The organism is Spirillospora sp. NPDC048819 (assembly GCF_040650055.1).
GTDB lineage: Bacteria > Actinomycetota > Actinomycetes > Streptosporangiales > Streptosporangiaceae > Spirillospora.
On sequence record NZ_JBEZGN010000020.1, the window covers coordinates 112,509 to 164,575 of the forward strand.

Below are 52,067 nucleotides of genomic sequence, written 5' to 3' on the forward strand. Positions count from 1 at the left end.
GTGCCGATGATGCCGTCATTGGGCCCCGCAGACGAAACCTGGTCCGTCTCCGACCACTCCACGGGGATGTTGCGCAGTTCGATGCCGCCCAATTGGAAGGAGTCCAGCACCCCGAAGTACTGCCATGCGGTGCCGTCCAGGTAATCGATCTGCTGCTTGGCCACGGGGCTCAGCCCGGCCTCCTTGGCCACTTCTGCGGACATGCCCAGCCACGGGGCGCCGGTGTAGAACATGAAGCGTTTCGGCGGTCCGCCATTGACCGATGCCTCCACCAGCGGTGACGGGTCCATCTGCAGCCACGGCAGACGCGCGATGTCACCGTAGATCTGATACCCCTCGCCGCGGACCGCCGCGAACCATTTGGCGAAGACGTCCTTGCCGGCCGCTTGCCAACATGGGACGGAGAGGGGGAATTTGTCCTGCCGGATGTAGCAATCGCCCAGGAGCCGGTTGGTGTCCTTGTCGCTGGGCGCCAGTTCGAGGGCCATCGTCAGGTACTTCTCGGCGTCTGGGAACTGGTTGGCCAGTAGCGCTACATGGCCGCGCCGGCGGGCCGCGTGCAGGTTCGTGGGGTCCTTTTTCAGGATCTCCTCGTACGCGCGGCCGGCCTGCTCGAACTTCCCGGCCTTGAACAGCGCGTCCGCGTCACGGCTGCCGGCCTGCGCCGTGGCCGCACCGCTCAGCAGCGGCGCGGTCGCGGCGGCTCCGGCCATCACGGCGGCGCCCCGGAACACCGAGCGCCGGTCCCATTCTCCGTCAGTGGTCACGACCTTCTCCTTTTCCCTTGATCATCTTGTGCCGCAGTTTCCTGTCCAACGGACGGTCACAACACGGTGCCCAAAGCTGCGGCCGCGGCCAGAGCCGGGTGGTGCGGACTCTGCGATGGCTCCGAAGCCTGGGCCACCATTCCCTCGACGCGGACCGCTGTGGTCCATGCCTCCACTGAAGCCGGAGCACCGTTGCGGTGGCGTATGCGTTTTTCGATACGTCCGCGATACACGCAACTTGAAGATCAAGGAACTGTGCGGCGGGCGTGCCGACCTTGATGGCACCGGCCGGGCGGATCCCACTGCGGTACTGGATGTTCCGTGCGTCCTGCTCCGCCCCGACGGCCGCTTCGCGGACCCGGCCGCCGTGATCATCGGCGGGCTGTCATGGATAGGGTCGCGTTTCATGCGGCCCCCCGAGGAACTGTCGTCGGTCGACTGGTCGGCGTTGACCCACGCCTACGGCCCCGCCGACGACGTCCCCGAGCTGATCCACGCGCTCTACCTTGAGGACGAGGAGCAGGTCGAGGAGGCCCTCTACGAGCTGTTCGGCAACGTCCACCACCAGGGCACGGTCTACCCGGCGACGGTGGAGGCGGTTCCGTTCCTGGCCCACGCCGCGCTACACGCCGTGCTCAAACGCGATCACGTGCTGCTGCTGCTCGTCGTGATCGCCGACCAGGCGACGCCCGCGGACCCGGTGACCGAGGCCGCCCGGGCGGCGGTCGGCGCGGTGGCGCCGGCCTTGTCGTCCTGCCTGGATGACGCGGATCCGGCCGTTCGCCGGATGGCCGTCCGGGTGGCCGCCGTGGCGACCGATCCCGATGCGGTCGCGGAGCGGCTGACTGCGGTGTACGTCGCCGACCCGGACGCCGACGTACGCGCCGACGCGCTGACCGCCCTGGCCCGGGTGGACCCGGACGAGGCGCGGGAGGCTGCCGCGCTGGGCGACGGCGTCCCTGCGATCCGGCTGGCCGCCGCGCTGCTGCGCCTCGAACGGTCGGCGCCGCCCTACCCCGCCGAGCTGATCGACGTGCTCGCCGCCGACGGCACGCACGCGGACGGGGAGACCTTTCCCGGGCTGGGCAGCCAGCAGGATCGGCTGACCACGCTGCTCACCGCGGACGTGGACGCCGGGCTCGCGGTCGCCGCCCGCTGGGTGGCCGCCGGCGACCCCGGTGGGCGGGGGTTCTGGCTGGCCGAGGACGTGGCCAACGCCTGGCGCGACCGCGAAGAACAGGTCGTGGCAGTCCTCGCCGCCTCGCTGCCGCACCAGATGAACGCCGACTCGCTCGGGCTCCGCCTGGAAGCGATCGCCCGATGGATCAGCGGTGTGCAGGACGTGGAGGCCGGGCTGCGGGACGTCCTCCTCGGGCATGCGGCCTCGGCGGAACCCCGAGTGGCGCACGCTGCCCAGCTTGCCCTGGCCCGGTGCGGAGACGAGCGGGTCCTGACCGGTCCGTTCGAGCCGTGTGCGCTGGCACTGGCCGTGGCCCCGGGCGACGCGCTCGCGCACGTCCGGAAGGCGCTCCCGGCCGCCGATGACAACAGCGCGATCGCGTTGGTCTCCGCTCTCGATCCCGGGACCGCCGCGCAACTGCTCCCCGAGCTCACCGACCTCCTCCGTGCCGGACAGGCCGTCATCCCGGTGGCCCGCGTCCTGGGCACGCTCGACGGGGCGGACCGCGAGGTTCTGGGGCTGCTGGCCGAGGCGATGAAGAGCGACAACGAAATGCTGCGTGCGACCGCCGCCGCCTCCCACGCGCTGCTCACCGGCGAGGCGGCACCCTCGATCCGAGTGCTCGAACCGCTGCTGACGACGGGCCGGCAGATCGCCTGGTACCTTCCCGAGGCCGGCCGCCTGGGCACCGCGGGCGCTCCCCTGGTCCCGAGGATCGAGGAACTCCTCGGCTCACACGAGCCCTGGCCCCGGATGGCCGCCGCGGAGGCGCTCTGGCGCATCACCGGCGACTCCGCGTCCGCGGTGCCGGTCCTGACCGAACTCGCCGGGGCCTCCCCGGTCGGGCTGCGCGCGCTGGAGACGCTGGCCGAGATCGGCATGACACCGGCGGAACTGCGGCCGAGGCTCCGGCACTGCGCCTGGTCGCCGACGCGCCTGATGTCGGTGGGCTGGCCGCCGGAAATCCCGCATCCGGACGAGAAGCTCCGCGCCACGGCCCTGCGCCTGCTCGGTTAGGACGAGGTTCTCGCGCCAAGCCCTTGGGACGCGAACGGGCCGCCCCGTGAGGAGCGGCCCGTTCGGTTGGTGTGGTTACTTGCTGATCAGGTTGCGGAGGACGTACTGGAGGATGCCGCCGTTGCGGTAGTAGTCCGCCTCGCCGGGGGTGTCGATGCGGACGGTGGCGGTGAACTCCTTGCCGTCGGCCTTCACCGTGACCTCGTCGGGGACGCCGCCCTGGTTCATGGCGGTGACGCCCGTGATGTCGAACGTCTCGGTGCCGGTGAGGCCGAGGGTCTGCGCGGTCTCGCCGTCCTTGAACTGCAGCGGCAGTACGCCGAGGCCGATGAGGTTCGAGCGGTGGATGCGCTCGTAGGACTCGGCGATGACGGCGCGGACGCCGAGGAGCGCGGTGCCCTTGGCGGCCCAGTCGCGGGACGAGCCGGAGCCGTACTCCTTGCCGGCGATGACCACGAGCGGGATGCCCTGGTCGACGTAGTTGCGCGAGGCGTCGTAGATGAACGACTGCGGCGCCCCGTCTTGGGTGAAGTCGCGGGTGTAGCCGCCCTCGACGCCGTCCAGGAGCTCGTTGCGGAGCCGGATGTTGGCGAACGTCCCGCGGATCATGACCTCGTGGTTGCCGCGGCGCGAGCCGTAGGAGTTGAAGTCCTTGATCGCGACGCCGTTGTCCTGGAGGTACTGCGCGGCGGGCGTGCCGACCTTGATGGCCCCGGCCGGGGAGATGTGGTCGGTGGTGACCGAGTCGCCCAGCTTCGCCAGGACGCGGGCGCCGTGGATGTCGGTGACCGGGTCCGGCTCGGCGCCCATGCCGTCGAAGTACGGAGCCTTGCGGACGTAGGTGGACGACTCGTCCCACTCGAACAGGTCGCCGGTCGGGATCTCGAGTCCGGTCCAGCGCTCGTCGCCCTTGAAGACGTCGGCGTAGCTCTCGGTGAACATCTCCTGCCCGATGGACGACTCGACGATGGAGGCGACCTCCTCGGGCGCGGGCCAGATGTCGCGCAGGTAGACGGGGCCGTCAGTGCCCTCGGCGATCGGGTCGTTGAGGATGTCGATGTCCATCGTCCCGGCGAGCGCGTAGGCGATGACCAGCGGCGGCGACGCCAGGTAGTTCATCTTCACGTCGGGGCTGATGCGGCCCTCGAAGTTGCGGTTGCCGGACAGCACCGCGGTGACCGCGAGGTCGTTGTCGTTGACGGCCTTGGAGATCTCCGGCTGCAGCGGGCCGGTGTTGCCGATGCAGGTGGTGCAGCCGTACCCGACGAGGTTGAAGCCGATCTTGTCGAGGTACGGGGTGAGGCCGGCGCGCTCGTAGTAGTCGGTGACGACCTGCGATCCGGGCGCGAGCGAGGTCTTGACCCACGGCTTGCGGGTCAGGCCCCTCTCCACGGCGTTCCTGGCCAGCAGCGCCGCGCCGATCATCACGTACGGGTTGGACGTGTTGGTGCAGGACGTGATGGCGGCGACGGCGACGTGGCCGTGGTCGAGTTCGAAGCTCGTCCCGTCGTCGAGGGTGACGGGGACGCGCTTGTGCGGGCGGCCGGAGCCGTTGGGGTCGACGTGCCGGGGCTTGTCGCCCTCGGTCTCCTGGACGATCGCCGGGCTGTCGGAGGCCGGGAAGCTCTCGTTGGACGCCTCGTCCAGCGCGCCCAGGACGCTCTCGACGTAGTTCTGCACGTCCCGCCGCCAGGTGGTCTTGGCGTTCGACAGGGCGATGCGGTCCTGCGGGCGCTTCGGGCCGGCCAGCGACGGGACGACCGTCGAGAGGTCCAGCTCCAGGTACTCGGAGAACTCGGGCTCCACGGACGGGTCGAGCCACATGCCCTGCGCCTTCGCGTACGCCTCGACGAGCGCGATCTGCTCCTCGTCGCGCCCGGTCAGCCGCAGGTACTTCAGCGTCTCGTCGTCGACGGGGAAGATCGCGCAGGTGGAGCCGAACTCGGGGCTCATGTTGCCGATCGTGGCGCGGTTGGCCAGCGGCAGCGCGTGCACGCCCTCGCCGTAGAACTCGACGAACTTGCCGACGACGCCGTGCTCGCGCAGCATCTCGGTGATGGTGAGGACCAGGTCGGTCGCGGTGGTGCCGGCGGGCAGCTCACCGGTGAGCTTGAAGCCGACGACGCGCGGGATGAGCATCGAGATCGGCTGGCCGAGCATCGCGGCCTCGGCCTCGATGCCGCCGACGCCCCATCCGAGGACGCCGATGCCGTTCTGCATGGTCGTGTGCGAGTCGGTGCCGACGCAGGTGTCGGGGTATGCGGCGCCGTTGCGGTCGAAGACCACGCGAGCCAGGTGCTCGATGTTGACCTGGTGGACGATGCCGGTGCCGGGCGGGACGACCTTGAACTCGTCGAACGCCGTCTGCCCCCAGCGCAGGAACTGGTAGCGCTCCCTGTTGCGCTCGTACTCCCGCTCCACGTTGCGCTCGAACGCCTGCGCGGTGCCGAAGTAGTCGACGATGACGGAGTGGTCGATGACCATCTCGGCCGGGGCGAGGGGGTTGATGCTGCTCGCGTCCCCGCCGAGGTCCCGGACGGCCTCGCGCATCGTGGCCAGGTCCACCACGCACGGCACGCCGGTGAAGTCCTGCATGATCACGCGGGCCGGGGTGAACTGGATCTCCTTGCTCGGCGCGGCCTGGGAGTCCCAGCCCGCGAGCGCGCGGATGTGGTCGGCCGTGACGTTCGCGCCGTCCTCGGTGCGCAGGAGGTTCTCCAGGAGCACCTTCAGGCTGTACGGGAGACGGGCCGAGCCCTCGACGGCGTCCAGCCGATGGATGTCGTACGACTTGTCGCCTACCTGCAGCTTGTCAAGGCTGCCAAAGCTGTTCGCGGACACGGACTCCTCCTCCGTCACCACCGCGCGTCCGGTCCGAAACATGAGCGCGCGGCGCTTCGTCTTGATCTTCATAGGCCCGCCCGCGGCCGGCGTCCGGCGCGGTGAAGCGGGTGCTCGCCTACTTGATCCTGCCTTAGTCGGGCTTCTGACCGGCAATCAGGGGACCCTAACTTCGGCAGGTTTTCTCTTGATGTCAAGCTATCTCAAATTTATCTCGATATCAAGCTACTTGCCTCTCCCCGCCCGGGCCGGACGCCGCGTGCCGGAACCGGGCGCGCCGGGTGCGGCGGGCGCGCGAGACGTTGACGATCACTTCCCCGGTCGTTAAGGCGGCTTTAAAAGAGTTGCCGCTAACGTCCGGACGGCAATCGGGAGTCGCCGAATTCCGGCGGCCGACCGGAAGGCAATCGGAAGGAATGCTCGTATGCGCAGGACCATCGCCTATCCACTCGCCATTCTCACGGCCGCCGGGTCGACGCTGGTCACCGCCGGTCCCGCGGCCGCACACGGCTACATCTCGTCCCCGCCGAGCCGGCAGGCATTGTGTGCCGCGGGCGCGGTGCCCGACTGCGGGCCGATCCAGTTCGAACCGCAAAGCGTCGAAGGCCCGAAGGGGCTGCGAAACTGCCACGGAGGGCTCAGCCAATTCGCGGTGCTGTCCGACGAGAGCCGCAACTGGCCGGCGAAGTCCGTCGGCAGCACGGTGAGCTTCAGCTGGACGCTCACCGCGCGCCACCGCACCAGCACCTGGGAGTACTTCGTCGGCGGCACCCGCGTGGCCGTGTTCGACGACGGCAACCAGATCCCGAACTCGGTCGTGACGCACCAGGTCGACCTCAGCGAGTTCCCGGGGCGGCAGACCGTCCTCGCGGTGTGGAACATCGGCGACACACCGAACGCGTTCTACAACTGCGTCGACCTGAACGTCGGCGGCGGCTCCGGGACGCAGCCGCCGGCCTCCCCCTCCCCGACGGCGGAGCCCTCCACCGCCCCGACGACCGCGCCCTCCACTCCCCCGACGCGGCCCGCGCCGACCGGCGCCCCCGCCGACGGTGAGGCCTGGCAGCCGGGCGTGACGTACCGCGTCGGCGACGAGGTCACCTACGAGGGCGTCCGGTACCGGTGCCGCCAGGCGCACACGACGATCCGCAGCTGGGAGCCGGTGTTCACCCCGGCCCTGTGGCTCGCGCTGTGAGCCGCCGTCCCCGCCGCCGCGCCGTGCTGCCGGCGGTGCTCGTCGTGCCCCTGCTGCTGACGGCGTGCGGCGGCGGACAGGAAGAGGGGGCATCGCCGAAGCCGGCGAGCGCCTCCTCGGGCGCCCCGGCCGCGTCCGGCCACAACGACACGGACGTCATGTTCCTGCAGATGATGATCGCGCATCACAAGCAGGGGGTGGAGATGGCGCGGGTGGCCGCGGAGCGCGCCGAGCGCGACGAGGTGCGCCTTCTCGCCGCGGCCGTCGTGGCGACGCAGTCCCAGGAGGTGAAGACGATGAGCTCCTGGCTCCGCTCGTGGTCGAAGCCGACCACGAACGATCACCCGCCGAGCGTGCACGCCGCCCACGGCGGGATGCCGGCCACCGGCCCCAAGGAGATCAAGACGCTGAAGCAGACCAAGGGGGCGGGGTTCGAGCCGGCGTTCCTCAACCTGTTCGTCGCGCACCAGCACAACGCCGTGGAGATGGCGCGGATGGAGACGAGCAAGGGCGGCAACCGGGACGCCAAGGCGTTCGCGAAGCGCGTCCAGGAGTCCCGGACGGACCAGATCCGGCAGATGCTCGGCCTGCTCAACAGCTGAGGCCGGGTGGAGTTTCCGGGCGGGATTTCCTTCGCCGGGCGGGGCGCGGCCATAGCAGCCGCGGTCCGCCCGGCGAAGCGCGACCGAACATTCCGAAGCGGTTTTTCGACCCTCATATAATGGTCTATCGTCCGATCGTGGCTACCGTGTTGCTGGTTGAAGACGACGAGCATGTCCGGCAGGCGTTTCTCCGGGAACTGCGGGATTTGGGGCATGCGGTGCGCAGCGCCGCGCGGGCGCTGGACGCGCTGCGGGACGTGGCGGCCGACGCGCCCGACGTCGTGGTCCTCGACCTGGGGCTGCCCGACCTCGACGGCGGTGAGGCGCTGAAGATGCTGCGCGCCGTCTCGGACGTGCCGGTGATCGTGGCGACGGCCCGCGACGGCGAACAGGAGATCATCCGCCTCCTGCAATCGGGTGCCGACGATTATCTGGTCAAGCCTTTTTCGGCCGGCCATCTGCATGCCCGGATCGAGGCGGTGCTGCGGCGGGCTCGGACGGAGACCCGGCAGAAATCACTCGTGGTCGGGGAACTCATCGTCGATATCGACCGGCGGCAGGCGAAAATGGGCGAGAACGTCCTGCAACTGTCCCGCAAGGAATTCGACATGCTGGCGTTCCTGGCCCGCAACGCCGGGCGGGTCGTGACCCGGCGGGAACTTCTCATCGAGGTGTGGCAGCAGCCCTACGGGGACGACCAGACCATCGATGTGCACCTGTCGTGGCTGCGCCGCAAACTGGGCGACCGCTCCGCCGCGCCGCGCTATCTGCACACCGTGCGCGGCGTCGGGGTGATGCTGGCGGCACCCGAATGACCGGCGGCTCAGCCACCGCTCGGCGTGACGCGCCACACCGCCACGTCGACAGGTGATCGCCTGCACCGTGGCCGGACGTGTCACTTCTTGGGGACGTAGAGGCGGATGTCGTCGATCTTCGCCGAGCCCTCGTAGTAGTTCAGGTGCGGGTCGCCGATGATGAAGGAGTCGGGGTAGGCCGAGCCCGCGGGCCAGGTGTGCTCGGTGGTGTAGGTCCCCGCCGGGCCCTTGTGCGTGATCTGCTGGTCGAACCGTCCGTCGTACTCACCGGGGGTCTGGTTGTAGTGCCAGATCGGCCGGCCGTCCTCGACGAAGGCGTGGTGGTACCGGAGCGTGGCCTGCCCGATGTGGCGGAACGGGCCGCTCATCTCGACGGTGTAGCCGGTGGCGCCGCGTTCGACCGCGAACCGGTAGGACTCCTGCGGCATCAGCTCCGGCTGGAGCTCGGCGCTGGTGAGCAGGTCCCGGTACTTGCCGTCGGGGCCGAACGTCCCGTCGCCCGAATAGTTTCCGCAGGCGGTCTTGTAGTAGTACTCGGTGCCCACGTTGTTGTTGCGGGTGATCTTGTCGCCGCGCGGGAAGATGGCGTTGACCCCGTTGAACGTCCCGTCCGGCGCCCCGTAGATCTCGCCGGTCTTCGGATTGCAGACGCCGTTGTTCTGGGACCAGCGGGCGTTGCTGAAGTACCCGTCCATGATGACCTTGCGCCGGTAGTGGATGCCCGGGTTGCTGTGCGGCGCCGGGGTGGCGTAGTCGAGGACGGTCATGTAGTAGAAGCCGTTCTCCTGGCGGACGTCGCCGTACTCACAGCGCGTCTTGCCGGGCTGCGCGCCCTGGAACGTCCAGGGGTAGCCGGTCTTGCACGGTTCCTGCGTGTAGCCGTTGTACTTGCCGTCGTACTCGAAACTGCCGTCGCGCTTGCCGCCGAAGTCGATCCCGCGCAACGTCATCTCCACCCGGTAGCGCGGGGGCAGCGGCCTGGTGGGCCGGATCAGCACCCCGGCGTCCCAGCTCGGCTCGGACAGCTGCGCCACCTTCTCCCCGCCCGGCAGCCGCGCGGTCGACAGGCCCGGCTGGGAGTCGGGACGGCCGTCCTTGTCCTTGTCGACGGCGGCGATCTCAGCGGTCAGCCAGCCCCGCTTGCCGAACTCCACGCGCTTGCGGAACACGTTCAGTGAGGCGAGCTGCTCCTCGAAGGCGGGCCCGCTGATCTTCTTCCACACCTCACCGTCGTCATCGAACTGGTCGACGTGCCACGGGCTGTCCGGCCCCTGCGGATCCAGACGCCACGGAGCCTCGTCCACGGTCAGCGGCCGGCTGAACCCCTCCTGCGCCACCAGGACCCAGCCCTCACGCGCCACAGGCGACGACTGCGCGACCGCGACGCCCTGCACCGCAGGGGAGGCGCTCACCGCCGCCACCGCCACGACCGCCACTGGAACCTTCCAACGTCCGTTCACGACGTTCCCTCCAACTCCTGAACGGCATGGCGATGGATCAGCCGCCGATACGCCGGGCCACGCTCCGTAAATTGGTAAGGACCAATTAGTGGCCCCCAGGTGGACCAGTGGGCTTCCGTGCCAGTTGACGACGCCTGCAGCCCGCACGGGCGGACGACTCGCCCCGCCGATTGGTAAGCGCACGAACCGGGGCCACGTCCCATGCTCGGAAGAACTTCGCGAGCGAATCGAACGCCGAACGCCTCTCGCCCACCCGTTCTCATGGTGGGCAACAGTAATTGAATCCTGATCGACTGGTCAATACCACTTGGCCTGATATCGGCTCAGTACTCGTAGACCTGGATGATCGGCGGATGGCCGTTCCATTTCGCGAACACCGCCGAGCCGTGGACGTCATCGGTCAGATCGACGCGCAGCCACTTGGACTGCCGCCACACCTTGGCGCGGAAGCCGTTGTCGGGCGTGGCCGACACCAGCCGCGCCTCGTCGCCGGACAGCGCCAGCACGACGCGTCCGGACTTGACCGTGTAGGTGCGCACCGTCTCGCCCGGCGCCTGGGACGGCTTCGGGGACGCCGACCGCCCGCCACCGGCGGCCGTGGACGTGCCACCGGAACCGGGGCGCGGCGAGGACGAGGTGGGGGACGGGGAGGGCGCCGGTTCGGCGGAGGCCCCGGAGGAGGGGGCCGGTCCCGGTGGCCGCCCCTGCCGGACGGGCACCTCGGCGGCGAGGTCGGGGCCGGCCAGGGTGGTCCCGCGCATCGCGTCCCCCACACCGGCCCAGCTGATCACCATGCCGGTGACCGTGGTGGCCACCCAGACCGCCATGAAACCGATTCTTGCTTGCACAAGCCTCTTTCCCGTCATCGGAGCTTATCTTTCTCCCGTGAATCGACTGGTCCGCCGTCGGTGGAAGGAGATGCCGGATGAGAACCTCGCTGGCACGGATCGCGACGGCGGTGACGGCGATGGTGGCGCTGTCGTTCGTCGTTCCGCTGGGGCTGCTGAACGGCCAGATGGCGCGGGACCGGGCGCTGACCGCGGCCGAACGGCAGGCCGCCTCGCTGGTGCCGGTGCTGACGGTCACGGGCGACCCGGCCGCGCTGGACGACGCGGTCGGCTCCGTCCCGGCCGGGACGGCGGGACGGCTGGCACTCCATCTGCCCACCGGCGAGGTGCTGGGGTCTCCGCACGCCCCGCCCGCCGACCTGGACGCGGCGCGGCGGCAGAGCCGCACCGCCACCGTCGCGGCGCCGGGCGGGCAGGTGCTGCTGCGGCCGGTGCTGCTGGAGGCCGGGCGGCTGGCGGTCATCGAGGTGTACGTGCCGCAGGAGGAGCTGAGCCGGGGCGTCGCCAAGTCCTGGCTGGTCCTCGCCCTGGTGGCGCTCGCGCTGGTGCTGGTGTCGGTGGCGATGGCCGACCGGCTCGCCAAGCGGGTGGTGCGGGCCGCCGACCGGCTCGTGCAGGCGGTGACGCACGTCGCCGCGGGCGACCTGGCGGCGCGCGTCGATCCGCAGGGGCCGGCGGAGCTGCGCGCGGCCGGGGAGGCGTTCAACCACATGGCCGACCGGCTCGCCCGGCTGCTGGCGGCCGAGCGGGAGGCCGGCGCCGACCTGTCCCACCGGCTGCGGACCCCGCTGACGGCCCTGCGGGTCGATCTCGACGGGCTGGCCGCCAATCCCGGCGATCTCAGCCGGCTGGCGCAGAGCCGCAGCGCGCTGGAACGGGTGGAGACGGCGGTCGACGACATCATCGCGGCGGCGCGGCGGCCCGCCGGGACGTCCGGCAAGGCGGTCGCGGCGGCGGCGGGCTGCGACGCGGCCGAGGTGGTCCGCGGGCGGCTGCGGTTCTGGTCGGCGCTGGCCGAGGACCAGGACCGCGGCTGGGACCTGGCCGGCGCCGAGGGGCCCGCGCCGGTCCCGGTCGCCGAGGCCGACCTGGCCGCGGCGCTGGACGCGCTGATGGGCAACATCTTCCGGCACACCCCGCACGGCACCGCCTTCCGTCTCACCGTCCACCGCGGCCGGCACTCCACCGGCCTGCTGTTCAGCGACGCCGGTCCCGGCATCGCCGACGCCGGCGCGGCACTGCGGCGCGGTGCCAGCGGCGCCGGGTCCACCGGACTGGGCCTGGACATCGCCCGGCGCCTGGCCGAGTCCACCGGCGGGTCGCTGCGCGTCGGCACCTCACCGCTGGGCGGCGCCCACATCGAACTGTGGCTGCGCACCGCCCCGAAGCCGTCCCCCCGGCGCTCGGCCCGCCGCGCCGAGCGGCGTGCCGACCGTCAGTCACAGCGTTCCAAATGAACGACCGCGCCGGCCCGGCCCCCCGATGTCTTATTCAGGTCTTAAGGAAACGCTGAAACGTCGTTATGGGAGGTGTGCGGCTATGGGATGCGGGTGTGCGGCTGAGCGGGCGGCGATGAGTTCCGCCGTCCCGGGTGGTCTCAACCGGTGACCGTCGAACCAGGGGCCGCTGGGCCCCGGGAAGGACACCGGATGACCACGAAGGCCGGCGGCAAGCAGTACGAGCTGGACGTGCGGTTCACCGTGCCCCTGCAGAAGAGCCCGGCCAAGGGCGGCTGGACGTACGTCGTCTGGCCCGAGTCCGCGGCGTTCTTCAGGACGCGGGGGCTCGTCAAGGTCAGGGGGACCATCGACGGGCACCCGTTCGAAGGCTCCTTCATGGCGCTGGGGGACGGCACCCACAAGCTGGCGGTGAAGGCCGAGATCCGGCGGGCGCTCGGCAAGGAGGCCGGCGACGACGTCACCGTCCACCTGGAGGAACGCCTCGGGTGAGCCGGCAGTAAGTACTCCTTGTACTGTTCTCGTCCGTGACGACTGATTCGACCGTTCCACTGGGGCGACGGCTCTGGACGATGCTGGTCATCCTCGGTTTCGTCGGGCAGCTCGCCTGGACGGTCGAGAACATGTACCTCAACGTGTTCGTCTACGACACGATCAGCGGCAATCCCGATGTGATCGCGGCGATGGTGGCGGCGAGCGCGGTGGCGGCCACGGTGGCGACGCTGACGATCGGGGCCCTGTCCGACCGGATGGGACGCCGGCGGGCGTTCATCGCCGCCGGGTACGTCGTGTGGGGGCTGTGCACCGCCGCGTTCGGGCTGATCAGCGTGGACTCCATGGCGGCCGTCGCGCCGGTCGCCGACGCCGTCGCGGTCGCGGTGGTCACCATCGTCCTGCTCGACTGTGTGATGTCGTTCCTCGGTTCGGGCGCGAACGACGCGGCGTTCCAGGCGTGGACGACCGACGTGACGCGGACGGAGAACCGCGGGCGGGTTGAGGCGGTGCTGGCCGTCATGCCGCTGATGTCGATGCTGGTGGTGTTCGGCGGCTTCGACTGGATGACGCGCGACGGCCGGTGGTCGCTGTTCTTCCTCGTCATCGGCCTGATCATCGCGGCGGCCGGGGTCGTGGCATGGGTGTTCGTCCGGGACGTCCCGGTGGAACGGCAGGCCGGCGGGTACCTGAACGCCCTCGTCCACGGGCTGCGCCCGAGTTCGATGCGCGCGAACCCGGGGCTGTACTTCGCGCTGTCGGCGTGGTGCGTGTGGGGCGTCTCCACGCAGGTCTTCCTGCCGTATCTGATCATCTATCTGGAGCGGTACCTGGAGATCGAGGGGTACGCGCTGGTGCTGGCGGTGGTGCTGACCGGAGCGTCCGCCGTCAGCGTCCTGTCCGGGCGGATCATCGACCGGGTCGGGAAGGTCCGGTTCCTCACCCCGGCGATCGCGGTGTACGGGGCGGGGCTGCTGCTGATGCCGCTCGCCCGCGACATGATCACGGTGATGGGCGCCGGGCTGGTCCTGATGTCGGGGTTCATGCTCGTGCTGGCGCCCATCGGCGCGCTCGTCCGCGACTACACGCCGCCCGGGCGGGCCGGGCACGTCCAGGGCCTGCGGATGGTGTTCGCCATCCTCATCCCTATGATCATCGGACCGTATCTCGGCGCCGCCGTCATCAAGGGCGCCGACGAGCGCTACGAGGACCTCGGCGTCCTCAAGCACGTCCCGACGCCGGCGATCTTCCTGGCGGCGGCGGCCGTGCTCGTGCTGATCGTCCCGCCGGTGCTGGCGCTGCGGCGGGACACGACGAAGAGGGAGGCCCTCCGGTGACGCTGCTGACGCGGTGGGGCGCCGAGCTGGACCCGGACGCGGTGCTGCCCGAGTATCCGCGGCCGCAGCTCGTCCGCGACGGCCACCTCAACCTGAACGGACGCTGGGAGTACGCGTTCACCGGCGGGGGACGGCGGCAGCCCGCGGAGTACGACGGCGAGATCATCGTGCCGTTCTCGCCCGAGTCGCCGCTGTCGGGCGTCGGGCGGCAACTCCGTCCGGACGAGACGCTCTGGTACCGGCGGACCGTCGACCTGCCGGACGGGTTCCGGCCCGAAGGCCACCGGGTCCTGCTGCACTTCGGCGCGGTCGACCAGACCTGTCACGTGTTCGTCAACGACATCGAGGTCGGCGGCCATGAGGGCGGCTACCTGCCGTTCTGTCTCGACATCACCGACGCCTTGCGGGACGGTTCCGGCACGCTCGTCGTCGAGGTGCGCGACCCGTCCGATACGGGCGACCGGGCGTGGGGGAAGCAGAAGCTCAAGCGCGGCGGGATCTGGTACACGGCGCAGTCCGGCATCTGGCAGACCGTGTGGATCGAGTGCGTGCCCGCCGTCCATGTCGAGCGTCTCACCCTCGTCCCGCACCTGGACGAGTCATGCGTCGAGGTGACCGTCCACGCCGAGGCGGACCAGCCGGCGCAGATCCAGATCCACGCGGAAGGCGAGGTCGTCGGGCAGGCCGACGCGGCTCCCAACGAGGCGGTGCGGATCCCGGTACCGGACGTCCGGCCGTGGAGCCCCGAGGACCCGTTCCTCTACGACGTCACGGTCCGGCTGGGCGACGACCACGTCGCAGGCTACTTCGGCATGCGGTCGTTCGGCGTGGGCCCCGACGAGAACGGGACGCCGCGGCTGCTGCTCAACGGCCGCCCGTACTTCCACGCCGGGATCCTCGACCAGGGCTACTGGTCGGACGGCATGTACACCGCGCCGTCCGACGAGGCGATGGTGCACGACATCGCCACGATGAAGCGGCTCGGCTTCACGATGCTCCGCAAGCACATCAAGGTGGAGCCGCTGCGCTGGTACCACCACTGCGACCGGCTCGGCATCCTCGTCTGGCAGGACATGGTGAACGGCGGCGGCCCGTACCGCCCGGCCGTGATCACCCCGCCCGCCGTGGTCCCGATGCGGCTCGGCGACGGCAGGCACGAGTGGTTCGGACGGGCCGGCGCCGGCGGCCGTGAACGCTTCCGCGAGGAGATGCGGGAGACGATCGGGCATCTCCGGAACGTGGTGAGCATCGCCGTCTGGGTGCCGTTCAACGAGGGCTGGGGCCAGTTCGACGCGGCCGCCGTCGCCGCCGAGGTCAAGGCGCTCGACCCGACGAGGACCGTCGACCACGCGAGCGGCTGGCACGACCAGGGCGCGGGCGACCTGAACAGCCTGCACGTCTATTTCCGGCGTTTCCGCGTGCCGCGCCGCAGCGACCCGCGCGTGCTCGTCCTGTCCGAATACGGCGGATACAACCTGCGGGTGGACGGCCACGCGTTCAACGACAAGGACTTCGGGTACAAGCGCTACGACTCCGCCGGGCGTCTCGGGGCCGCGTTCGCCCGGCTGCACGCGCAGCAGATCGTCCCGGCGATCCCGCGCGGGCTCAGCGCGACCGTCTACACGCAGCTGTCGGACGTCGAGGACGAGCTGAACGGCCTGCTCACCTACGACCGCGAGGTCTGCAAACTCCCCGAGGATCTGGTCCGCTCGGTCAACGCGAGGCTCCGCCTCACCGGCGGGACGGGCCTCACCAGCGCTGGCGGGCCTCCTCCGCCCACCCGGTGAGGCCGTCGAAGTCGATCCACGTCCCGTCGTCGGTCCGGGCGCGCCCGCTGAAGCGCCCGAAGCACTGGTGCGTCTCGGTGCCGACGATCCCCAGTTCCGTGCGCGCGACCTTCTCGTGGAACGGGTGGAACTTCGCCTCGACCCGGCCGCCGGTGATCGTCCACGGGCGCGTCCAGTCGGCGCGGTCGTAGTTCCAGTCGAGCTCCTCGCCGATCTTGTGCAGCCGGCCGTCGACGAACAGCGCGTTCTCCGTCATGCCGGTGCCGTCGGTCCATTTGCCGCCGAGCTGGAGCGCCAGGCCCGGCCCGCAGGCCGCCGCCCAGTTCCACGTCATCCGGTACGGCCACTTGCCGCGCCCGTGGTCGAGGACGGCGAACGAGCCCTCCCCGATCTCGTGCTCACCGGACGGGAGCAGCAGCCGCCCCGTCACCGGCCGCCCGAGGTCCTTCACCGTGTACTGGAACCGCCGGGGCCCCCAGGGGATCACGACGCCGAGCGACTCGTGGCCGTCCGGCAGCGGGATCTCCACATCGAGATCGAAGCCGGCGCCGGGCGCGAGCGCCCGCACCCGGGAGCCGCCCGGATGCTGCCGGACGCCGACCGCCACTCCCCCGCCCCGCGCGGACGCCTCCCCCACGCCGCTGCGATCGGGGAAGGCCGCACCGCGCGCCAGCGGGACGACCGCGTCCTTGCCGATCTCCTCCCCGGTCTTGCGGTCGAGGACGTAGACGCCGTGCACCCCGGCGTAGTCCAGCGACGAGGCGACGAGCCCGATGATGTGCCGGGGCGTGACGATGCCCCAGTACTCCCAGCGCTTGGCCCGTCCCCAGCCGCGCAGGTTGGCGCGGTGCAGGGGGCGACGCGTCCAGCCGACCGCGTCCGGGTTGAGCCGCCCGTCCGGCAGGCACAGGTCGACGGCCTCGGTGATCTCGCGTTCATGGGTCGGCATTCCCCGAGCCTAGCCACCGGAGGCCGGTCGGCTCAGGACGGGTCCGGGGCCCAGGAACCGTGGAAGCCGAGGGGGACGCGGACCGGGAGGTGGACGGTCGCGACGGGTTCGCCGGTGAAGTCCTGGGACGCGATGATGACGAGGTCGGTGGCCCCCCGGACGGGGTCGAACACCAGGGCCATCAGGTAGCCGTCGTCCTCGGCGGAGTCGGGCGCCGACGGGACGAACACGGCCTCGCCGACGCCGGAGCCCGCGGGGAACAGGCGCGTCTCGGACGATCCGCCCCGGTAGTCGTGTTTCATCATGCCCTCGCCGGCCTGGTTCTGGACGGCGGCCTCGGCGGTGACGGTGTAGCCGTACCGGTGCCGCCGCGTGCTGAGCCGCTCGTCGACGCGCGGGAACTCCTGCGCGCGGTCGTCGACGGTCTCCTGCACGACCTTCCCGGCGGCGGGGTCGATCGTCCAGCGGTCCAGGGTCGGCGGCGGGTTGCCCTCCAGCCGTCCGCCGTGGAGGAAGCTCGGGAAGCGGGCCAGGTCCACGACCACCTGGTCGCCGTCGTCGTAGGCGTTGAGGGTGTGGAAGACCCAGCACGGCGGGATGTCGATCCAGCGGACGTCGTCGGCGCCGCCGTCGCGCGGCATCACGCCGACGCGGGCGGGGTGGGCGTCGTTCCACGCGTACGGGAGGCGCGCCCCCGCCTCGGCCATGGCCATCGAGAACGTGATGGGCAGGTCGTAGATGATCACGTACTTCCGCGTCAGTGCGAAGTCGTGCACCATCGGGCCGTCGGAGACCGGGATCTCCACCGAGCGGGTGATCTCGCCGGAGGCGCTCAGGACGGTGTACTCCAGGTGCTCCCAGCCGAAGAAGTACCCGACGGCGTGCAGTTCCCCGGTCTCCGGGTCCGCCTTCGTGTGGGCGGTATAGCCGCCCTTGAGGGTGCCGCCGAAGTCGCACGGGCCGAGGGTGCGCAGTTCGTCGTCGAGCCGGTACGGCCTGGCGCCCGCCTCGACGAGGGCGAGGGTGTCCCCGTTGTGGGCGATGACGTTGGTGTTGGGCGCCATGTCGAAGTTCTCGACGACCGGTCCGGCGGGCCACGGCTCGCCGAGCCGCTCGGCGACCTTCTTCGAGCGGACCCAGCGGTTGCGGTACCACTCGGCGCGGCCGTCGCGGAGCCGGACGCCGTGCACCATGCCGTCGCCGAGGAACCAGTGGTAGGACGGGTCGTCCTCGATCCCGATCGGGTTGGGGCCGATGCGCAGGTAGCGCCCGCGCAGGCCGGACGGGACGCGTCCGGTGACGGGCAGGTCGTGGGCGGTGACCTCCTCGGTGACGGGTGCGAGGAGCCCTTGCAGGTAGGGGTTGGTCATGATGGCCTCACTTCCGGGGGGTGACGAAGAAGCCGGACGACGCGCCGCGCATGAGGGTGTCGACGACCGTGTCCGCGTCCGGCAGGTGGCCGTCGAGTTCGAGGCTGACGAAGCCGTGGATGGCGGCCCAGAACGAGGCGGCCACGTGCCGGGGCGGCGCGTCGATGAGCAGGCCGGCGGCGGCGCAGGCGGCCACGGCGTCCTCCAGGATCATGTACGCGGACAGCGCCGTGGCCAGGGCCTTCTCACCGGGCTGGAAACCGGGGACCGGCTCGCCGAACATCAGCCCGTAGTAGTTGCGCTCGGCGAGCGCGTTGGCCCGGTAGGCGAGCCCCAGTTCCCGCAGGTGGACGCGCGGGTCGGGGTCGTGCGGGACGGCGGCGAGGCGCCGGCGGAACCGCTCGAAGCCCTCGATGTAGAGCGCCTCGGTGAGCCCGGCCTTGCCGCCGAACATGCGGTACAGGACGGTGGTGGAGCAGCCGGCCTCGGCGGCGATCCGGCGCAGCGCGAGCGCCTGCGGGCCCTCGGTCGCCAGCAGCCGGCTCGCGGCGTCCAGCAGCGTGGTGCGGATCGCCTCGTCGCCCTGCCGCTGTGCCAGCTCGAAAGCACTCGGAGCCGCGGTGTCCCCCGCCATCGACCAACCTCTCAGTAACGACGTTTTCCTTACGTAACATCGTTATCGCACACCGGACGAGAGAAGGTCAACCCTCGGGCTGGGGAGCGGGTCACGATGCCGACGACGCGGCCCGGCCCGTACCAGCCGGGTACGGCAAGGAGCCGCAAGCTCGCCCCTCATGATCGGGAAGCTGACTAACTCCATACCTTGGCCGGGGTTTTTCCGGTGCCGGTCCTGCCGATCACCATGAAGGTGATCATTGAATCGCGCTGGAGCGCCGACGAGCACGATCGCGCACTGGACCGGCTCGCCGCCCGGGAGAACTTCCCGGTCGCGGCGCGGCTGCTGCCGGCCCGGCACCGCGCCGGCCTGCGGGCCGTCTACGGCTTCGCGCGGCTCGTCGACGACATCGGCGACGAGGCGCCGCAGGAGCAGCGCGCCAAGCTCCTCGGCCTCGTGGACGACGACCTGGACCGCGTGTTCGCCGGACGGACGCCGAACCTGCCGCAGTTACGGAGGCTGGCGGAGACGGTGCACGCCAACCGGCTTCCGGCGGAGCCGTTCCGCGACCTGGTCCGGGCGAACCGCCAGGACCAGGCCGTCCACCGGTACGAGACGTTCGCGGAGGTCACGGAGTACTGCGCGCTGTCGGCCGCGCCGGTGGGACGCATCGTCCTGCACCTGTTCCGCGCGCACCGGCCCGCCCTCGTGGCGGCGTCCGACGACGTGTGCACGGCGCTGCAGCTCGTCGAGCACTGCCAGGACGCCGGGGAGGACTACAGGAACGGGCGGATCTACCTGCCCGGGGAGGACCTGCGGCGGTTCGGCTGCGCCGAGGAGGACCTGGCCCGGGCGGTGACGCCGACACGGCTGCGGGGCGTCCTGGCGCTGGAGGCGAACCGGGCCGCCGATCTCCTGGACCGGGGGGCCGCGCCGCTGATGGCGGGCCTGACCGGGTGGGCGCGGTTCGCCGTGGCGGGCTACGTGGCCGGAGGCCGCGCGGCTCTGGCGGCACTCACGCGCGCCCGTTACGACGTGCTCGCGCATCCGCCGCGTCCACGACGGGCCGGTGTCCTGGCCCGGTGGGCGCGCGCGGCCGGCAAGGGGGGAACGAAGTGATGGCGGTTTCGGAGGCTTGTGAGCGTTCCGAGCGTGTTTTCGAGGCGTATCGGCACTGTGAGCGGGTGGTGCGTGAGGAGGCCCGCAACTTCTCCTACGGGATCCGGCTGATGCCCGTCCCGAAGCGGCGGGCGATGAGCGCGATCTACGCGTTCGCGCGCGGCGTCGACGACGTCGGGGACGGCCCGGAGCCGGCGTGCGTGCGGCTCGACCTGCTCGACCGTTCGCGGCAGCGGCTGGCGACCGTGCAGGACGTGCTGCGGCGGCGCATCGACGTCGCCGCGCTGGAGGGGCATCCGGTGCTGACCGCGCTGGCGGACGCGGCGGGCCGCTACCCGATCCCGCTGGACGCGTTCGACGAGCTGATCGACGGCTGCGAGGCCGACGTGCGGGGCGCCGACTACGCCACGTTCGACGACCTGCTGCGCTACTGCCAGCGGGTCGCGGGGACGGTCGGGCGCCTGTCGCTCGGGGTGTTCGGCTCGGACGGGCGGCAGCGGGCCGAGGGCCTCGCGGACTCGCTCGGCGTCGCGCTGCAGCTCACCAACATCCTGCGGGACATGCGCGAGGACCGGATGGCCGGGCGGATCTACATCCCCGCCGAGGACCTGGAGCGGTTCGGCTGCACGCTGGAGCTGGACGAGTCCGGCATGTTCGTCGACCCGCCGTGGCGGCTGAACGAGCTGGTCGGCTTCCAGGCGGAGCGGGCGCGAGCCTGGTACGCCGAGGGGCTGCGGCTGCTGCCGCTGCTGGACCGGCGCAGCGCCGCCTGCACGGCGGCGATGGCGGGCATCTACCGGCGGCTGCTGGAGAACATCGCGGCGCGTCCGTCGGCCGCGCTGAACACCCGGGCCTCGCTGCCGACGTGGCAGAAGGCGGTGGTGGCGGCACGCGCGCTGTCGGGGGTGGAGCGGTGAGCGTCGTCATCGTCGGCGGGGGGCTCGCGGGCATCAGCGCCGCGATCGCGCTGCAGGAGTCGGGTGTGCCGGTCACGCTCGTGGAGTCCCGGCCCTGGCTGGGCGGCGCCACGCATTCGTTCCTGCGGGGCGAGCTGTGCGTCGACAACGGGCAGCACGTCTTCCTGCGGTGCTGCTCGGCGTACCAGGGGCTGCTGCGCAGGCTGGGCGCCGACCACCTGGTGGAGACGCAGGACCGGTTCGACGTCCCCGTCCTGCTGCCGGGCGGCGAGGCGGCGCGGCTGAGGCGGTCGAACCTGCCCAGCCCGCTGCACCTGCTGCCCGCGCTGGCGGCGTATTCGCCGCTGTCGGCCGCCGACCGGATCCGGGCCGTCCGCGCGTCGGTCGGGCTCCGGCGGCTCGATCCCGCCGACCCGGCGCTCGACGCCGTGTCCGCGGGGGCGTGGCTCGCCGAGCGGGGGCAGCGGCCGTGGGCCCGGCAGGCGCTGTGGGGGCTGTTCATCACGGCCGCGCTGAACGCCGAGGTCGACGACGCGGCGCTCGGCCTGTCGGCGATGGTGTGCCGCCGCGCCCTGTTCGGACGCGCCGACGCCGCCGACATCGGGCTCCCGCGCGTCCCGCTGGAGGAACTGCACGGCGGCCCGGCGCTGCGGCGGATCGCGGAGATGGGCGGGACCGTCCGCCTCAAGGCCAAGGTCGAGGCGGTCACCACCGACCCGAAGGTCGTCGTGGACGGCGCCCCCGTCGCCGCCGACGCGGTGATCATGGCGGTGCCGCACGACGCGGCGGCGCGGCTGCTGCCCGCGCAGGCGCTGCCCGACCCGCTGCGCTGGCCCGAGCTGGACGCCAGCCCGATCGTGAACGTGCACGTCGTCTACGACCGGAAGGTCATGCACGAGCCGTTCGCCGCCGCCGTCGGCTCGCCCGTCCAGTGGGTGTTCGACCGGACGGCGGTGAGCGGGCTCCGCCGGGGCCAGTACCTCGCGATCTCGCTGTCGGCCGCCGACCGGTGGGTCGACATGCCGACCGCCGAGCTGCGCGCCCGGTTCGTCCCCGAACTGCGGCGGCTGCTGCCCGCCGCGCGGGGCGCCGCCGTCGTGGACCTGTTCGTCACGCGGGAGCGGCGGGCGACGTTCCGGCAGCGTCCCGGCAGCGCGAGCGCCCGGCCCGGCGCGGCGACGCGGGCGCCGGGCCTGTTCCTGGCCGGCGCGTGGACCGACACGGGCTGGCCGGACACCATGGAGGGAGCAGTGCGCAGTGGCCTCACCGCCGCCCGCCTGGCCCGCCGCCACCTGGACGGCCACCTGGAGAGGGTGAGGAACCGATGACCGCTGTTCCGGTCTCGATGACCGATGTCCGTGAGCTCGTCGACGGCGCGCTGCGCGCCGCGGTCGGCCGGCTCGACCCGCGCACCTACCGCGTCGCGGCCTACCATCTCGGCTGGGCGGACAAGGAGGGCCGTCCCCGCAAGGCCCCGGCGGGCAAGGCGCTCCGCCCGGCGCTGGCGCTGCTTTCGGCCCGCGCCGCCGTGGCGCCGCCGGAGAGCGCCCTGCCGGCCGCCGTCGCGGTCGAGCTGACCCACGCGTTCTCGCTCCTGCACGACGACATCATGGACGGCGACCGGACGCGCAGGCACCGCCCCGCCGCGTGGACGGTGTTCGGCGAGGCGTCCGCGATCCTGGCCGGTGACGCGCTCCTCGCCCTCGCCGGCGAGGTGCTGCTGGAGGCGCCGGGCCAGGGCACGGCGCGGGCGGCGCGGACGCTGGCGGCCGCCACACGCCGCCTCATCGCGGGCCAGGCGCTCGACATGGACCTGGAGACCCACCGGCGGATCGGCCTGGACGAATGCATGTCGATGGCGTCCGACAAGACCGCGGCGCTGCTGGCGTGCTCATGCTCGATCGGCGCCGTCCTGGACGGGGCGCCCGAGCCCCTCTGCTCCGCGCTGGAGGCGTTCGGCGCCGACCTCGGGATCGCGTTCCAGCTCGCCGACGACCTGCTCGGCATCTGGGGCGACCCGGCGGCCACCGGCAAGCCCGCGCTGTCGGACCTGCGGTCCCGCAAGATGTCGCTGCCGGTCGTGGCGGCGCTGAGCGCCGACGCGCCCGAGGCGGCGCGGCTCGCCGAGCTGTACGCGCGGCCCGGCCTGTCCGAGGACGACCTGGCCGAGGCCGCCGCGATGGTGGAGGCGGCCGGTGGACGCGCCTGGGCGGAGATGGAGGCCGAGAGCCGCATCCAGCGCGCCGCCGAGCATCTGGTCACGGCCCGGCTGCCCGAACCCGTCCGCGCCGACTTCCTGCACATCGCCGACTTCGTCACCGGACGGGACCACTGATGACAGCGACGCAATCGCCGGAGGCCCCGCGGCCGCCGGAGGCCGCGCAGACCCGGACGGCCGCCGAGGCCCTCGACGCCGCACGCGAGCATCTGCTGCTCCTCCAGTCGCCTGAAGGGTGGTGGAAGGGCGAGCTGCAGACCAACGTCACGATGGACGCCGAGGACCTGCTGCTGCGCGAGTTCCTCGGCATCCGCACCGGCGGCGACACCTACGAGGCGGCCCGCTGGATCCGGTCGCAGCAGGCCGCGGACGGCACCTGGGCGAACTTCCACGACGGCCCGCCCGACCTGTCCACGACCGTCGAGGCGTACGTGGCGCTGCGGCTCGCCGGGGACCAGCCCGACGCCGGTCACATGATCCGCGCCGCCGCCTACGTCCGCAGCGAGGGCGGCGTCCCGGCGACCCGCGTCTTCACGCGGTTCTGGCTGGCGATGTTCGGCCGGTGGCCGTGGGACGAGCTGCCGGTGCTGCCGCCCGAGATGATGTACCTGCCGCGCTGGTTCCCGCTGAACGTGTACGACTGGGCGTGCTGGGCGCGGCAGACGATCGTCCCGCTGTCGGTGGTGGGCGCGCTGCGTCCCGTCCGGCCGTTGCCGTTCGGGCTGGACGAGCTGACCCCCGACTACGACGTCCCGCGGCGCCGGAGGCGGGCCCTGCCCGGGTGGGACGAGGCGTTCGGGACGCTCGACAAGGCCCTGCACGTGTACGAGCGGCGGCCCGTGAAGGCGCTGCGGAGGGCCGCGCTGCGCCGCGCCGGCGAGTGGATCATCGCGCGGCAGGAGCGCGACGGGTCGTGGGGCGGGATCCAGCCGCCCTGGGTGTACTCGCTGCTCGCGCTGAACCTCCTCGGCTACGGCCTCGACCACCCCGTCATCCAGCGCGGCCTGGACGGGCTCGAACGGTTCACGATCCGCGACGAGAAGGGACGGCGGCTGGAGGCGTGCCAGTCCCCCGTCTGGGACACCGTCCTCGCCATGAACGCGCTCGCCGACGCCGGCCTGCCGTCCGGGCACCCGGCCCTGGAGCGGGCGGCGGACTGGGTGATCGGCGAGGAGGTCAAGGGGCCCGGCGACTGGTCGGTGCGGCGCCCCGGGCTGCCCCCGGGCGGCTGGGCGTTCGAGTTCGACAACGACTGCTACCCCGACGTCGACGACACCGCCGAGGCGGTCATCGCGCTGAACCGCGTCCGGCATCCGCGCGCCGAACCGGCGATCGAGCGGGGCGTCCGCTGGATGGCCGGGATGGTGTCCGGGGACGGCGGGTTCGGCGCGTTCGACGCCGACAACACCCGCGCGCTGTGCCGCAGGCTGCCGTTCTGCGACTTCGGGGAGGTCATCGACCCGCCGTCCGCCGACGTCACCGCGCACGTCGTGGAGGCGATGGCGCATCGCGGCATGGCCGACTCGCTGCTGGTCAAGCGAACCGTGGTGTGGCTGCTGAAGGCGCAGGAGGCGGACGGGTCCTGGTTCGGCCGGTGGGGCGCCAACCACGTGTACGGGACGGGCGCCGTCGTGCCCGCGCTGATCGCCGCGGGCGTCCGGCCGGGCAAGCCGGTGATCCGGGACGCGGTGGGCTGGCTGGAGCGCCACCAGCGCGACGACGGCGGCTGGGGCGAGGACCTGCGCTCCTACCGCGACCGGTCGTGGGTCGGGCACGGCGCCTCGACGCCGTCGCAGACCGCGTGGGCGCTGATCGCGCTGCTCGCCGCCGGTGAGCGCGGCCCGTCCGTCGAGCGCGGGATCCGGTGGCTGGCCGAGCGCCAGCGGCCGGACGGGACGTGGGACGAGGAGCACTTCACCGGCACCGGCTTCCCCGGCGACTTCTACATCAACTACCACCTGTACCGCCTGGTGTTCCCGCTGTCGGCGCTCGGCCGGTACCTGAAGGGTGTGTGAGACATGGCGATGCCACTGCGCCAGAGCCTGCGGGTCGGCGGGTACGTGCTGCGCAACAAGCTGGCGGGACGGTCGAAGTTCCCGCTGCTGGTCGAGCTGGAGCCGCTGTACGCGTGCAACCTGGCGTGCGCGGGCTGCGGGAAGATCCAGCACCCGGCGGACGTGCTGAAGCAGCGGATGCCGGTCGAGCAGGCCGTCGCGGCGATCCGCGAGTGCGGCGCGCCGATGGTGTCGATCGCGGGCGGCGAGCCGCTGATGCATCCGCACATCGGGGAGATGGTCGCCGAGCTGGTCGGGATGAAGCGGTACGTGTTCCTGTGCACGAACGCGGCGCTCATCCCAAAGAAGATCGAGCAGTTCGAGCCGTCCCGCTACTTCGCGTGGGCGGTGCACATCGACGGGCTGCGCGAGCGGCACGACGCGTCCGTCTGCAAGGACGGCGTCTTCGACCAGGCGGTGGACGCGATCAGGATGTGCAAGGAGCGCGGGTTCCGGGTCACGACGAACACGACGGTGTTCAACACCGACACCCCGCAGACCGTCATCGACGTCCTCGACTACCTCAACGACGACCTGCGCGTCGACCAGATGATGATCTCGCCCGCGTACGCCTACGAGAAGGCGCCCGACCAGGACCACTTCCTCGGCGTCCAGGAGACCCGGAACCTGTTCCGGAAGGCGTTCGCGGACGGCCGGCGCAAACGCTGGCGGTTCAACCACTCGCCGCTGTTCCTGGACTTCCTCGAAGGGAAGACCGACTTCCCGTGCACGGCGTGGGCGATCCCGTCGTACTCGCTGAAGGGCTGGCAGCGGCCCTGCTACCTGATGGACGACGGCTACGTCGACACCTACCGGGAACTCGTCGAGACGACCGACTGGGACGCCTACGGGCGGGGGCGCGACGACCGGTGCGCGAACTGCATGGCGCACTGCGGCTACGAACCCACCGCCGTGTTCGCGACGATGGGTTCGCTGAAGGAGTCGCTGCGCGCGGTGCGCAGTATCTGACCCGCTCCGGTCTGACTCGGTCCGGTTCGTTTCACCCGGGCTCGTCCCGCAGTTCCTCGATCACGTCGTGGACGGCCGTCATCAGCGCGTCGGCGTCGCCGGTGAGCCCGGGGTCGAGTGAGAGGCCGAAGCACAGCTCGCCGTCGATGCCGAGACCGGCGATCGCGAACGGCGCGCCGGGCGCGAGGGGGACGATCGGGTACACGGCGGTGAGCGGGGCGCCGGCCAGGCGCAGCGGCCGGTCGGTCGCCGGGAGGCTCGAAACGGTCCCCTGGAGGAACCGGCCGCTGTAGGACATCCGGGCGAAGCGGGCGTGCAGGGGCACCGGCATCAGCCGTCCCGCCTGCCACATCACGAACCACGCCGCCTGCGCCCTGGTGCCGGACCGCAGCACCCGGCCGCGCTTGGCGATCAAGGCGAGCCGGTCGGTCTCGGACATCTTGCCGACCGGCAGGTCCACCATGACGGCGGTGGTGTGGTTGCCGACCATCGCGCTGCCCGGCGGCCGCATCATCAGCGGCACCGCGACGCGGCACGTGCCGGGCAGCCCCGGCCCGTGCGGCGGGTCCTCGCTGACGACCCGGTTCAGGGCGCCCGCCACCGCGCAGAGGACGACGTCGGTGACGCGGGCGCCGTGGCGGCGGCCGACGTCCCGGACCGCCGCCAGCGGCAGGCGCATGGTGCTGTACCGGCGCTCGGACGTGCCGGCTGCGGGCAGCCGCTCCGGGCGGGTGACGGCGGTGGCGAGCTGCGCGAGCCCGATGACGGTGGCGAGCGCCTTGCGCAGCGGCCTGCGCGGCGGCATCGGGACGGGCTCGGGCGGCGGCTCCATCAGGTGCACCGCCTGCGCCACGATGCCGACCCCGTCGGCGACCACGTGGTGCATCAGGTACACGACGGCGGTCCGGCCGGGCTCGGCGCCCTGCAGCACGACCATCCGCCACGGCGGCCGGTCCAGCGGCAGGGCCTCGGACTGGATCTCGGCGACGGCGGCGCGCAGCCCGGCCATGCCGTCGACGTGCCGCTCGGTGACGTGCCATTCCCAGTCGACCGGGTCGTGGTCGCGCCAGACGGGGCGGCGCCAGCGGCCCCGCCGGACGAGCCGCTGCCGGAACCGGGGCAGCCCGTCCAGCCGCTTGCCGATCTCCCGGACGAGGTCGGCACGGCCGACGTCGCCCCGCGAGGTGTCCAGCATGATCACGCCGCCGGCCTGCTGGGGCGCGGCGGGCGTCTCCACCGCCATGAAGAAGGCGTCCGGCCCCTCGACCTTCGGGGCCGGGGGGCGAGAGATGCGCTCGGCGATGTACACCGGCACGGCGACGAACGGGACGGCGGCGAACGCGTCCATCAGGAAGTGGTTCGCGGTGGCCATGATGACGTAGAGGGTCACCAGGACGTGCACGACGTTGAGCACCTGCACCCAGCGCTTCGCCTTCACGCGGGCGAGCTCGACGCCGACCCACATCGTCCAGGCCATGTGCAGCGACGGGACGGCCGCGAGCTGGTCGGCGTGCTCGACCAGCGGCGACCCCCACGATCCCCAGGTGCCGCCGAGGAAGACGGTGTCGATGTACCCGTGTTCGGGCATGAGCCGCGGCGGCATGACGGGATACAGGACGAAGCAGCTGAGGCCCGCGAGGTTCATCAGGATGAACGCGTTGCGGGCCGTCCGGTAGCGCTCGGGGTGGCGCACGAACAGCCAGGCCAGCAGGGCGAGCGCGCTGGCGATGTAGGTGATCGCGTACTCGTAGTTCGCGAGCACCCGCACGATGCCCTGGTCGGCGAGCCATCGGTTGAGGGACAGCTCGATGTCGATGTGCAGGGCCTTCTCGAGGTTGTAGATCGCCTCGCCGTGCTCGCGCGCCGACCCGATCCTGGCCTGCTGGGGGAGGCTCGCCACCAGGACGTACACGCCGAACAGCGCCAGCCCGAGCAGCAGTTCCCGGCGGACGCTCAGCCGCCGCCGGCTCGCCGCGCCCTTCGCGAGCACCGTGTCCCGCACGGTCACCGCTTCCTGTGTGCCCATCGTCCTCCCCATACGCCTGATTACCCAAGATTCCCGCGATCAGACGGTGGCGGCCCGAAACGGAGACCACGTCCGGATCACCGCTCGGGAAACGGCATGTTACCCGGGAACAATCTGGCCCTTCCGTACGTCTTCGATATATCGTTGGTGTATCGCGAGAGATCAAAGAGTGGTCTCAGAAGGTGGTGTAGAACATGGGACACAGGCATGCGCACGGCGGCCCCTGGGGACGCGGCGACTTCCCGAACCTCGGCTGGCTGTTCGGCGGCGGTCCCGGTCCCGGACCGTGGGGCCCGCCCGGCGGCTTCGGCCCCGGACCGCGTCCCCCATGGGCGCGCGGGCGCGGCGGGCCCTGGGGCCGGGGACCCAAGGCGCGCAAGGGGAACGTCCGCGCGGCGATCCTCGTCCTGCTCGCCGAGGAGCCGCGCAACGGCTACCAGATCATCCAGGAGATCAACGAGCGCAGCGGCGGCGCGTGGAAGCCGAGCCCCGGCGCGGTGTACCCGGCGCTGCAGCAGCTCGCGGACGAGGGCCTGATCGCGGGCGAGGAGGAGGGCGGGCGCCGGTCCTTCCACCTCACCGACGAGGGCCGCGCCCACGTCGAGGAGAACGCCGCCCGGCTGGCCGAGCCGTGGGCGGAGATGACGCCCGAGTACGGCGAGGGCGTCCCCGAGCTGTTCAAGCAGGCCGCGCAGACCGGGGCCGCGGTGATGCAGATCGTCCACTCCGGGTCGGCGGAGCAGGTCGCGCAGGCCAAGGACGTCCTGTCGGGCGCGCGGCGCGACCTCTACCGCATCCTGGCCGACGACATCGACGGCGCGGACGCCGACGACGACACCGGCGACGCGGGCCCGACGGCCGAGCGGGAGTGACCATGACACGCGACGAAATGCGCATCGGCGACGCCGAACGGGACGCGGTCATGGTCGCCCTGCACGACCACTTCGCGGCGGGACGGCTCGACCGCGGCGAGCTGGACGAGCGCATGGACGCCGTGCTGTCCGCCAAGACGCACGGCGACCTGCGTCCGCTCGTCCGCGACCTGCCCGCCCCGACCGGCCTGCCGGAACCGGAGAAGCAGGCGCCGGCGGCCGTCCCGTGGGGGCCGGGCGCGGCGGTGATGTTCGGCGGCCCGATGAATCCCGCGTGGCGGCATCACGCCCGGCACATGGGCCACGGCCACGACCGGCACATGGCGCGGGGCCGTCACCGGCACGGGCCGTTCCCGGCGTTCCCGCTGCTGCTCGGGGTGTTCCTCGTGCTGGCGTTCACGGCCGGGCCGGGTGCGGGGCTCTTCGCGGTCCTGCAGATCGCGCTGGCCGTCTGGGTCGTCCGCGCGGTCCTGCTGGCGTTCGGCGTACGCCGCTCCCGCAGGTCAACGTAGGCCCGCGTCGCGGGCCAGGAGGCCGGCCTGGGTGCGGTTGGCGCAGCCGAGCTTGTCGAGGAGGCGGGAGACGTGGCCCTTGACGGTGGCCTCGCTGAGGTGGAGGCGTCCCGCGATCCGCGCGTTGGACAGGCCCTCACCGAGGCAGGCCAGCACCTGCGTCTCCCGCTCGGTGAGGCCGCCGACGAGCGCGCGGACGCGGTCGCGGCCGGACGCGCGGGTCTCGGCCGTGCCGAGCAGCCGCATGGTCGCGGCGGCCGACATCACGGTGTGCCCGTCGGCGGCGACCCGGACCAGCTTCACCAGGTCCTCCGGAGGCGTCGACTTCAGCAGGAAGCCCGCCGCGCCGGCCCGCAGAGCCCGGATGACGTACTCGTCGGCGTCGAACGTCGTCAGCGCGACGACGACGGGCGGGGAGCGCAGCGCGGTGATCCGCTCGGTGGCGGCGAGGCCGTCCACGCCCGGCATCCGCAGGTCCATGAGGACCACGTGCGGCCGGTACCGGACGACGGCCTCGACGCCGGCGGCCCCGTCGCGGGCCTCCCCGACCACCTCGATGTCGTCGGCGGCGCCGAGGATGGTGCGCAGATGCGCGCACACCATCGGCTCGTCGTCCACCAGCAGCACCGTGATCAAGGGACGAGCCCCTGTTCGGGCGCGGCGACGGGCAGGTAGGCGGGCAGCGACGCCTCGACGCGGAAGCCGCCCGCGGACGGGCCCGCCGTGAACGTCCCGCCGATCAGCTCGACGCGTTCGCGGAGGCCGTCGAGGCCCGTCCCGGACCCGCTGGCCGCCAGTGCGGCGTCCGGCTCGCGGGACGCGGCCGCGTTGCGCACGGTCAGCGCCACGCCGTCGGCCCGGTAGCGGACCTCCACGCGGACGGCGGCGCCCGGCGCGTGCTTGCGCGCGTTGGTCAGCGCCTCCTGCACGACCCGGTAGGCGGTGCGTCCCACGGCGGGTGAGGCGGGCGGCGGGTCGCCGTGCTCGGCCAGCTCGACCGGGACGCCCACCGCGGCGGACTCGGCGACCAGCGCGGACAAGTCCGGCAGCGGCTCGGCGGCCGGCCCGGACGTCTCCTCGGGGTCGCGGCGCAGGAGGCCGATGACGTCGCGGAGTTCTTCGAGGGCCTGGCAGCCGGTGCCGCGCAGCTCCTCGGCGGCCGTGCGGGTCGGCTCGTCCGGCGCCCGCACGCGCAGCGCCCCAGCCTGCAGCACCATCAGCGTCACCCGGTGCGCGACGACGTCGTGCATCTCGGCGGCGAGCCGGGCGCGTTCCTCCGCGCGGGCCCGCTCGGCGAGCAGGTGCCGCTCACGCTCGGCCCGTTCGGCCCGTTCGGTGAGGGCCTGCACGACACGGCGGCGCGCGGCGGCGTACATGCCGAGCAGCGCCCCGCCGATCACGACGGCCATGCTGCGGAAGACGATCCCTTCGACGCTTCCGGTGTCCTGGGCGACGATGCTCCGCAGCGCCGACTCGGGGAGGACGTCGTCCAGGCAGCCGATCGCGACGAGCAGCGCGGCGACCGGCAGCCAGCGGACCCAGACGGGGCGGGCCCCCTCGCGGGGGAACGCCATCACCGCGTACGCGGCCAGCGGCGCGGTAGGCGGCCACCAGATCGCCGGTTCGACGGTCCGGTCGGCGTCCACCCGCAGCAGCGTCCCCGGCGCGGCCAGCTCCACCAGCCACACGAGCACGGCGAGCCCGGCGGTGATCCACGCGACCGTCATGGGCGCGCGGCGCCGGAGCACCAGGGCGAACGCGGGCACCAGGAACAGCACCGGCAGCACGCCGCCGTGCCAGCGGATCATCGTGTCCGGGCCCGCGGCCGTCCACCAGCTCTGGGCCGCGCCGCACAGCACGACGACGGCGTCGGCGACCCGGTCACGGGGCCGTCCCGGTGGGAGGAGCCGCGCGAGGAGGGGACGCGGCGAAGGCATGCGCACGCCCGTTCCCTGTGGGAGGACGACCCCCCGCACCCCCCGCTTCGCTTCGCTCATCCCATTACCGTACGCACCCCGGCGGGGCCTGCCACCCCTACGAAAGTCGCGTCGCGGGGCCCGTCCGTAGGGGCCGGACGCGACGATCCGCGCTGCCGCCGGGCCGCCCCGCCCGGCTGGAATCGGCGGCATGCTCAAACTCGTGCTCCGGGGCCTGGTCGCGCACCGCGCCCGCCTGCTGCTGTCGATGGTCGCGGTCGTGGCCGGTGTCGCGTTCGTCGCCGGGACGCTGATGTTCTGCGCCACGCTGGACCGCTCGTTCGACCGCGCCTTCGACGATCTGGGGCGCGGCACGGACGTCGTCGTCCGGACCGAGCGGGCGTTCGAGGCGGGGCTCGGCGAGCGGGCGCCGGAACGTCCCGTCCCGGCGCCGGTGCTGGAGACCGTGCGGCGCGTGGACGGTGTCGCCAAGGCGCATGGCGTCGTCACCGGGTTCGCCGCCGTCGTGGACCGGCGCGGCCGGATCGCCGGGGCGGAGCCGCAGACGGGCGTGGCGTGGGACGGCGACCCGGACCTGTCGCTCCCCCGGCTCACGTCGGGGACGCCGCCCGCCGCGCCGGACGAGATCGCCGTCGACGTCACGACCGCCCGCGACGCGGGTTACCGGATCGGCGACCGGGTCACCGTGGCGCTGTCATCGGGCACGCGCATGTTCCGGCTCGTCGGCCTGTTCGAGGTCGGCGACTCCGCGTTGAGCGATCAGCTCTCGATGACGGCGTTCGCGCCCGGCACCGCGCGGCGGCTGCTGTCCGATGATCCGGGGACCTACGCGCGGATCGTCGTGCACGCCGACGACGGCGTCTCGCAGGAGCGGCTGCGGGACGCGGTCGCCGCGGCGCTCCCGGCCGGCGTCGAGGCGATCACCGGCCGCGCGGCCGTCGACGAGCAGGCCGGGCAGCTGAAGACGGTCCTCACCGTGATGCGGACGTTCCTGCTGCTCTTCGCCGTGATCGCGGTGTTCGTCGGCTCGTTCATCATCTTCAACACGTTCGCGATGCTGGTGAGCGGGCGGGTCCGGGAGCTGGCGCTGCTGCGCGCGGTCGGGGCGTCGCGCGGGCAGGTGACGCGGTCGGTGCTCGGCGAGGCGGCCGGGGTCGGGGTGGCGGGCTCCACGCTGGGCCTGGTGGCGGGCGCGGGCGTCGCGGCGGGGCTGGCCCGGCTGATGACGGTCGTCACGGGCGGGGAGGAGCTGCCGTTCGGGACGCTGGTCGTGCCCGCCTCGGCGGTGATCGCGTCCTACGCGGTGGGGACGCTGGTCACGCTGGCCGCCGCGTTCGTCCCGGCGCGGCGCGCGTCGCGGATCCCGCCCGTCGCCGCTCTGCGCGAGGCGGCGGCGCCGCCGCGTCCGCTGCGCGGCCGGGCGAGGTGCGGCGTCGCGGCGCTCGCGGTGGGCGCGGGGCTGGTCGCGGCCGGGTTCGCGTCCGAGGGGAGGACGGCGCTGACCCTGGCCGGTGCGGGGGCGATGGCGCTGTTCGCCGGGGTGATCGTGGTGTCGCCGGTGCTCAGCCGGCCCGCGATCCGGTTCCTGGCCTGGCCGTTCACGCGGTTCGGCGGGAGCGCGGGCCGGATGGGCGGGCGCAACGCGCTGCGCGACCCGAGGCAGACGGCGGCGACGGCGTCGGCGCTGACGATCGGCCTCGCGCTGATCGCGACCGTGTCGGTGCTCGTCCAGTCGATGGCGGCGTCGGTGGACCGGCAGCTCGGCGCGGGCCTTACCGCCGACTACCGGGTCACCGGGCGCAGCCAGATCACGCCGGTCGGCGCGGAGGCGGCCGATGCGGTGGCGCGGGTGGAGGGCGTGCGGTCGGTGATCCCGATCCGCACGGCGCGGTTCGAGCTGGACGGTTCCGTGCGGACGGCCGCGGCGGGCGAGCCCGGTGAGCTGCTCGGCCATTTCCGGCTGCCGCTCCAGGAAGGGTCCGCCGCCGTGCGCGGGGACGCGCTGCTCGTCGGCCGCAGCGTCGCGAAGCCACAGGGCTGGAAGGTCGGGACGACGATCCCCGGCCAGTACCAGGATGGGACGAAGCGTACGTTCCGGATAGCCGGGATCTACGCCGACCGGCCGTCGGTCACCCCGTCCGCCCCCACCATGATCATCGACTGGGCCGGCTACCGGACCCACGTCCCGGACGCCCCGATCGACCGCATCGAGATCAACGCCGGGTCCGCGGGCCGGGGCGCGCTGGAGGCGGCGCTCGCCCCGTGGCCGAACCTGGAGCTGAAAGACCGCGCCCAGATCAAGGACGAGGCCGCCGGAGACATCGGGCTGTTTCTCAACCTCGTGCTCGGCCTGCTGGTGCTGTCGGTCCTCGTCGCGGCGCTGGGCATCGTCAACACGCTCGCGCTCGCCGTCACCGAGCGGACGCGGGAGATCGGCCTGCTCCGCGCCATCGGCATGCAGCGCCGCCGGCTCCGCCGGATGATCCGCTACGAGGCCGTCGCCGTCTCGCTGTTCGGCGCGGTGCTCGGTGTCGGGACGGGCGTCGTCCTCGGGATCGTCCTGCAGCGCGTGATGGCGGACGGCGACGGCGGCATGGAGGTCCTCGCGATCCCCTACGGGCGGCTGGCGGTGTGCGTGGCGGCGGCGGCCGTGATCGGCGTCGTCGCCGCCGTGTGGCCCGCCCGCCGCGCCGCCCGCATGAACGTCCTCGAAGCGATCGCGACGGAGTAGGCGGGTCCCACCGGCGGTGCCGGGTTCAGGCGGCGGGCATGCGGGCGCAGCGGTCGGGGACGGCGTCGTGGAGTGCGCGCAGGCCGCGGGCGATCAGCGGGTTGCCGCGGCTGCCGCGCCGCACGCAGGTCAGCACGCGCCGCCTCGGGACGCCGTCACCGGTCAGCGGGACCCGGACCACCTCCTGGTCGGCGGGCCCGCCCGCCAGCCGCGGCACGAGGGACACCCCGAGGCCGTTGCCGACCAGCGCCCAGATCACCGACCAGGTGGTGGCGTTGTGCGCGATCCGGGGCGTGAACCCGGCGGCGGCGCAGTAGGCCATGACCTGCTGGTGGTGGGCGCAGCCCTCGGGCTGGACGCTGATCCACGCCTCGCCCGCCGCGTCCTCCAGCCGGACGCCGCCGCGCCGGGCGAACGGGTGCCCGGCCGGGACGATGAGGTCGAGGGCCTCCTCCAGCAGCGGTTCCCGGTCGAAGCGCGGGTCGCCGGGCGGCGGCGCCTCCGGGGTCGGCTCGATGACCGCGATGTCGGTCTCGCCGGCGGCGAGCAGGCCCACGGCCACGTCGGTGTCGCATTCGCGGATCTCGATCGCGAGGTCCGGGTCGGCGCGCTGGAGGGCCCCGGCGGCCGGGGCGACGAGCCCGCCGACGGCCGTGGTGAACCCGCACATGCGCAGCGGCCCGGCGGCCCCGGCCCGGTGCGACTCGAGGTCGGCGAGGGTCTCCTCCCACTTGGCGAGCAAGCCGTCGGCGTGCTCGATCAGCAGGTACGCCGCCGGGGTCAGCTTCACCTTGCGGCCCTGCGGCTCCAGCAGCGGCACCTTCAGCTCCCGCGCCAGTTCGCGCAGCTGGTGGGACACCGCCGACGGCGTGAGGTGCAGCGCCTCCGCCGCGGACGTGACCGTCCCGTACTGGTGGACGAGCCGGAGCATGTGCAGCCGCCGCAGATCCATCATGTAACCATTTTGCACGATCCCATGCGGAAACATGAAATGGACGGCAACGTTCGGCCGGACGCAGACTGGTGTCATGAATCAGCAGAACACAACACTTTCCCGGCACCTCACCAGTGACGGCGTCGTCGTCTGGACCCGCTGCGCCTGCGGGCGGCTCCGGATGGACCTCGTCCCGTACGCGGGCGGCACGCCCCTCACCGCGGGCCCGTGCCCGCACTGCGCCTCCGGTCCCGCTCGCGGCGCTCAGTCCTGATCGAGGGTGATCTCGTAGTGGAGCGTCCGGAAGCGCTTCAGCCGGTGGAACAGCGGCACCGCGAACCCCTGGAGGAACGGGTGCTTGCGGGCCAGCAGCCTGCGGATCGGCTTCGACTCCTCCTCGGTGAGCAGCCGGGCGCGGCCGCGCGACGCCGCTCCGGTGACCTCCCCGCGGAACGTGCTCGGCGCGATCTCCACCTCCGGGTTGCGCGCCAGCCGCTTCGTCTTCACCGCCTGGTCGTAGGTGCGGAAGTAGGCGTGGCCGCCCTGGACGACCACGTTGACGGGCGTCCCGACCGGCCTCCCGTCCTTGCGGTAGGACGTCAGCAGGATCGTCCGCTGGGTTCGCAGGCTCTCAAGCGTCGATGTAACGGTCATGTCCGGGAGACGGGACACCGCCGCCGGATGTGACATCAGGCGTCGCGCAGCGCCGCCGCCTCGGAGGCGAGCTTGCGGACGCGGTCCCAGTCGCCGGCGCGGACGACGTTCGCCGGGGTCAGCCAGGACCCGCCGACGCAGCCGACGTTGCCGAGCGCGAGGTAGTCGGCGGCGTTCCTCGGGCTGACCCCGCCGGTCGGGCAGAACCGGATCCCCGGCAGCGGCCCGCCGAGCGCCTTCAGGAAGGCGGCGCCGCCCGCCGCCTCGGCGGGGAAGAATTTCATCGCGGTGATCCCGTCCTCCAGCAGCGCCATGGCCTCGGACGCGGTCGCGACGCCCGGCAGGAACGGCAGCCCGGTCGCGACCATCGCGGCCTGGAGGCGGGGCGTGCATCCGGGGCTGACCAGGAAGCGCGCCCCGGCGGCCGCGGACCGCTCGGCGTCCTCGGGGCGGACGACGGTTCCCGCGCCGACCACCGCGTCCGGGACCTCGGCGGCGATCCGCTCGATCGCCTCCAGCGCGGCGGGCGTGCGGAGCGTCACCTCGATCGCGGGAAGCCCGCCCTCGACGAGCGCACGGGCCATCGGGACGGCCGCGCCGGCGTCGTCCAGCACCACGACGGGGATCACGGGCGCGAGGTCGAACAGGTCTTCGGCGATCATGCGAGCTCCAGGGAGTCCGGGTCGGGCAGGCTCTGCGCGATGTGCAGGGTGGCGCCGACCAGGGCCGGGCCGGGGTGAACGATGAGCGCGGTGGGAATGCCGCGCAGGTAGTCCTCGACGGGGGGCTTCCCCTCGAAGCGGGCACGGAACGCGCTGTCGCGCAGGACGTCCACGATCCGCGGCAGGATGCCTCCGCCGAGGTAGACGCCGCCCCGGGTGCCGAGCGTCAGCGCGACGTTCCCGGCGAGCGACCCGAGCAGCGCGCAGAACATGTGCAGGGCCTCGCGGCAGACCGGGTCGTCGCGGCGCTCGGAGATCTGCTGGGCGGTGAGCGGCTCGGCCGGTGCACCGTCGATCGCCGCGAGGTAGCGGTGGATGCGGGCCAGCCCGCCCCCGGACAGCAGGAGCTCGGCGGTCGCGGAACCGCGCTCGGCGCGCAGCAGCCGCGCGACCTCGATCTCGCGGTCCGTCGCGGCCGGGACGTCGACCTGGCCGCCCTCGCCGGGCAGCGGCACCCACCCGGACGGCGTGGGGACGAGACCCGCCACGCCCAGCCCCGTCCCGGGGCCGACCACCGCGAGGGTCCCGCCGGCGGGCGGGCGGTCCTTCCCGATGGGGATCAGGTCGTCCTCGCGCAGGCGCGGAAGCGCGAGGGCGAGGGCCTCGAAGTCGTTGATGACGTCCAGGCGGGGCAGGCCGAGATGGGCGCGGACCTCCTCGGGTGTGCCCTTCGGCCAGCCCGCGTTGGTCAGGTGGAACGTCCCGCCCGTGACGGGCCCCGCCACCGCCAGGCACGCCGCGGACGGCCGGACGTCTTGGGCATGGCGCTCCAGGTAGGCGGCCGCCGCCTCGGCGAGCCCGGCATGGTCGCGCGTGGGCAGCGAGTGGACGCGGTACGGGTCGCCGTCCGGGCCGTCCACCAGCGCGAACCGGGCGTTCGTGCCGCCGACGTCCGCGACCAGCCACGGCGCGGCCGCCGGCGCCGCCCCGCCGCTCACGCCGGCCTCCTGTGAGGGGGCGACCCCCCACGCCCCCCGGTTCGCGCCGCTCACGCGAAGACTCCGGCGCCTCGCTCGGCCGGGCCCACCGCGTGCCGGAACGCCTGGAACAGCTCCCGGCCGGCGCCCCACGCCTGCTCGGCGTTCCCGGCCGCGGGCTCGCGGGCGGCGAACTCCTCGTCCGGGACGAGGACCTCCAGCACCCCCGCGTCCGCGTCGAGCCGGACGACGTCGCCGTCGCGGACGCGGGCGAGCGGCCCACCCGCCGCGGCCTCCGGCGACACGTGGATCGCGGCGGGCACCGCCCCCGAGGCGCCCGACATGCGACCGTCCGTGACCAGCGCGACGCGGTGCCCCCGGTCCTGCAGGACCGACAGCGGCGGGGTGAGCCGGTGCAGCTCCGGCATCCCGTTGGCGCGCGGCCCCTGATTGCGGACGACCGCCACCACGTCCCGGTCGAGTTCCCCGGCGGCGAACGCCTCCTGGAGCCGCTCCTGCGAGTCGAACACCCGCGCCGGGGCCTCGATCGTGCGGTGCTCGGGCCTGACCGCGGACACCTTGACGACGGCCCGCCCCAGATTGCCGCGCACGGTGTGCAGGCCGCCGTGCGTGTCGAACGGCTCGGCCACGGGACGCAGGACGCTCGTGTCGCCCGACTCCGCGACCGCGTCCCGCCACTCGGCCCCGCCGCCGGCGAACTCCGGGACGCGCCGGTAGTCGGCGAGGGTGTCGCCCCCGACCGTCCGGGCGTCCTCGTGCAGCAGCCCGGAGTCGATCAGCTCGCCGATGAGGAACGCGGTGCCGCCGGCCGCGTGGAAGTGGTTCACGTCGGCGGACCCGTTCGGGTAGAGGCGGGTGAGCAGCGGCGTGACCTTGGACAGCTCGTCGAAGTCGTCCCAGGTCAGCTCGATGCCCGCCGCCGCGGCCATCGCGACCAGGTGCAGCGTGTGGTTCGTGGACCCGCCCGTCGCCAGCAGCGCGACGATGCCGTTCACGAACGCGCGCTCGTCCAGCAGCTCACCGACGGGCGTGTAGTGGTCGCCCAGGTCGGTGAGCTGCAGGACGCGCCGTCCAGCCGCCTCGGTCAGGGCGTCCCTCAGCTTCGTGCCCGGCGGGACGAAGCTGGCCCCCGGCAGGTGCAGGCCCATGACCTCCATGAGGAGCTGGTTGGAGTTCGCCGTCCCGTAGAAGGTGCACGTGCCGGGCGAGTGGTAGGACGCGGCCTCCGCAGCGAGCAGCTCCTCGCGCCCTGCCTCCCCCGCCGCGAACCGCTTGCGCACCTTCGCCTTCTCCCCGTTCGGCAGCCCCGACGCCATCGGCCCCGCCGGCACCAGGACGACCGGCAGATGCCCGAACGACAGCGCCCCGATCACCAGCCCCGGGACGATCTTGTCGCAGACGCCGAGCAGCAGCGCACCGTCGAACATGTCGTGCGACAGCGCCACCGCCGTCGCCATCGCCACCACGTCCCGGCTGAACAGCGACAGCTCCATGCCGGCGCGTCCCTGCGTGATGCCGTCGCACATCGCGGGCACTCCCCCGGCGAACTGCGCCGTCCCGCCCGCCGACCGGATCGCGGCCTTGAGCAGATCGGGATAGTCCTGGAGCGGCTGGTGCGCCGACAGCATGTCGTTGTACGCGGACACGATCGCGATGTTGGGGGTGACGTCGCCCCTGAGCCACAGCTTGTCCTGGACGCCGCAGGCCGCGAAGCCGTGGGCCAGGTTCGCGCACCCCATGCCGCCGCGCACCGGGCCCTCCGTCCGGGCGTCCCGGATCCGCCGCAAGTACGCGCCGCGCCGGCCGGCGCTCCGCTCGGCGACGCGCCGGGTCACTTCCGCCAGGACGGGATGCACAGCCATAGGACGCTCCAGAGCAGGGGTTCTCCGGATCATCAAGCTACCGAGACATACGTAACCAGCACAACCCGACTTATGAACTTTCCCTTACCAAAGTCGGTATCTTCCACTAACTGGACGTACCGAACAGGGCCGTGCTTGACTGGCCGGATGCCGCGCCCCGTCACCCGCCCGTCCACGAGCGGCGACATGCTGCGCCTGATCCGCGAGGACGGCGTCGCCACCCGCACCGAACTGGGCCGCATCACCGGGCTGTCCCGTCCCGCGGTGGCGTCCCGCGTCGCCGGCCTCATCGCCCGCGGCCTCGTCGCCGAACGCGCCGACGGCCCGTCCACCGGCGGACGCCCCCCGGCCCGCCTGGAGTTCAACGCCGCCGGCGGGACCGTTCTCGTCGCGAACCTCGGGCAGTCCCGCGGCCAGCTCGCCGTCTGCGACCTCGCCGGGACGATCGTCGCCCGCGCCGACGGCCCGCCGGCCGAGGCGTCCCCCGGCAAGACGCTCCCCCGCCTCCTCGACCACTGGACGTCGCTCCTCGCGTCCTCCGGCATCGACGCCGCCACCGTCCGCGGCGTCGGCCTCGGCGTCCCCGACGCCGTCGAGCACGTCGCCGGACGCTGGGACGCCGTCGAGATCGGCCCCCCGATCTCCGACCGCTTCGGCGTCCCCGCCTACCTCGACAACGAGGTCAACGCCGCCGCCCTCGGCGAGCACCAGGCGCACCCCGGCGTCGACGACCTCCTGTTCGTCAAGGTCTCCACCGGCATCGGCGCCGGCCTCATCGCCGGCGGCCGCATCCAGCGCGGGGCCCTCGGCGCCGCCGGCGAGATCGGCCACGTCCCCGTCCCGTCCGCCGTGGACGCCCCGTGCCGCTGCGGCAACGTCAACTGCGTCGAGGCCATCGCCGGCGGCACCGCCCTCCTGGCCCGCTCGGACGCGGAGACCCTTTCCGGCCTCGCGACCCTGGCCCGCTCAGGCGACCCCGCCACCGTCGCCCTCCTGCGCGATGCCGGACGCCGCATCGGCGAGGTCGTCGCCACCGCCGTCAACCTCCTCAACCCCGCCGTCGTCGTCCTCGGCGGCGACCTGGTCGGCGCGGACGAACCCCTGATCGCGGGCCTGCGCGAGGTCGTCTACCAGCGCTCCACGGCCCTCGCCACCCGCACCCTGCGCATCGAACCCAGCCGCCTGGGCGAGACCGCCGGCCTCACCGGCTGCGCCGCGATGGTCCTCGACCGCATCCTCGCCCCCGAAACCATCGACGCGACCTGACCGCGAGGGTCACTCCTCCTCATTCTTGAAAACCTTCCGCTCCTTCGACCTGCCGGGGAAGACGACGAGCAGATGCCGCTCCGCGGGCATCTCCGGCGAGAACGTTTCAGGCTCGTCCCGCCCCCGCACGTACACCCGGAGCCGATACCGCCCCGGGCCCGCAACGGTGACGACCGGCATCTCCATCGGCCCCCACACCGACCCGACCGTCGACCGTCCGTCCGGACTCTCGAAGCCGACTTCGGCGACCCGGTCCCAGCCCTCAAGCGCGAGCGGCGGCGCCTTCCGATAGGCCCGGACGGTCAGGCAGAAGTCCCCCTGTGTACCCGTGATCACCGTGGCCGAGCCGCCCGCCGCTTCGACCAGTCCGTCCCCGTGGAAGGCCCCGCCTCCGGCCCCGACGAAATAGCTGCTGCTCTCGCCGCCCGAGGCGACCTCACTGGCCTCCGTGACCGGTTCGGGCCCCTTCGGCTCAGTCCGCTTGCAATACGCTCTGGCTCTCGCCTGCTCACGCTCATACTCCGCCGTGAGCGCCGCCCGCCTACGTTCCTGCTCCCGCAACCGAATCGCAGCCGTTTCCGGACACAGGTACGCCATTTCCTTAAAGGACGGCCAGTGAACTCCACGCCGTCCCAGTTCCGCAGGCGGCAACGGATTCTCCCCACGGCAGGCACGCCGTCCCTGATGGAGGAGGACCGCGTCGGACAACGGGTGCTCCGGAGCCGGATACCTCCTGAACAGGCGCTTTTCCGGATAGCCGCGCACCGAACATATGTAGGCGAGCCTCCTCTCACGCTCTGAGAGCCGCTTCATCGTCGGCACCAACGTCCCGGAGTCCTGTGGAAGTACGGGCCGCCCCTTGTCGCAGTCGTCCGGGCTCGCCATCACCACCCGTGGCGGTTCCTGGTCGCCGGCGACGCCGAGCACCATCCCCATCGCAAGGGCCCCGGAGACCACGCGGACCGCACGCACACCCGGCCGGTAAACCGACGCCAAGATCAAGCCCACGAGGACCAAGTGCCACGTCCACCACGCGATTTGCCAGCCGGGGAAAAGCTGCAGCCACAGATCCACGCACGTCCGCCCCCACCGCGCCACGTCGTACCCGAACAACACCGGCTGGACGAGGGCCACCGGCCCCAGAATCGCGACGAGCGTCCACCCCACCGCACGCCGCCTGGTCACCAGCCATACGAGAAACGCCGGAACAACGAGCAGGTACGGCCGGGCGTTCAGCTGCACATACCCCGGAATCGTCTGATGAAGCAAGCCGCCACATTTATCAAGGGGAAACGCAATGTCCACGGCGTATCCCTTGGCCTTCACCCCGAGCAGCGAGGCGACCAGGCCGGCAGTGGCCGGTACCGCACTCACCGCAACCGCGGCCCCCCATAAACACGTCTGCGTCCGCCCACTCCACTGCGACATGATCAGAAACCATAGTGAATCAGCCGAATCCCGACCCCCGGCGGCGCGCCGTCACGTCCATGACCGGCGACCGGGTCAGCGGCTGTCGCGCCTCGCCTGACGGCGGGCACCCTTCGCGCGGGTGGCGGCGTGCCACCGGTTCAACGCGGCATCGGCGCCCGTCGGCCTTCCGCGCGCCGTGGTCTGTGCCGCGTCCCCCGTACTCCGCGACCCGCTCACCGGCGGTGCGGCGTGACGGGCGAGGACACTTAGGCGTCCAGGACGATCCGGCCGTGGGCGCGGGAGACGCAGGGATAGATGATGTCGCGGCGGTCGCGCTGGCTGCCGGTGAGGATGTCGTCGCGATGATCGGGTTCGCCGTCCAGGATGCGCATTCGGCAGGAGCCGCAGAGTCCGTTCTCGCAGGAGGAGTCAAGGGTCGGGGTGACGTCGCGGAGGGTGTCGAGCAGGGTGCGGTCGGCGGGCACGTGGAGTTGCCGGCGGCTGCGCTGGAGGACCACGTCGAAGGGCGTGTTCTCCTTGTCGTCCGGCCGGCCGGACGCGGCGAACCGCTCGGTGTGGAGGCTGCCGGTCGGGCAGGCGATGGGCATGAGCGCCTCGACGGCGTCCATCAGTCCGGCCGGTCCGCAGCAGTAGACACCGGCGCCGGGCGGGGCTTGGCGCAGGACTGCGTCGAGGTCCGGCCGTGGCTGGGCGTCCCGGGGGACGAGATGGACGTGGCCGGGGTATGTGGAGACGAGGTCGTGGGCGTAGGCCATCGCGGGAAGCGTGCGTCCGATGTAGACCAGCCGCCACCAGGCACCGCGACGGGCGACGGTGTCGAGCATCGGCAGCAGCGGGGTGATGCCGATGCCGCCTGCGATGAAGAGGTAGCCGGGCTCCTGGTGGAGGGAGAAGTTGGCACGCGGCCCTCGGATGGTCACCTGGTTTCCCGGTCGTAGCCGGTGCGCTTCGAGTGAACCGCCGTTGCCGTCCGTCTGCCGCAGGACGGCGATCTGGTACGAGGAGCGGTCGGCGGGGTCACCGGACAGGGAGTACTGGCGGACGGCCCCGGACGGCAGCACGAGGTCGATGTGCTCACCTGGTTCCCACGCCGGCAGCGGCCGGTCGTCTCGGGCGGCCATCCGCAGCGACACCACGTCCTGTGCGAGCTGCGAGACGCCGGTTACGGTCACCGGCGTCCGGGGGACCCCGGGCCGGTCACCGGTGCTGAGCCGTCGGCCGCTCCGGGTCATCCCCCAAGGCTTGAACACCGAGATCACGGCGACGGCAAAGGTCGCGATCGGGATCACCGGGTAGACCAGGGCGACCGTGACCAGCGACGCGTGCAGTTCGCTCACCGGCGCCCCCTCGATGGCCCGCTCGTGCGCGGCGTGGAGCGCCGGCCGGTTCGCGAACGGGGCGGAGAGGATCGCGGTGACCATGACGAGGAACTTGGCGGCCACCCACCGGTGCCGGAACAGCCCCCATCGGGTGCCACAGGCCAGGGTGATCCCGCTGAGCACGGCGATCATGGCCGGCGCGCCGAGAAGGGCCTCCTCAACGAGGAGCATGGCCGTGATCAGTGAGCGCATCGTCCCGGGGTCGGTGCTGGTGGCAGCGGTGATCGCCAGGACGTTCATGGTCGTGATGACGCCCAGCCAGGTGAGCGCGACGATGACGTGCACGGTCAGCACGGCCTTGCGCAGGCGGGGCGAGAAGACCCTCACCTCGTCCTTTCGGGTCCGTACCCACCTGCCGGCCGACGGCAGGAACACCAGCCCGCAGGCGCCGAGACAGCTCACCGCGCCGAGCAGCGTGAGCATGCCCGGAAGACTGCCGGTCCCGTGAGCTGACAGTTCGCCCGGCAGCACGTTCCCCAGGCACAGCACCGCGGTGACGGTGAGCATCACGCGGCCCCACTGCCGGCCGCTCCGCGCCATGACGGCGTAGAAGATCAGGCTCATGGCGGCCATGGACCAGCCGATGGTCTCAGGGCCGGCGCCGCCACGAGTCAGGCCGATCGCGGCGGTGACGGCGATGCAGGCGATACCCATGATCGTCAGTCCGGTGGACCACCGCAGCGGGGCCGGTGGCCTGGTGTGACGTGCGCGGAGTGCGGTCATGGCGCCGACTATATGACAAACAGGTGATTGAGTCACTTAGAAATTTTATTGTGTCACCTGTATCGTGAACATGTGAGGAGCCATCGAGAGCCCGCCCCCGGGCAGCGGCAGCGCGACGCCGAACGCACCAAGCGCCTCATCCTGCGAGCCGCGCTCACCGAGTTCTCTCGCGCAGGGTTCAAGGGAGCCAGGGTCGCCGCCATCGCCGCCCGCGCCGGTGTGAACACCCAGCTGATCTCCTACTACTTCGGAGGGAAGCAGGGACTCCACGACGCCATCCACACCACCTGGTTGCAGGCCGAGACACAGATCACCGCGCCGGACCAGCCCTTTGGCGAGGTGGTCGCCGATTACGTCCCCCTCGACGACGAGCGAAGGGACTTCGTCCGGCTCCTGGCCATGGAGAACCTGCAGGGCGGCGACGCGAAAGAACGTGAAGGGATGCGTCACGCGCTGGCCGATCTCGAACGCCGACAACGCGACGGCGAGATCGCCGCCGACCTGGATCCCGCCTGCCTCCTGCTCGCACTGGTCGCGGCGGCCGGCGCCCCCGCCGTCTACTCCTCCGTCATGCGCGCGGTCGCCGGAGACGAGGTCTCAGAAGACCAATTCGCCCGGCATTACGCAGCGCAACTCACCCGCATCGTGGAGCGCCTCGGCCCTCGGCCCGGCGACGAAACCGGCACGGCGACGTAGCGCCACCGTCGTTCTCACCGGCACGGTCGCGGGCGGCGACCCCGGCGAACGCGCCGCCCGCGTCCTGGACGAGCTCCTCCCGATGGACGCCGAACGAGCCGCCGAAAACCAGGTCTGGCTCGCCTTCCCCGCCCGCGCGCTCGTCGATCCCGATCTGCGCGCCCTGTGCGAAAAGGCCCACGACGCCCTGCGCTCAGGCCGCCGCGCCCGCAGTTGCCGCTCACCTCGACGAACTGCACACCCGAGGCACCCGCTAACCCGATCCCTCAAGGGCACCATCGGTATCCGGCTCACCCGACAATCATGAACGGCTGGGACACCGCAGCCGTCAGGTGCCGGGGACCCAGGGGTCAGGCCCGATACGGCGGAGACGCCCCCGCAGGGACCACTACCAAGGTGAACCTGAAATCAGCGGTCGAACTCCCCACGCCGGACACGAGCGAGCAGCCGTCCGAACTCCCCAGGCACAACCCCGAGCCGAGGCCCACCCGGATCCTTGGAGTCCCGCACCCCGATCACGCCATCGAGTTGGGCAACCTCAACGCAAGCGTCGTCGTGCATGCCGCCGCTACGCGAACTCTTGCGCCACCTGATCACAGGAAGCTCCAGGTCAACGGCTTGATCAGCTGTCATGAAGCATTCTGGCAAAGGTCCAATTCCCCACGCCTGATGCGCACCAACAGCCCGCCGAATTCCCGCGAACTCAACCCGAGCCGGGGCCCCTGCGGGTCCTTGGAATCCCGAACGCCAATACTTCCGCCGAGGCTCGCCAGTTCAACACAGGCTTCATCATTGACACCGCCGCTGTACGAACTCTTCCGCCACTTCGTCAAGACAGTTCCTTCAGCTTCTGTTCGATCAGAGACCTCGAAGCGGACCGAGACAGTGCCTCGGCACCGATCTCGTCGAACCGTATCGTGAGAGTGCGGACCTCGTCACCGGCCTCGATCAGCCGCCCACCGATCTGTGCTCCCGCGTAAGCGATGTCTCGGTTACGAACCGTGAGGACTTGGAACGGCCCATCAAAGCCCGGATGAGCGCCTGCAGATGAAGGAACGATACGGATAGTGATGTGGGGTGACTCCCCAAGGTCAAGCAGCCTGCGGAGTTGGTCGGCCATGACCTCCCTGCCACCGACGAGATGATCCAACACCGTCTCGTCGACCAAGATCCACAACCTCGGCCGTTTTGACCGGCCCAGGATCTCCTGTCGCTTGAGCCGAACCTCCAATGCGCCTTCGATGTCTTCGGCGCCTGCGCCAGCTGAAAGCAACGCCCGAGCATATTCATAAGTCTGCACCGGAACCGGAAGTGACTGACCGTGATAAATCTTGATCACATCAGCCGCCGATTCATACTGAATGTACTGTTTGAACCAGTCAGGGTCGTGTCCAGTACGGGCGTAGTACAACAACCGCTGAAAGTGGCCGCCGGTATTCCACGCCTCGTCAAGTCGCTTCATGTGATCGTCTTGCGGCCTGAGTCGCCCGGCCTCCCAGTTGGATACGGTGCCACGAGCCGCCTTTGCGATCAGGCTCACCTGGGCGAGCGATAGCCCCCTTTGAGTGCGATAAAACCACAGGTCAAAGGCCAACCAGGCCCAGAGCGAAGAGTTCGGATCGATCGTCTCCCGAACACTCACCGAACCTCCAGGTGTATCCAGCGGATCCCGATGCACAACACATTAGCTCTCGAACGCCGATCCTGTGTGCCAGATCACAGAAGAAGGGGACGGCGGAAATGAACGACCAAGTGCCAGTGGTCCAAATGCCTGAATCGGACGAAATCCGGATGACCCTGCTCGGAGTGGACTCTTCGGTCGCACTCGCCCGCGAACTCGTCCGTTATGCCCTTCTCAATTGGGGCTACGGCCGGGACCTGATCGATGACTCGACGGTCGTCATGAGCGAAATCGTGACGAATGCGATCGAAGCGGCACGCGGACATCTGCTCAGAATCCGGGTCGCGTTGGACAACGGCGCCCCGGTGCTGGAGTGCTGGGATCCGTCCCCCGAACTCCCGGCGCATCCGCAGCCGGCCTCGACGCCCTGAGCGGACGCGGGCTTGCGATCATCACCGCATACGCCAAGGACACGGGTATCCGCGCGTCCGCCACCGGCCAGGGCAAGATCGTCTGGGCGCTCATGCCCGTCCCCGAGAACGCCCCGGCCCAGTGACTCCGGCCGTCCTCGTCGGCCTGACCGGCGTCCTGGTGGACGACACCGCCCTACACCAGCGCGCGGCCCACCAAGCCGCGAACGAAGCCGCTCTGTCCCTGACGGCCGAAGACAACCGAACCTTCTTCACCGGACGGACGGCACACGAAGGTTTCCGAGCGTTCCTCACCCACCGCGCGCCGAACCGGTTGGGGGAGATCGACGACGTCCTGGCCGCCAACGCCCGGTCATACCGCGCTCTCGCTGAGACCGACCTCCACCCCTCCCCCGGAGCGTCGAACTGGTCATGGCCCTATGCGGGACGGGACACCGACTCGCCTTGGTCACTGACTCGACCATCCCAGAGGTCTCCGCGGCCCTCCGCGTCCTGCGCCTGGACGATGCGTTCGACGCGATCGTGGCCGCCGAGTCCGTTCCCAAGGGCAAGCCGTCATCGGCGCGCTATCTTGCCGCAGCCCGGATGCTCAACCGTCCACCGCAGCACTGCCTGGTCATCGAGCGCGCCCCCACGTCCACAGCTCGTGGAAGTCGGTAGACCGTCGCACAGCGGAGCCGAATGAGGCATGACGGAGAGCATTCACGCGCCGACCTTCATTGGTCGCGCCGAGCTCGGAGAACGATGCATCAGCACGCTCATGCCTTCTGTTCGCGCATCGCACCCCAACACCGGGGGCTATCACGAGGGGGTGGCGGATACGGGTCCCGTTCGAGATGGCGGGCTGAGTACGCAGCGGGGGCGAGTACGTCGCTGATAGGACACGGCCGCGATGGCCAGAGCCCATCCGTAACCGGCGAACGCGGTGGCGGCGGCGCAGCTGAGAATGACCTCGGAACGCGAGCCGTTCATGTTCAGGACGCCGGCGAACTGGAGAAGGAGAAAGATCCAGATGCCCGTACCGTAGGCCGCGAGGGTCGGCGCGATCAGCCAGACCGGGGCCAGAGGCAGGAAGCGCGGCACCCGCTTGCCGGACAGCCACAGCGTCCAGCGAGGGAAGGTCGTCCCCCATTTGTGCACCAGTCCCTGGAGGAGGAACTCGGCGGGCAGGGCGGTGCCGAGGATGAAGGCCGGAATGAACAGATCACCGGGGGCCGCGAGGTCCCCACCGCGAAATGGTGGCGCGTCGGCGAAGCGCAGCAGATGGCAGCCGTAGTAGGGAACAACCGCCAGGCCTCCGAGATGAGCGATGCGGCGGATGCGGCCGGGTGCCGGCGGCTCGGGACGGACGACGGCCGACACCGAGCCCGGCGGGTGGGCCGGGCGGCCGCACCGCGGGCAGCTGTTCCGCGTGCGATGCCGCCACGACAGTGCCGTCGCGAAGAACAAGGCCGCCACGGCGGCGAAGCCGAGCCGCTGGCCGAAGCCGTCCCAGTCCGAGCGCCCGTCCCGATCGCGAACGGTGCCGTCGACGGCCAACTCGATCAGGTTGAGCAGCACGAACGCGCTGCCCGCCAACGCGAGCACCACCATGATCCACAGGCCCGCCGACACCACGGACGACGGCAGTCGCCGTCCCCACTCGCGCACCGTCGCCAGGGCCACGCTCGCCCCCATGAACAGCGTGGCCCCGGCCGCCCAGCCCAAGTACGGGATGTCGTAGAGCGTTCTGCCGCTCGAGGCGATCGTGAGGAGGACACCTCCGTACACCAAGGCCCATCCGCAGGCGACGTAGCCGGCCCACGACGGCCACCGCCGCCACCAACGGGACGAAGCCACCATGGCGCCGGAGGCGGGCAAGACGTTCACACATGACCTCCGGGTCGAAGAAGGATGCCCTCGCCCGGTCAGCCTCCTTCGCCGCCTGCCCCCGTGCCTCCCCCGCAAGTACCCGACACCTCACCTGCGCGAGGGAAGACGATCCACGCGAGCGTCCACCGCTGGTCCTTGATCCAGCTGTGGACGGTCGGTCCGGCACCCAGCGCGCCTCTTGTAGGCACGTCGCCTGCCATCGGTCAGTTTGGACTTCGCGCCGCCGACTCCCCTGAACACCACTGCCGCCGTCCCGTCCACCCGCCAGGCCCGCCGCCACCGGTTTGCCCGACATCCGCCTCACCCGGAACGTAGACCTGCACGCAGGGCACCCATCAAGAAGCGGTCCGGAAACACGGTGCCCCTCAATCTCAGACTGAGGATGGAAAACGCTCAGTCCGTCCGTCGGAAGGGCCCGAACTTCGAAGGCGTTCGAGCATCTCCCACGTCCTCATGCCACTGACAGTGCGACGCAATAACGAAATCCGGGCCAGCATTGACCAAAAAAACCTTTTGCCAACTCTCGTAAGCGTTCACCATCTCATGCCCAGCATCACCCATCTCGAGTTTGTCGATGACGAGGGTTTCATATTCGCACCCAACAAGAATACGCCGGACATTGCTAAATAGAACGTCGATGCGCGTTTCTGTGTCCGGAACATTCACACTCCGAACAAGGAGTTGAGAATAGCTGACCGAGTAATGCCATAGCCGGAATTCCCGGCTCCACGCCACCAGTCGCTCCATACTCACCCGCCGAGGAATCCAAGAAGTGGCATATCGACGACCTCACCACCTTGACAGAAGATGACACTGTCCCACGAACGGCACGTTCGTCGAAGCCGGGCGCCGTGCTTGCCGTCGGTGTCGATGGTGATCTAGCTGCTTGGTGCCCGAGTTGTCGTAGGGGGTAAGGATCGTCTGGGGCGTGGTCTTGCCGGTCTCGGGATCGGTGGCCAGCACCTTGTTGCCGACTTCTGGCTGGTCGATCAGTTTGTGGGTGCTGTCGGCCCGCAGGAAGCCGGTGGGAGGACCGAGGGATGCGCACGTCGCCGAGGCTCACTCGCTGGCCGACGTCTGCTCAAATTCCAGGTCGCGTAGGACAACGGCGCCCGGATGACGAAGTGCTGGGTTCCGTAGCCCGAACTCCCGCGCATCCGCCGCCGGGACTGGACGTCCCGAGCGGACGCTGCCTCGCGATCGTCATCGCGGCGGCGTACGTCAAGGACACCCGGCATCCGACCGTCGCAGGCCCCGAGGCCCTTCCTGTGGATCATTGGAATCACCGCGGACTCTCGGCCCTGGGGGTGGCCTCGCGTTCGAGGTTGTTCAGGACCTTTTCGATCACGGTGTCGTGTTGCCGGCGGATGATCAGCGGCCACATCAGCCGGAACATCCCGCCGGTGCGTCCCTTCAGCTCATGTCGTACGAGCGTGCCCCCGTGCTGGGGGTGAAGGGTGAATCCGTGTCCGCCGCTGAGCTGCTTGCCCGTGTCGAACCACAGTCGGCGCCCAGGTTCCACCGCCCCGACGCAGTAGCGGAGCGTGGAGTGCTCGACCGGCGCGCCCGGCCCGAGGCCCTCCGGCAGCCGGAAGGAACCCGCTCCCTCCGGCCAGAGCCGATCCTCCTCGCCGCCGATCGTGGCGAGCAGTTCCCAGACCCGCTCGGGTTGGGCGTCGATGAATCGCTCGTGCATGTTGTAGACCATGTCAGCCTCCATACGGCAGCGTATGGAAGCACCATACGCCTGCGTATGGGAGACTGGAAATGTGAGGTTGGCAACGTGAGCCGCCTGTCGGCCGGCGATTGGGCCCAGGCGGCATTGGAAGCCCTCGCGGAGGGCGGGCCGGCCGCCGTCGCGGTGGAGCCGATAGCGGTACGGCTGGGCACCACCAAGGGCAGTTTCTACTGGCACTTCCGCAACAGGCGCGCGCTGGTCGAGGCCGCGCTCGCGCTGTGGGAGCAGGACACCGAGAAGGCGATCGCGACGCTGAACGAGATCGGTGATCCCGTGCTGCGGATGTACACCCTGCTGGAGAACACCATGGCCGATTCCATCGACGCGGCGATCTCCTTCCGGCTGATCAGCGCCGCCGACGATCCCGGGATCGCTGAGACCGCCCGGCGGGTGAGCGAGCGGCGCCTGGGCTTCATGCAGGCCGCGCTGGAGGAGATGGGCATGCCCCCCGACGTCGCCCGGCGACGCGTCGTCGGGGGTTACGGAAGCTATCTCGGGATGGCCGCGCTGCGCCGGATCGGCGCCAATGACGAGCCCCTCATCGACTTCATCGACCAGGTCATGGCCGATATGACACTCCCGCCGTCCTAGATGTGCTCGGCCACAGGGTTGTACGTCTAGCCGTCGGTCACTTCGTGACGGTCAATTCGTAGTCCACTGAGACGCGGAGGTCTCCGCTGGTTCCTCGGATGCTGGCCTCGTGGGCACCGGGCGCCAGCGGCGGGACGGTGGCCCACAGCCCGCAGCCGTATCCCTGCGTCTGACCTTCAGCCTGAGTGACCGGGTTGCCAGCGACCCCGGTGACCGTGACCGGTGTGGCCGACCACCGTTGAAGTTCCGTCTTCTTTCCGTCCAGCATGAAACTGCCGGACGCGGCATTCATGAACGCCGCACAGTCTTCTTGGGTCGCGACCAAATTGACGATGGGCGCCACCAGCGTGCGGTCCGCTGGAACGGCGCACCGGCGCTTCACCGAACCACCGAAGGTTCCGGCGAGGAACCAAAGATCGGACGGCTGGCCTTCGGCGCAGTAACCCCCTGTCGTGTCCTCGACGGGATTACGCCCTGAGGGTGCACCGGCGGCCCAACTCCACCAGGCCGACTGCACTTCCCCGGGACTGAACTCTGGGCGCGCACTCGCGCTCGGTGAAGGCGCCGCACTCTCCGTCGCACCTTCGGCACGCGGAGACGAGGAATCGTCTGTTTTCCCTTGAGCGCATCCACTGGCCAGCGCGAACACCGCCAGCGAAGCCACAAGCCGACCACGAATCATCGGCACAGATTAGCGCAACCCGATCAAGCCGACGAGATGATTACTCGCTGCGCCGATCGACGCCACGATCCGGCAACGAAAGTCCGAGAACCCATTGTGTGTTTCCGCAGGGCATTCGATAGTTGGGTGACCCGGTCGGCAGCTCATAGGAATCCCCATGGAGATCACTAGTTTCGGCGTGCTCACTTCCCGAATTATGGCCGTGGGCGTCGCGTTCGTCACCGCCGGTTGTGGTCTGTTCGAGGGCGAGCAGATCTGCACTATGGAAGCCATCCCGGCCGGGGTCGTCGTGGAGGTCGCGGCTCCGTTGGCGCAACGCGCCGATGTGGCCTCGGTCGAGCAGTGAGCCTTTTCCATCCTGATCGTGCTGGTCACGGGCTGGTTGCGGTAGGCGGATCCGGCCGGTGATGCGGCGAGGCCCCTGGTAGATGCGGAGTCG

The 52,067-nt window shown here is 71.4% G+C and carries 47 protein-coding genes and 1 pseudogene (1 of these 48 only partly in view); 25 read left to right on the forward strand and 23 right to left on the reverse strand.

The features are described 5' to 3' along the window. A protein-coding gene (locus AB0C35_RS25380; RefSeq protein WP_358460315.1) for an aspartyl protease family protein crosses the window boundary here: on the reverse strand, positions 1 to 767 show its 5' portion. Its footprint begins 529 nt before the window's first position; the window shows 767 of its 1,296 coding nt (coding positions 1–767); it begins with the start codon at positions 765 to 767; its stop codon lies beyond the left edge, outside the window. A gap of 238 nt (positions 768 to 1,005) precedes the next feature. Here AB0C35_RS25380 and AB0C35_RS25385 point away from each other — a divergent pair, with 238 nt between their 5' ends. Beyond that, a complete protein-coding gene (locus tag AB0C35_RS25385; protein WP_358460318.1) occupies positions 1,006 to 2,964 on the forward strand; it encodes a hypothetical protein in 1,959 nt (652 codons plus the stop codon). 75 nt (positions 2,965 to 3,039) lie between these two features. Here AB0C35_RS25385 and acnA read toward each other — a convergent pair whose 3' ends face one another. Continuing rightward, the gene (acnA, locus tag AB0C35_RS25390) at positions 3,040 to 5,805 is read right to left on the reverse strand and encodes an aconitate hydratase AcnA (RefSeq protein ID WP_358460321.1); all 2,766 of its coding nucleotides are present in this window, start codon (positions 5,803 to 5,805) and stop codon (positions 3,040 to 3,042) included. A gap of 424 nt (positions 5,806 to 6,229) precedes the next feature. Here acnA and AB0C35_RS25395 point away from each other — a divergent pair, with 424 nt between their 5' ends. The 3 genes from AB0C35_RS25395 (at position 6,230) to AB0C35_RS25405 (ending at position 8,417) form a co-directional block, all read left to right on the forward strand. Beyond that, a complete protein-coding gene (locus AB0C35_RS25395; RefSeq protein ID WP_358460324.1) occupies positions 6,230 to 7,000 on the forward strand; it encodes a lytic polysaccharide monooxygenase in 771 nt (256 codons plus the stop codon). Next, complete coding sequence (locus AB0C35_RS25400; RefSeq protein ID WP_358460327.1) at positions 6,997 to 7,602, forward strand: DUF305 domain-containing protein; 606 nt, start codon at positions 6,997 to 6,999, stop codon at positions 7,600 to 7,602. Before AB0C35_RS25395 ends, AB0C35_RS25400 begins: the two co-directional genes overlap by 4 nt. 137 nt (positions 7,603 to 7,739) lie before the next feature. After that, complete coding sequence (locus tag AB0C35_RS25405) at positions 7,740 to 8,417, forward strand: response regulator transcription factor (RefSeq protein WP_358460453.1); 678 nt, start codon at positions 7,740 to 7,742, stop codon at positions 8,415 to 8,417. A gap of 80 nt (positions 8,418 to 8,497) precedes the next feature. Here the strand turns inward: AB0C35_RS25405 and AB0C35_RS25410 are convergent, their stop codons facing one another. Both AB0C35_RS25410 and AB0C35_RS25415 read right to left on the reverse strand, forming a co-directional pair. Further along, a complete protein-coding gene (locus AB0C35_RS25410; protein WP_358460330.1) occupies positions 8,498 to 9,877 on the reverse strand; it encodes a hypothetical protein in 1,380 nt (459 codons plus the stop codon). Between the two features lie 323 nt (positions 9,878 to 10,200). Then, positions 10,201 to 10,704: a hypothetical protein gene (locus tag AB0C35_RS25415; protein WP_358460333.1), complete on the reverse strand. Its 504-nt coding sequence runs from the start codon at positions 10,702 to 10,704 to the stop codon at positions 10,201 to 10,203. A gap of 98 nt (positions 10,705 to 10,802) precedes the next feature. On the opposite strand from AB0C35_RS25415, the gene AB0C35_RS25420 reads away from it, so the two are divergent. The 4 genes from AB0C35_RS25420 (at position 10,803) to AB0C35_RS25435 (ending at position 15,798) form a co-directional block, all read left to right on the forward strand. Continuing rightward, positions 10,803 to 12,182: a HAMP domain-containing sensor histidine kinase gene (locus tag AB0C35_RS25420; RefSeq protein ID WP_358460336.1), complete on the forward strand. Its 1,380-nt coding sequence runs from the start codon at positions 10,803 to 10,805 to the stop codon at positions 12,180 to 12,182. Positions 12,183 to 12,374: 192 nt separating this feature from the next. Further along, positions 12,375 to 12,674, forward strand: coding sequence for a DUF1905 domain-containing protein (locus AB0C35_RS25425; RefSeq protein WP_358460339.1), 300 nt, complete (start codon positions 12,375 to 12,377; stop codon positions 12,672 to 12,674). A gap of 35 nt (positions 12,675 to 12,709) precedes the next feature. Continuing rightward, entirely contained in the window at positions 12,710 to 14,011 is a 1,302-nt protein-coding gene (locus tag AB0C35_RS25430; protein ID WP_358460342.1) for an MFS transporter, read from the forward strand. Next, positions 14,008 to 15,798, forward strand: coding sequence for a sugar-binding domain-containing protein (locus tag AB0C35_RS25435; RefSeq protein ID WP_358460345.1), 1,791 nt, complete (start codon positions 14,008 to 14,010; stop codon positions 15,796 to 15,798). The genes AB0C35_RS25430 and AB0C35_RS25435 overlap by 4 nt, the downstream gene beginning before the upstream one ends. Here AB0C35_RS25435 and AB0C35_RS25440 read toward each other — a convergent pair. From AB0C35_RS25440 to AB0C35_RS25450, 3 genes are read right to left on the reverse strand one after another with little or no spacing between them, the layout of a single operon-like run. Then, a complete protein-coding gene (locus tag AB0C35_RS25440) occupies positions 15,761 to 16,747 on the reverse strand; it encodes a DUF2804 domain-containing protein (RefSeq protein WP_358460348.1) in 987 nt (328 codons plus the stop codon). The genes AB0C35_RS25435 and AB0C35_RS25440 overlap by 38 nt on opposite strands. Positions 16,748 to 16,779: 32 nt before the next feature. Continuing rightward, positions 16,780 to 18,117, reverse strand: a complete 1,338-nt coding sequence (locus tag AB0C35_RS25445; protein WP_358460351.1) for a carotenoid oxygenase family protein — start codon at positions 18,115 to 18,117, stop codon at positions 16,780 to 16,782. A gap of 7 nt (positions 18,118 to 18,124) precedes the next feature. Next, positions 18,125 to 18,751, reverse strand: a complete 627-nt coding sequence (locus AB0C35_RS25450; protein WP_358460354.1) for a TetR/AcrR family transcriptional regulator — start codon at positions 18,749 to 18,751, stop codon at positions 18,125 to 18,127. Between the two features lie 234 nt (positions 18,752 to 18,985). Between AB0C35_RS25450 and hpnC the strand changes: the two genes are divergently transcribed. The 6 genes from hpnC to hpnH all read left to right on the forward strand — a co-directional run bounded on the left by hpnC (position 18,986) and on the right by hpnH (position 26,010). Further along, the gene (hpnC, locus tag AB0C35_RS25455) at positions 18,986 to 19,852 is read left to right on the forward strand and encodes a squalene synthase HpnC (protein WP_358460357.1); all 867 of its coding nucleotides are present in this window, start codon (positions 18,986 to 18,988) and stop codon (positions 19,850 to 19,852) included. A 65-nt stretch (positions 19,853 to 19,917) separates the two neighbouring features. Then, the gene (hpnD, locus tag AB0C35_RS25460; RefSeq protein ID WP_358460360.1) at positions 19,918 to 20,769 is read left to right on the forward strand and encodes a presqualene diphosphate synthase HpnD; all 852 of its coding nucleotides are present in this window, start codon (positions 19,918 to 19,920) and stop codon (positions 20,767 to 20,769) included. Then, complete coding sequence (hpnE, locus tag AB0C35_RS25465) at positions 20,766 to 22,097, forward strand: hydroxysqualene dehydroxylase HpnE (RefSeq protein ID WP_358460363.1); 1,332 nt, start codon at positions 20,766 to 20,768, stop codon at positions 22,095 to 22,097. The genes hpnD and hpnE overlap by 4 nt, the downstream gene beginning before the upstream one ends. After that, positions 22,094 to 23,104: a polyprenyl synthetase family protein gene (locus AB0C35_RS25470; protein WP_358460366.1), complete on the forward strand. Its 1,011-nt coding sequence runs from the start codon at positions 22,094 to 22,096 to the stop codon at positions 23,102 to 23,104. The genes hpnE and AB0C35_RS25470 overlap by 4 nt, the downstream gene beginning before the upstream one ends. Continuing rightward, the gene (shc, locus tag AB0C35_RS25475) at positions 23,104 to 25,002 is read left to right on the forward strand and encodes a squalene--hopene cyclase (RefSeq protein WP_358460369.1); all 1,899 of its coding nucleotides are present in this window, start codon (positions 23,104 to 23,106) and stop codon (positions 25,000 to 25,002) included. The genes AB0C35_RS25470 and shc overlap by 1 nt, the downstream gene beginning before the upstream one ends. Positions 25,003 to 25,005: 3 nt before the next feature. Further along, on the forward strand, positions 25,006 to 26,010 hold the full coding sequence (hpnH, locus tag AB0C35_RS25480) for an adenosyl-hopene transferase HpnH (protein WP_358460372.1): 1,005 nt from the start codon (positions 25,006 to 25,008) through the stop codon (positions 26,008 to 26,010). A gap of 31 nt (positions 26,011 to 26,041) precedes the next feature. Here hpnH and AB0C35_RS25485 read toward each other — a convergent pair whose 3' ends face one another. After that, positions 26,042 to 28,036 carry a phosphatase PAP2 family protein gene (locus AB0C35_RS25485; RefSeq protein ID WP_358460375.1) on the reverse strand — a complete coding sequence of 665 codons (1,995 nt, stop codon included), beginning with the start codon at positions 28,034 to 28,036 and terminating at the stop codon, positions 26,042 to 26,044. Positions 28,037 to 28,230: 194 nt separating this feature from the next. Between AB0C35_RS25485 and AB0C35_RS25490 the strand changes: the two genes are divergently transcribed. Then, positions 28,231 to 28,908, forward strand: a complete 678-nt coding sequence (locus AB0C35_RS25490) for a PadR family transcriptional regulator (RefSeq protein WP_358460378.1) — start codon at positions 28,231 to 28,233, stop codon at positions 28,906 to 28,908. 2 nt (positions 28,909 to 28,910) lie between these two features. After that, on the forward strand, positions 28,911 to 29,420 hold the full coding sequence (locus AB0C35_RS25495) for a DUF1707 domain-containing protein (protein WP_358460381.1): 510 nt from the start codon (positions 28,911 to 28,913) through the stop codon (positions 29,418 to 29,420). Here AB0C35_RS25495 and AB0C35_RS25500 read toward each other — a convergent pair. Both AB0C35_RS25500 and AB0C35_RS25505 read right to left on the reverse strand, forming a co-directional pair. Further along, positions 29,412 to 30,056 (reverse strand): response regulator transcription factor, encoded by a 645-nt coding sequence (locus AB0C35_RS25500; protein ID WP_358460384.1) that lies wholly within the window; start codon positions 30,054 to 30,056, stop codon positions 29,412 to 29,414. The two genes, AB0C35_RS25495 and AB0C35_RS25500, sit on opposite strands and share 9 nt — an antisense overlap. Continuing rightward, entirely contained in the window at positions 30,053 to 31,417 is a 1,365-nt protein-coding gene (locus AB0C35_RS25505; RefSeq protein WP_358460387.1) for a histidine kinase, read from the reverse strand. The genes AB0C35_RS25500 and AB0C35_RS25505 overlap by 4 nt, the downstream gene beginning before the upstream one ends. A 130-nt stretch (positions 31,418 to 31,547) precedes the next feature. Between AB0C35_RS25505 and AB0C35_RS25510 the strand changes: the two genes are divergently transcribed. Then, positions 31,548 to 34,088, forward strand: a complete 2,541-nt coding sequence (locus AB0C35_RS25510) for an FtsX-like permease family protein (protein WP_358460390.1) — start codon at positions 31,548 to 31,550, stop codon at positions 34,086 to 34,088. A 25-nt stretch (positions 34,089 to 34,113) separates the two neighbouring features. Here the strand turns inward: AB0C35_RS25510 and AB0C35_RS25515 are convergent, their stop codons facing one another. Continuing rightward, positions 34,114 to 35,043 carry a LysR family transcriptional regulator gene (locus tag AB0C35_RS25515; RefSeq protein WP_358460393.1) on the reverse strand — a complete coding sequence of 310 codons (930 nt, stop codon included), beginning with the start codon at positions 35,041 to 35,043 and terminating at the stop codon, positions 34,114 to 34,116. 73 nt (positions 35,044 to 35,116) lie between these two features. Here AB0C35_RS25515 and AB0C35_RS25520 point away from each other — a divergent pair, with 73 nt between their 5' ends. Continuing rightward, a complete protein-coding gene (locus tag AB0C35_RS25520; RefSeq protein WP_358460396.1) occupies positions 35,117 to 35,296 on the forward strand; it encodes a hypothetical protein in 180 nt (59 codons plus the stop codon). Here the strand turns inward: AB0C35_RS25520 and AB0C35_RS25525 are convergent. Genes AB0C35_RS25525 through edd form a run of 4 tightly spaced genes read right to left on the reverse strand, consistent with a single transcriptional unit; the run spans position 35,287 to position 39,198 of the window. Further along, complete coding sequence (locus tag AB0C35_RS25525; RefSeq protein WP_358460399.1) at positions 35,287 to 35,676, reverse strand: PPOX class F420-dependent oxidoreductase; 390 nt, start codon at positions 35,674 to 35,676, stop codon at positions 35,287 to 35,289. The genes AB0C35_RS25520 and AB0C35_RS25525 overlap by 10 nt on opposite strands. 35 nt (positions 35,677 to 35,711) lie before the next feature. Then, on the reverse strand, positions 35,712 to 36,338 hold the full coding sequence (gene eda, locus AB0C35_RS25530) for a bifunctional 4-hydroxy-2-oxoglutarate aldolase/2-dehydro-3-deoxy-phosphogluconate aldolase (RefSeq protein ID WP_358460402.1): 627 nt from the start codon (positions 36,336 to 36,338) through the stop codon (positions 35,712 to 35,714). After that, positions 36,335 to 37,336, reverse strand: coding sequence for a glucokinase (glk, locus tag AB0C35_RS25535; protein WP_358460405.1), 1,002 nt, complete (start codon positions 37,334 to 37,336; stop codon positions 36,335 to 36,337). The genes eda and glk overlap by 4 nt, the downstream gene beginning before the upstream one ends. Positions 37,337 to 37,386: 50 nt before the next feature. Continuing rightward, positions 37,387 to 39,198 carry a phosphogluconate dehydratase gene (edd, locus tag AB0C35_RS25540; RefSeq protein WP_358460408.1) on the reverse strand — a complete coding sequence of 604 codons (1,812 nt, stop codon included), beginning with the start codon at positions 39,196 to 39,198 and terminating at the stop codon, positions 37,387 to 37,389. 147 nt (positions 39,199 to 39,345) lie between these two features. Here edd and AB0C35_RS25545 point away from each other — a divergent pair, with 147 nt between their 5' ends. Next, entirely contained in the window at positions 39,346 to 40,464 is a 1,119-nt protein-coding gene (locus AB0C35_RS25545) for an ROK family transcriptional regulator (RefSeq protein ID WP_358460410.1), read from the forward strand. Positions 40,465 to 40,473: 9 nt separating this feature from the next. Here AB0C35_RS25545 and AB0C35_RS25550 read toward each other — a convergent pair whose 3' ends face one another. Next, positions 40,474 to 41,892 carry a hypothetical protein gene (locus AB0C35_RS25550; RefSeq protein ID WP_358460413.1) on the reverse strand — a complete coding sequence of 473 codons (1,419 nt, stop codon included), beginning with the start codon at positions 41,890 to 41,892 and terminating at the stop codon, positions 40,474 to 40,476. A gap of 248 nt (positions 41,893 to 42,140) precedes the next feature. Beyond that, positions 42,141 to 43,997, reverse strand: coding sequence for a PDR/VanB family oxidoreductase (locus tag AB0C35_RS25555; protein ID WP_358460416.1), 1,857 nt, complete (start codon positions 43,995 to 43,997; stop codon positions 42,141 to 42,143). A gap of 72 nt (positions 43,998 to 44,069) precedes the next feature. Between AB0C35_RS25555 and AB0C35_RS25560 the strand changes: the two genes are divergently transcribed. Continuing rightward, the gene (locus tag AB0C35_RS25560) at positions 44,070 to 44,693 is read left to right on the forward strand and encodes a TetR family transcriptional regulator (protein ID WP_358460419.1); all 624 of its coding nucleotides are present in this window, start codon (positions 44,070 to 44,072) and stop codon (positions 44,691 to 44,693) included. After that, on the forward strand, positions 44,617 to 45,000 hold the full coding sequence (locus AB0C35_RS25565) for a TetR family transcriptional regulator C-terminal domain-containing protein (RefSeq protein ID WP_358460456.1): 384 nt from the start codon (positions 44,617 to 44,619) through the stop codon (positions 44,998 to 45,000). The genes AB0C35_RS25560 and AB0C35_RS25565 overlap by 77 nt, the downstream gene beginning before the upstream one ends. 101 nt (positions 45,001 to 45,101) lie before the next feature. Here AB0C35_RS25565 and AB0C35_RS25570 read toward each other — a convergent pair whose 3' ends face one another. The 3 genes from AB0C35_RS25570 to AB0C35_RS25580 are packed head-to-tail and all read right to left on the reverse strand — an operon-like array spanning position 45,102 to position 46,335. Beyond that, positions 45,102 to 45,326, reverse strand: a complete 225-nt coding sequence (locus AB0C35_RS25570; RefSeq protein ID WP_358460421.1) for a DUF397 domain-containing protein — start codon at positions 45,324 to 45,326, stop codon at positions 45,102 to 45,104. Then, entirely contained in the window at positions 45,323 to 45,526 is a 204-nt protein-coding gene (locus AB0C35_RS25575; RefSeq protein ID WP_358460423.1) for a DUF397 domain-containing protein, read from the reverse strand. The genes AB0C35_RS25570 and AB0C35_RS25575 overlap by 4 nt, the downstream gene beginning before the upstream one ends. Then, on the reverse strand, positions 45,523 to 46,335 hold the full coding sequence (locus tag AB0C35_RS25580; RefSeq protein ID WP_358460425.1) for a helix-turn-helix transcriptional regulator: 813 nt from the start codon (positions 46,333 to 46,335) through the stop codon (positions 45,523 to 45,525). Before AB0C35_RS25580 ends, AB0C35_RS25575 begins: the two co-directional genes overlap by 4 nt. A gap of 98 nt (positions 46,336 to 46,433) precedes the next feature. On the opposite strand from AB0C35_RS25580, the gene AB0C35_RS25585 reads away from it, so the two are divergent. Further along, complete coding sequence (locus AB0C35_RS25585) at positions 46,434 to 46,745, forward strand: ATP-binding protein (protein ID WP_358460428.1); 312 nt, start codon at positions 46,434 to 46,436, stop codon at positions 46,743 to 46,745. 390 nt (positions 46,746 to 47,135) lie between these two features. Next, a pseudogene (locus AB0C35_RS25590) lies at positions 47,136 to 47,405 on the forward strand (HAD family hydrolase); the annotation flags it as partial. Positions 47,406 to 47,546: 141 nt separating this feature from the next. Here AB0C35_RS25590 and AB0C35_RS25595 read toward each other — a convergent pair. Continuing rightward, positions 47,547 to 48,410: a hypothetical protein gene (locus AB0C35_RS25595; protein WP_358460431.1), complete on the reverse strand. Its 864-nt coding sequence runs from the start codon at positions 48,408 to 48,410 to the stop codon at positions 47,547 to 47,549. Positions 48,411 to 49,899: 1,489 nt separating this feature from the next. After that, positions 49,900 to 50,325, reverse strand: a complete 426-nt coding sequence (locus AB0C35_RS25600; protein ID WP_358460434.1) for an SRPBCC family protein — start codon at positions 50,323 to 50,325, stop codon at positions 49,900 to 49,902. A 75-nt stretch (positions 50,326 to 50,400) separates the two neighbouring features. Between AB0C35_RS25600 and AB0C35_RS25605 the strand changes: the two genes are divergently transcribed. Further along, entirely contained in the window at positions 50,401 to 50,946 is a 546-nt protein-coding gene (locus tag AB0C35_RS25605; RefSeq protein ID WP_358460437.1) for a helix-turn-helix domain-containing protein, read from the forward strand. Between the two features lie 37 nt (positions 50,947 to 50,983). Here AB0C35_RS25605 and AB0C35_RS25610 read toward each other — a convergent pair whose 3' ends face one another. Beyond that, positions 50,984 to 51,628, reverse strand: a complete 645-nt coding sequence (locus tag AB0C35_RS25610) for a signal protein (protein WP_358460440.1) — start codon at positions 51,626 to 51,628, stop codon at positions 50,984 to 50,986. Between the two features lie 157 nt (positions 51,629 to 51,785). Here AB0C35_RS25610 and AB0C35_RS25615 point away from each other — a divergent pair, with 157 nt between their 5' ends. Next, complete coding sequence (locus AB0C35_RS25615; protein WP_358460443.1) at positions 51,786 to 51,974, forward strand: hypothetical protein; 189 nt, start codon at positions 51,786 to 51,788, stop codon at positions 51,972 to 51,974. The last annotated feature ends 93 nt before the right edge of the window (positions 51,975 to 52,067 follow it).

What these genes read in the sequence shown, in the direction of transcription:
- AB0C35_RS25515 (WP_358460393.1), bottom strand. Translation starts at nt 35,043, where the DNA reads ATGATGGATCTGCGGCGGCTGCACATGCTCCGGCTCGTCCACCAGTAC.
- AB0C35_RS25610 (WP_358460440.1), bottom strand. Translation starts at nt 51,628, where the DNA reads ATGATTCGTGGTCGGCTTGTGGCTTCGCTGGCGGTGTTCGCGCTGGCC.
- hpnH (WP_358460372.1), top strand. Translation starts at nt 25,006, where the DNA reads ATGGCGATGCCACTGCGCCAGAGCCTGCGGGTCGGCGGGTACGTGCTG.
- AB0C35_RS25505 (WP_358460387.1), bottom strand. Translation starts at nt 31,417, where the DNA reads ATGAGCGAAGCGAAGCGGGGGGTGCGGGGGGTCGTCCTCCCACAGGGA.
- AB0C35_RS25510 (WP_358460390.1), top strand. Translation starts at nt 31,548, where the DNA reads ATGCTCAAACTCGTGCTCCGGGGCCTGGTCGCGCACCGCGCCCGCCTG.
- AB0C35_RS25425 (WP_358460339.1), top strand. Translation starts at nt 12,375, where the DNA reads ATGACCACGAAGGCCGGCGGCAAGCAGTACGAGCTGGACGTGCGGTTC.
- AB0C35_RS25570 (WP_358460421.1), bottom strand. Translation starts at nt 45,326, where the DNA reads ATGACAGCTGATCAAGCCGTTGACCTGGAGCTTCCTGTGATCAGGTGG.
- AB0C35_RS25555 (WP_358460416.1), bottom strand. Translation starts at nt 43,997, where the DNA reads ATGACCGCACTCCGCGCACGTCACACCAGGCCACCGGCCCCGCTGCGG.
- AB0C35_RS25545 (WP_358460410.1), top strand. Translation starts at nt 39,346, where the DNA reads ATGCCGCGCCCCGTCACCCGCCCGTCCACGAGCGGCGACATGCTGCGC.
- AB0C35_RS25600 (WP_358460434.1), bottom strand. Translation starts at nt 50,325, where the DNA reads ATGGTCTACAACATGCACGAGCGATTCATCGACGCCCAACCCGAGCGG.
- AB0C35_RS25525 (WP_358460399.1), bottom strand. Translation starts at nt 35,676, where the DNA reads ATGACCGTTACATCGACGCTTGAGAGCCTGCGAACCCAGCGGACGATC.
- AB0C35_RS25495 (WP_358460381.1), top strand. Translation starts at nt 28,911, where the DNA reads ATGACACGCGACGAAATGCGCATCGGCGACGCCGAACGGGACGCGGTC.
- AB0C35_RS25395 (WP_358460324.1), top strand. Translation starts at nt 6,230, where the DNA reads ATGCGCAGGACCATCGCCTATCCACTCGCCATTCTCACGGCCGCCGGG.
- AB0C35_RS25615 (WP_358460443.1), top strand. Translation starts at nt 51,786, where the DNA reads ATGGAGATCACTAGTTTCGGCGTGCTCACTTCCCGAATTATGGCCGTG.
- AB0C35_RS25490 (WP_358460378.1), top strand. Translation starts at nt 28,231, where the DNA reads ATGGGACACAGGCATGCGCACGGCGGCCCCTGGGGACGCGGCGACTTC.
- AB0C35_RS25520 (WP_358460396.1), top strand. Translation starts at nt 35,117, where the DNA reads ATGAATCAGCAGAACACAACACTTTCCCGGCACCTCACCAGTGACGGC.
- AB0C35_RS25450 (WP_358460354.1), bottom strand. Translation starts at nt 18,751, where the DNA reads ATGGCGGGGGACACCGCGGCTCCGAGTGCTTTCGAGCTGGCACAGCGG.
- AB0C35_RS25550 (WP_358460413.1), bottom strand. Translation starts at nt 41,892, where the DNA reads ATGTCGCAGTGGAGTGGGCGGACGCAGACGTGTTTATGGGGGGCCGCG.
- AB0C35_RS25445 (WP_358460351.1), bottom strand. Translation starts at nt 18,117, where the DNA reads ATGACCAACCCCTACCTGCAAGGGCTCCTCGCACCCGTCACCGAGGAG.
- shc (WP_358460369.1), top strand. Translation starts at nt 23,104, where the DNA reads ATGACAGCGACGCAATCGCCGGAGGCCCCGCGGCCGCCGGAGGCCGCG.
- AB0C35_RS25415 (WP_358460333.1), bottom strand. Translation starts at nt 10,704, where the DNA reads ATGGCGGTCTGGGTGGCCACCACGGTCACCGGCATGGTGATCAGCTGG.
- AB0C35_RS25440 (WP_358460348.1), bottom strand. Translation starts at nt 16,747, where the DNA reads ATGCCGACCCATGAACGCGAGATCACCGAGGCCGTCGACCTGTGCCTG.
- AB0C35_RS25585 (WP_358460428.1), top strand. Translation starts at nt 46,434, where the DNA reads ATGAACGACCAAGTGCCAGTGGTCCAAATGCCTGAATCGGACGAAATC.
- eda (WP_358460402.1), bottom strand. Translation starts at nt 36,338, where the DNA reads ATGATCGCCGAAGACCTGTTCGACCTCGCGCCCGTGATCCCCGTCGTG.
- AB0C35_RS25485 (WP_358460375.1), bottom strand. Translation starts at nt 28,036, where the DNA reads ATGGGCACACAGGAAGCGGTGACCGTGCGGGACACGGTGCTCGCGAAG.
- edd (WP_358460408.1), bottom strand. Translation starts at nt 39,198, where the DNA reads ATGGCTGTGCATCCCGTCCTGGCGGAAGTGACCCGGCGCGTCGCCGAG.
- AB0C35_RS25470 (WP_358460366.1), top strand. Translation starts at nt 22,094, where the DNA reads ATGACCGCTGTTCCGGTCTCGATGACCGATGTCCGTGAGCTCGTCGAC.
- AB0C35_RS25420 (WP_358460336.1), top strand. Translation starts at nt 10,803, where the DNA reads ATGAGAACCTCGCTGGCACGGATCGCGACGGCGGTGACGGCGATGGTG.